Raw genomic sequence first — 57,671 nt, 5'->3', positions numbered from 1 at the left:
AACCTAATTAAACAAGATGCAGTTATGAAAGCCCCTAACACAATAGTAAATACAGAGACTATAGACTACGGATTTTTAAAGGGAACTATTAAACGAGAAGTATTTAAAGTTGTTGAAGACAAGATTATACCTTGGGAAACACAAGAGGCACATTTTGGATTAAGGGGTTTTAAATCTATGTCTTTTTCATCCTATAGCACAATAATTGATGAGGTTAATCATATACATATTCCTAATGGAGAGAAGGAAATATTATTTTATGTACCTCAATACAGATATAAAACCTATGCAAATGATTTAGCCAAACTAAAAGATTATCCAAATGATAAGTATATTGAATTAGGAATTTCGTTTAATAAAGGTTACTCATTAAATGAAGTTAAGAGAATGCTTCCTAAATCAGTCCATCAAATGTGGTATTGGGTCAATGACTATTCAAATAATGCTGATGAACGGAATGAACCTGAATCTGGAAATTGGTTATACGGAATTTATGACCCAACTTCAAAGGTGGCACAAGCAATGAGTTCTCCAAAAATAAAAAGTGAATCAGACTTTTTAGAGCGTTTAAAAAGGTATGATAAGAGTAAGAGCTATTATGAGTTAATTAAAAACCATCAAAAAGATGGTTTTATTATCGGTGTAGTTGTTACAGGAACAAAAGATACTTTACTTGAACTAACAGACCAACCTTATATAAAAGCATCTAGTATAGGGGCTGTTGTTGATAAGTATTAGAAGCATATTCATAGAATAAAGGGTTTAAACCGAATCTCAAACGAGGGCTTTGGTACTTCTCTGAGGGGTTGCTTAGGCAACACTCTTTTTTTATCGATGATTGTGAAATATTACACCTAAACAAACGGGTAGCTTTTGTTCAATATCCCTGATTTTTAAATAAGCAGAAAATATGCAACTTTTTATTCGTATCTTGCATATTCTCTGCTTTTTACATTCAAAAAACATACTGCCATAAAAGCCTTTTTTAAATTGCTAAATACAACTTTGAGGAAAAAAGGAAATAGTTTTTGACATTCAAGTTAGATTATTGTTCCTAAATAAAGGAATTATTGGGATTCTTGTCGAATCATAACAAGTGGAAAAAAGAAATAATGAGGGATAAAGAATGAAACTTAAATGGGCACATTTATCGGATATCCATTATTTATATAGTAGTTATGAAACAAATGTAATGAGAGATCAATTAATAAAGTACCTCAATGAAAAGAAAAATGATATTGATATATTGTTTATAACAGGAGATATAGCCCACCAAGGAAGTAGTTATGGGGAAGAGGTTGAGTCGTTTCTAGATTCCGTTGTAACAACTATGGAAATTAATAAAAAAAACATATTTATCATTCCAGGTAATCACGATATTAGAAGAAGTTCAATGAATGACAGATTGACTAATCAGATTTTGAGTGCCACAAATGCAAAAGATGAAGTTAACGGCCTGGACGTTGATACTTATCAATCTTTACTTTCGGGTCAGGAGCCTTTTTTTAACTTTTATAAAAAATATATGGGTGAAGATTACCCAAAGGATGCTTTACATTTTGTAAAAAAACGTGAGGGGTTTAATGTTGTTCATATAAATACTTGCTTGATTGCGGGAACTTCGGGGGTAGAAGGGAAGATTCTCGTTGGGTTAAATAAATTGTACGAAGCATTAAAACAACTCTCCAATGACAATTCTATAAATTTTGCAATCGGTCATCATACCATTAATTGTATTCATAAAGACGAAAAAGATAGCTTGCTTAATAGATTTTCTGATAGCAAAATTGATTTATATTTAAATGGTCACGTTCATAAAGCAGCATATCACAATGAGAATGATAATTATAATAATACCTATATGTTTACTTCTGGTTCAATGTTTGTTGATGATTATGCGGATCCAATTTTCATTACTGGAACAATCGATACCGACGCAGCAAGCGGAGAAGTTATTTACCATAGCTGGAATAAGCGTGGTGAATACTGGCATCAGAATAACTCCGTAGGAAGATTAGTTGTTGATGGAAGCTATAAATTTGATATTCATCGATTAAAAAAAAAGACTGAAATAATAATTGAAGATTCTCCACTAGCCATTGATGAAGACGAGTTCAGAATGTTTTTGATTGAATTTCATACAATTGTTAATAAAGAAACAGGCATCAACGAAGAGTTTATTCCAAAAGATATTACCGAAAAGTTTGTTAATATGCTTTGCTCTCCTACATTGGAACGTCAATTTGACAGATGTTCAGTATACTTTCCAATAATCAATAAAATTTTAGGTACAACTTCCTTTTTTAGTTTTGATAAACGCTTTATTATTCCTGATGTGATTGTATCTGAGTATCTAAACGTGCTTTATAGTTACGAAAATGGAGATTTAATTCTCCATCATATGATTAATAATCTATTTATTAAATACAGGGGCCAGGTCAATTACTCGGAAGAAAGGCTGAAATCGTATATTCGAATATTAATTTTTTGGAGTATATATGAATGTGATATTTTTAATGAAGATAAAAGGCAAAGGACTGTTATTAATCGATGAATTTTTTTCTTTTATCAAAGCATCAGACAATAGAGGAGAATGTATTAGTCACTTCCAAGATATTATATGAGCTTCTAAACAAGAAAAAGCACGTAGATCAGTTGTTTCTTGAATTTGCACAAAAACAAAACCTAGTCCTGAATTTAAATATTGAGCGAGTACTGTACCTTTCATTAACATTTTTATATTCGCTCGATGTAATTTCTATACAAAACAATTTAGTTATGAGGAAGAAGAAAAATGATTCTTAAAAGGTTGCTTATTTATAGCTATCAATCAAAAGAGATTTTAAAGGAATATATATTTAATCAATGTGGTCTAAATGTTATTTTAGGTGAAAAAAAGGAAGTAGGTAAAGAGGCTAATGGTGTTGGTAAGTCCACAATGGTTGAAGCAATGAACTTTTTGTTAGGGGGGGCTTGCCCTGATGATTTTATTGGTAAACCCAGTCTAACAGAAAAAGATATTTTATTAGTTCTTGAAGTATTTTCTGATAATCAAAATATTTTCCTTGGCAGGCTTATTAATCAACCCGAAAAAGGATACTATTTGAATGCAGCAACCGTCTCGTATGATTTGAGAGATTGGATAGATAAGGAAGATGGTGATTTTAAAAAATACATAAATGATGTATTACTCGGATTAACCTCTGATGAGCCATCTTTTTCAGCTCTTCGCGAGTACATTATTAGAGATGAAAAGGAGGGCTTTACTAATATTGGGCTTCCGAACAGGAATGCAATGAATGAAGCTATGTATTTGGCTTTCTTATTCAATTTACCTTATGATTTCGAAAAAGAAATTGCAAAATATAAAAAGCAACAGAAAGAATATAATCAAAAGTTAAGTATCATAAAGTCCTTAAAAAATGAAATTAGTGATTTAAAGTTACGAGAGAAGAAATTGAACAAGGAAATAAAAGAATTAGATGATATTATTAAACAAATAAAAATTTCAAAGAAATTTGAAAAGGATGCAGAAGAATATCAGATCTATAAGGCTCAATACAATGAGTTACGGAATTCAATATTTGAATTAAAGCACGTAAAAAACCAATACCAAAACAATATTAATGACCTTGAAGCTAAATTAAAGGAAATTAAGCAAATAAATGATATTCAACCTTTTTATGAGCAGTTAATTGGTTTCTTTCCTGATAAGGTTAAAAAGAATCAAGAGGATATCTTTCAATTTTATTACTTTATGGTTGATAGTAGGGGAAAGTATTTTAATCATAAAATTAATGAAATTGATTATGAAATCAAACAAAAGCAGAAGAAACTTGATGAATTAACTATAAAACTTCAAAACTACACCCAATCATTAAAAAACACAGATCTTATTACAGATTTAACAAAGGTAACAAATGATAAAAGTTTAAAATTTGAAGAGTTAGCCCAGATTAGAGTAAAAATCAATATGTACCAGGAAAAAACAAATGTGACGGCTGATATTAACAGAGTTAAGCAGGAAATTTTAAAGCAAATCGACATAAAGCTTGATATATTCAAGACCTATGAGAATTCCGTAACAGAACTTAAAGATTTATTTAACAGTCTAGTGTTAGAGGTTTATGACGAAAATGGTATTCTAGACATTGAATTAAACAACAATACGGGAATAAATGATACAACAGGCCGAATCAAAATAAATTGTAGAATTGATGATGAAAAATCTCACGGAAGATTACATATGAAAATTAATATGTTTGATTTGACTTGGTTTATTGATGGGCTTAACAAGAGAGAAAACATTACCTTTTTAATCCACGATGGCTCATACTCAAAGCCGGATAGATTTGCAAAATATCGTCTTATAAAATACGTTGATAAAGTGCTAAAAGAAATGTCTAAGGGGCAGTACTTCATCACAGTTAACGTTGACGAGTTGGAGGATGCTGCAATTACTGAACTCTACAAAAATGAATGTGTAATAGCGAAATTAATGCGATCAGAGGATAATAAGGAAAGATTCTTTGGTTTTCGATATACATCATAGTGTATCAATTGTAAATACCATAATTAAAACAGAATCACAAAAGTTTTTTAGCTACCATTATGGTGGCTTTTTTATCTTTCTAGAACCTTAACGTTGTAAATGCAAGCTCTTGAAATTATCCTATTGGTAAACACGTTGGCTACAAGTGGTAAATCCCGTGGCATTCGCTGGTAAAAAAGATGGCTGATGTGGTACATTCTTATGGCTATAATCAAGAAGCTGGGCTATTTTATTTATTGAAAACAAAAAGCACCGCAAATACAGTGCAAATTGATATGGATTTTACTTTACATTTTTAGCTGTAAATTCACTGAAAGGAAACGGAACCTGTTAAATGCTATTGGAGAGTTTTCTTTTTTAGGATTTCCGGATTAATTTACTAAACTACCTGTTAGTCAGTAATTTGATATAAAATCTTACAAAGGTAAATTAAATTTATTATAAGGCAAATCCACGTTTGAACAGCTTATTTATTGCCTGTTTTATATTTTCCCTAGATATCCCAATATCATTTAAAACCATTGCATAATAAAGCCATTCCAAAACAATCAAATCAAGAATTACTACTGGATTAAGTTCCTGATCTATATTACCGTGTGCAATATTATTCCTTTGAGTTTGAATTCGTTCTGATATATCCGAGTAGTTTACATCTTGTATATTATTTAAATTATACAAGGATTTAATAAATATCTCTAAAACATCTTTAAACTGATTTAATGTCCAATATATTTTATCAGATAATGTCATATTGCTTCTCAATATTAATTTTTTGATACTTTTAAAGTATTTTTTATTTTTACCCGTATATTGCTCTATTTTTTTATCTAAAAAGGTTAAAATTTCTTTTTCTTGTTCGCTATATTTTTCTTCATTCTCAGTATTCTGTTCATTATACGTAGAACGAAACTGCCATTCAAACCCAGCAGTAATCATTATAAAACGAGAAGGTGTAATTCTATGCCACTCTCTCGAATCTTCCGGTATATGTGATAAATATATAGAATTTTGAATTATTTTTTCAAATAATTTACCCAATTTATCCTCTAATAAAGGTAAGGTAATTAATTGTTCCTGAACGATTTTCTCGGTATCAGTATATAGACAATTAATATCATTAATAAAAAGCAAACCTATTTTTTTATAGTATCCAGATACGATATCCTTTTTCTTTAATGTAATTTTGTTAATTGTTGTATTTTTTCTATATGATATAAAATTAAGTAATTTTTTTGTTATTAATACTAAGTGTTCTGCCTTACTTATCTCATTTGTTTCTTGAAAATTAAGGCTCATATCCGTTTTTATTCTGATTGGCAAAGTTGATATACGTGAAAAAGTTCGTGCAATATTAAAGGTACCATTAACTACCTGGTCTTCAAAATCAAAATAAAACTCTTTTTCGGTTTTCTCAAAAGGTTCAAGTTTTACTTCTGATTCTCCAGTATTTGTATTCATTTTAAATGAATATGAATTACCAACATTATGAAACCAATTAAATTCATCAGCATTGACTTGTATACTATCAAAAGAAGTTTCTCCGCTCTCCAAAATTACATAGGATATTATTTTAGCTGTATGTGTTTTGGGACCAGTTTGATCTAAACTCCTTAAATTAAATAAAATATCTTTTCCACTTTCAAAGTCTTTTCCTTTAAGGGAATGGGGGACAAATTCTCTAGGCTGTTTGTCAAAAATAAAACTTAAATCATCTATATAAACATTATCACGATTTTCAATTTCTTCAATTTCAAGAATAAAATCTTTTAATTTAAATAAACATTTTTTATTTTCAATATCTAATAATCCTGTTATCAATAGGTTTCGCCTCTTCTCACTGATATAAGCAAATAATTCTATATATTTCATTAAATTGAAATTAATTTACCATTATTTTAACATAACCTTGATAACTAGAAAAAATGACGTATGCATAATCCATAGATCATTCTTTTAATAAACACCTTTACCTGAAGGAATAACGATAGTTTTAACAAATGCACAGTTGAACTAACGCGGTACCAGAGTTAATCAATGAGGGGCTGCGGCTTGCTCTTTTTTTCTTACTTAAGCTAACGGGTAGCAATTTAGTTTAATAAGTAGAATTAGTTAAAAAATGGCTCAGTATAATAACTGAGCTATTTTTATATTTTACATAAAAAGGTAAAAAATAGGTTGAATTTACTTACATCTTGCATTGTTGTTAAAGTACAAATGCGGCTAAAGACACAAATTCATTAAGGATAAATTTGTATTTGTTGTTATAATATTACCAGAGGCTCCTTTACAATAAGAAATGAATTTTTAAATTCTTTTAAAAATTATTCGAGTAAAAAAGCTAAAGCAAAGAAAATTCTAGTTTAGATGATCGCTGAGTATTCAATTAATTAAGAGTCGCGAAATTAGCGGCCTTTTTTAATACTTCTACTTATTATATTTATTTTACGAAAGGATTAGGCGTATGAAAGAGGTTGTAAAGGAACTGATATCAAAACAAAAAAACACTAGGGTAGACATTTATAAACTAGAAAAACAAGTGAAGGAACGGCTGCAAAATAATGTCTCTGGCTTGTTTTACCAAGAATTTGCCGATAGTGTAGTAGAGTTAGAAAATGAAAAAATCATAGAAAGAATGAAAACAGGCAAACCTTATTCCAGAGACATCCGAATAAACAATAAATATCGAAAAGCAAAAGAAAACATAAATAACGAAAATGAACTAAAAAATGAACTATTAACGAGCTATCATTTCAAAATGAAAATGAGTGGATATGGTAAAAACCTCGAACAATATAAAAAGGATAAACCGATATTGGAATGGATTAGTCAATTCCTGTTCCATAAATCGGAGAAGGAATGCTATATCAGTGTCAATGAACGGTCATTTGAATTATTTGATGATGAAAAATACCTAAGTTCAGAACCGGGAAGGAAACTCATTTCCAATATAGACGTGACATTTGAGGATTTATGCTGTTTTGAAACCTTTGAACCGTTTTTTCATTTTGGATTAGCCACACATCCAAATCAAAATGTGCTGATCATTGAAAATAAAGACACCTTCTTCAGTTTAAAAAAATTATATTTAGAAGGGATCCAATGTTGGGATGGGATTCCGTTTGAAATGCTGGTGTATGGAGAGGGAAATAAAATCACCAAATCGTTCGAGTATTTAGATGAGCTGAAGGTCCCATTTGAAACGACTATCTATTATTTTGGTGATTTTGACCCAGAAGGGATCGCAATTTTCCATCGACTTCAAAAAGTGAGCAAAAGAAAAATCGAGTTATGGAAACCCGTTTATATCGAAATGTGGAATCGAAGAAAGGGAACTGTTATAAAGGAGGACAAGAAACAAAGATGGAGTGAGGTAGCCATTCAATCCTTTTTATCCCACTTTGACGAACCACTGAAAAATGCAATGGAACACTATTTAATAGAACGTCGATATATTCCGCAGGAAGCGTTAAATATCGAAGTCTTAAGGAGCTTGTCTGATGGAATTAAAGAAACTATATGAAGGAATATCGGAACGATATAAAAATCTGGTCCTGTTTATGCCAATCTATCAATTAAAACAAGCAACCAAATATGACTACGACTTAATGGAAATCGGGTTCAGTATTTTACTGTTTATTATTGATAAGATGCTAACCGATAAAGGCTATGTAACGAATGACCAGTTGAATCAATTTTTATCGCAGCTGATGAAAGAAATTTATCACAAAGAATTGACCTATGACGAGATCGATGAATTGCGAGCGTATATTGTGGATGAAAAACTTCGAAATAGTGGGAAGGAATTTTCATTCGAATATACGGACTATGGCAAGGATGCGAAAAATAGAATCCAGTTTTCTCTGATTGAAACACATAATTTTAAATACAGCGATCATCTCAACAACAAGGTAAAGTTAAAGCTGACAGAACGAGGAATTGAATTGCTATTCAAAACCAAGGAAATGTTCTCAGAGCTTCAAATCAGCATTACGATGCTTTACTTTAAACAGCAATTGGAAAAATCCCTATATGGACCTGCGTTAAATACGGTTAAGGACCTAATGTTCCAAATCGAAACCCAAATCCGGGCGATTGAAGAATACGAAGAAAAAGTCAGAAGAAATACCTTATCCGTTTTTAACCGAAAAGAAATTGAGGAACGGTATGAAAAATCCTATAAACAAACATTGGAAGAAAAAGAACAGTTAAAAAGTTTACGAGAATACGTGAGCAATGTCATCTCCAATTATATGAACGGGAACTTAAGCACGAAAGAAAGAAAAAAATATGAAACTATCCTGACCATTGAACTGTATTTGAATCGTTCGATGACCAAACACGAAACATTATATGTGAAAAAATACGATCTATTAAATACTCTAACTGGATCGATTAAATTGCTGATTGAAAATGCCTTTTCAAGGAACTTTCACTTTGAGCAAGAGATTCTGCAAGTATGGGTGGAGAAGACGGTAACAGAAGAAAAAATACACAAAATTTTCAAGCCTTTAATGCCGATTAAGCAGACGAAGTATTACCATCCTTTTCTCTCTTTCAGCTCGCAATTGATTAAAAAAACAAAAGAAAAAATTGAAGAAGAAATTGATGAAATTGATGAAGAAGCGAAAGAAAAGCAGCTAAAAGAGGAAGAAAAGCAAAAAGAATGGGTGTTCCAAGCCGAGTTAAAAATCCTGAGAGTTATATTGGAGCCGCTTTTGGAAAAGGAAAGCTATTTTATTTCAGAAGTCTTAAAAGACATTCAAAAAAAGGACTTTGGATTATACCAGGATATTACTTCTATCTATTTACAACATTTTTTAAACATTAGCATAGAAATGCATAGTTGGAACTATAAAGATTTCGAAGGAGAAGAAGATGTAAACCGTCTGGCCTACCATAAAAAAGGGACAAAGTTGTTGGCCTATCTCACGAACGAATTAAATGAATTGGAAGACATTAAAGGGTTTGAAATGTACGCTACGGAAAAAGAAATGGAATTTGCGGATGGAATAAAAATAACGGACTATTTCATTAGAAGGAAGGTAATGGAAAGTGTTGTATGAGGAAGAAATGGTCAAAAAAGCTTTTTTGCTTTACCAGGAGGTAATGACAAAGGGGGAATTAAAACGAAAAGACAATCCAGAAATTTATGGGTATTATTTCGATTTGGAAATTCGGGATATCTTGGAAAGAATCTTTTTAACCTCTTCGGAGTCGAAAATCTTTTATGTGGAAGATACGTTATATTTTGTGCCGGATCTTGAAAATGAAGCCTTTTCCTATTCTAATGAAGAACTCAGAATGATTATGGGGTTGAATAACAATCGGGAGTTGTATTTAGCTCAATTTATTTGGATGAATCTGATTAGTGAATTTTATGGGGATCAGTTTCAGCAAACGAATAGAACCCTTAGTTTCGTTAAAGTGGACGAAATGATTAAAAAGGTTAAAGAATATATGGACAAGTTTGAAGAAAAAACGGAAGAAGAACTTTTTGTTTTATCAAACGAATATCAACTGGATCTCGCTGGTTTGATAGATGCTTGGAGCAGCTTAGAAGAGCTAACCCAAAAAGATAAAAATGTGAAACGTTATAAAAACAAGCGATATAGCTTCTTTTTGAGAGTATTGGGATTTTGGGAAAAAGAAGGGTTGTTGCAAATTAAGGAAGACCAAGAAATTACCCTCACGAAGAAAATAGAGAGCATTGTTGGTGCCTACTATCATAATGAGGAACGAATCAATAAAATCAAAGAATTGCTGGATTTAACAATGGTAAAGGAGATGACCGTTTAATGCCAATAGTAAATCGAATCCGAGTGAGCAACCTGAAATTAGATAAAGGGGACAAAGCGTTTGGTGATAAAATTTTTAGGCTTTACGGTAATAACTCACTTTTTATTTTAGAAAACGGCGGAGGAAAAAGCAGTCTCATTCAATTAATTTTGCAAGTCGTTCTTCCGAATTACGGTATAGACGGGAAAAAACTGAAGGATAATGTGAGAAAAGGGAGCACTGTCCACATTGCTGTCGAGTGGATTCCAGATGATGAGAACTATGGAAAATTTATCACCGGTTTTTCCTTCCATAACTATGGAGGAAAGATGGATGGGAATCCCGGCAAAAAAACGTACGAATATATTAATTACTTGATTGATACCGATTTTGAAGGTGCTCCAAAACTAGAAGAATTAAAATTTGTTAAAGATGGTAAAGTGGTAGGAACAGACGAATTCAAAAGAGATTTAAAAAAAAGTAAAGGGGTACACGTTCGAGATACTAATTCGGAATACCAGGGGATTATCAGGCAGTACGGCTTAGTGGAATCGGAGTGGAAGAGCATTGCAAAAGTTAATATGGAAGAAGGCGGGGTAAAGGAATTTTTTGAAAAAGCGGAAACCACAACCAGTCTAATCGAAAAGTTGTTTATCCCCTCCTTATTGGAAAGTTTGTTTGAAAATGATGGAGAGAGAAAGGCAATTCTCGTCGCATTCAAAAGATATAAAGATAGTTTACTAGAGTTGCCTAAATTAGAAAAAGACCTGAATGATTTTAAAGTCGTCACGAATCACAGTGATGTGGTCATTGATGCTTGTAAAGAATACAACCAAGTGCTTCATATGCTTAAGGACAGTAAAAGAGGACTGACCCAGCTTTATAAAACTGTACAACAGAGTTCGGAGTCGAATGTCAAGTGGTTAACCATTGCTCATAAGGAATTAGTGGAAATGGAGCGGACCGAAAAAGACCTTAAGTGGAAGCTGGCATCCTATGAAATTTATCTTACCAAAGAGGATATGAAAAAACTCAATAGTGAATTAGGGGGTTGGGATTGTCAAATTGACACCGAAAAAAAAGCAGAGACATACTCGGACCGAAAAGTAAAAGAACAAACCGCTGCCAAATTATATGAGGAATATCGAAAGCATAAAGCAAACGTAAATAAGGCCGAATCCAGTCTGAGAGTTATGTCATTAAAAAATAATCAAAAATCGGAACAGCTACAAGTAAGCAGGAAAACGGTTTCAGAAAATTACCGGTATTTGTTTAACCAGAATGCCAAGGAACAAGAAGTTTTACATCAAGAGAGAAAAGAACAAATTCGAATTGGAAAAGAAGCAAAACAGACATTCAGCCAGTCGAGCGATGAAAGAAATCAACTCGTTAAAGAAAAAATACAAAACGAATTACTCCTCTCACAACACGAAGAGGATGAAATTAAACTAAAACAAGCTTTGTTAAGTGTATGGCAAACGGATATCCCCAAAACGGAAAATCATTTAATCGATTTGATAAAAGAGAAAAAAATTGAAGAAAAAAATCTGGAAGAAACCTTAACCCGAGTGGACAACGAAATTAAAGAAAATGAAAAAAGAATAACCAATTGTGATAATGACATAAAAAAAGTGGAACATTCTTTAGAAAAAACTAAAAAAGACTTTGAAAACTTCGCCTCTATGGAAGCGGAATTGAAAAATAAAATTTCAGCCCATTTGTCGATATTCATCCAGGAAAATTTATTTGAAGACCGTGACCGGATAGTAAACAACTTGGTAAGTCGAAAAAGAAATTTGGAAAACGAGATCATTAAATGTTCGATTGAAATGGGACATTTGGATCAAATCAAAAATAGCATTGAACAAAGAGGGTATCACGTCAACAGTGAATTGGAAGCCGTAAAAGACTTCTTAATCAAAAAGGGAATTGTTGTGGTGTTAGGGATCGATTTGCTGACTAAATTGGCTATGAGCAATGAACAAAAAAAGGAATTGGTCAAAAAGAATCCTCTTCTAACTTTTGCGATTGCCATTGAACAAAAACAATTATCCTCCATCCAAAAAGCGTTAGAGGGTTATAAGAAAGAATTATCCATCCCCATCTTGTTTATTGAACGGGCTGAATTGGAAAATCAGGATAAAAAAGAAATGATCTTTTCGCTGGAAAACCATCTTCACATTTTTCATCGATTCCATATTCGATTCAATCCAAATGATTGGGAACAATATACCACCGAGTTAGAAGAGGAAATCTCAAGGTTAAATAAAACGAAAGAAGCTTTGTTTACCAAAACCAATGAGCTTCAGCAATTACACAACAAATTAAATGATTTTTGGAACCAATATTCTTCTGTTTCCCGCCAGATGTATGGCAATCAATTAAAGGAATGGGATAAACAATTAACGGAAATGAAAGAAGAACTTTCTCGTTTGAATAGTCAATTACAGGAAAAAGAAGCGGAAAAAGAAAAGGCTAAAAATGACTTAAAGAATGTTAGCGGTTTGATAGTAAAATTGGATAAAAAAAGAACCCTCATCCATCAATTTAATGAGCGATATTGGAACATTGGCAAAGCAAAAGAACGATTGGCAGAAGTTTCGACCAGGATAGAGTTATTGGATAGTAAAATACAGAATGCAACCAACGTATTGGAAAAATGCCAAATAGAAAAGGAAAAAATTGAAGGCTTGCTACATACTTTTGATTTAGCACAAAAAAACTTGGAACGGGATAAAACGGAATACCAATATATCCAAACCAAAGAAGAAAATTTGACTACCTTCGAAGAATATGAAAAGAACAAATCAGAATACAACGCCTTACGGAAACAAATGTCCGGAGAAGAAGAAAGAATGGAAGAATTAAGAGAAAATATCGAGAACTACAATTCTTTGACTCAAAAGGTGAAAGAACAAATCCAAAAGGTTGGATTTACTACCGAATCCATTCCGCGTATGGGGATTGTATATGACCCATCGTTGTTGGAACAATTTGAAGCAGATTTACAAGAAGTACAGGAACGATTGATCAAGCTTACCCAAAGTAGAGCAGACACACAAAAGAAGTATGACACAAAAGAGACGGAAGTAAAAGTGCTGGTGAAAAAGCTAAAAGAGGGTGATGAACAAATTGAGCCCTATGAATATGGCAGCAGTTACGAAAGTGAATTTGCCCTATTCTCGGAAGAGCTCAAACAAACCATAAGAAAGAAAGAAGAGAAAAAACAAAAATTAAATCTCACCACAGACTTAGAAAATGAGAACCAAGTTGCAATAGAAGAATTAAACGCGTCAAAAGAGCTGATGTTGGATATCTCTAATTTCCCAGCGTTTGAGGAGAATGATTGGCGAAAGGATAAACCCATCAAATTGGTGAGGAATTACAAAAAAGAAATCTTAAACAGGCAAGAACAGCTTCAAGATAAACAGATTAGGGCAAAAAAATCCATTGAGTTATTAATGGAAGAAGTGGCGAAAACCAATAACCATACCATCGTTTCAATGACCAGGGATTTAACAAGAGTTTTAGAGAGTACGAAGGATGATTATGAGAAAATCATCTCGACATTTGTTCTCTTGCTGGATGAAATCAAACATTTTGAAGAAACGATTGAAATCAGCAAAAAGCAAACCGAAACGGGACGGGACCTGTTAATCGATCTTATGTATGAACGGGCCGAATTACTGCATCGAAACATCTTAGAAATTCAAAAAAGCACCCAAGTAGAAAGTGGAGGTGAAGTACTCCCCTATTTTAGGTTCAATTGGCCGAAAAAAGAAGATGAAGATATTAAAAGACAATTACGGGATTTTGTAGATGGGATTTTAATGTACTTAACTTCCCTTCAAGACCAGGGTGTTTCGAACGACGAAATGGAAAAAGAGTTTGAAAAGAGAGCGGATATGATTAACATTTTGAATTGTTATGCGGATATTTCCAGATGTAAAATCGAAGCATTAAAACCCCGAAACGAATTGTTAGCCGCGAAGAAGGAATGGGAATTGTGGGACCAGACCAAATCTTGGAGCAACGGGGAATTACACGCAACCAGAATGTCAATGTTTATCGGTTTTAACAGCCACTTACGTAAAAAAAGGTACTCAAGAGAAAACGCCTGGAAATTTTTATTGGTGGATAATCCGTTTGGAGAAGCGAGCTCCGATCACGTAGTCAAGCCGATGATTGATTTGGCCAACAGATCGCATACCCAATTATTCTGTTTCACAGGCATCAATGACAAAAGCATCCAAGAAGAATTCGAGACAGTCATTCATAATAAATATATTTTACAAAGAGATATTCTGTTTCTGGATAGTAAAACAGAATACAAGAATGAGGAAGATCAAGAAGCGGCACTACTAGAAGTTGTCTTTTATGCGAAATAATAATATTTTTAATTAATCGGCCATAGTCACTATGAATATGGTCTTTTTCAATATTTATTGCATTTAATCACCTGCTTAGTATTATTACCTATATATTCCCCATAATGTAATAACACCATTCTTTTTTCCCAACAATTGCCCCTATTAGTTTAACAAGGACTATTAGATATTTAGCACGATGCAGCGAGCAGTACCTCTATTTTAGATTGAACCTTCAATAACAAAAAGATAATTTAAAGTGTTCTATAAAATTGTAATAACGGTTGCAATTTGATTGTGTTTCTTTGTGTCGAAAGCAGTATAATAATATACATATATGGAATATTTTGAATATGTAATAATTGTGGCGAATAGGTATTTAGTTAGAAAAAACTAATTTATATTGGAAAAAAGATGATTGGGTGTTGATGATTATGAGCCGAATCTGTAATGTGCATAAAAAAGTTTGCCAGGAACGAATGACAGAAACTGGTGATAGAATAGAATATTTTTGCCCGGACTGTGAATTAGATGAATTATGGAAAGATGAAAAAAAGAGATATGATATGGCAATGAAATCGAGGAAAAGTAATTTGAAGTACGGAATTTATTGCATTGTTGCAGCAATCATCGGTTTATTTTTCTGGAAAGATTTTTATCAGAATTATTGGTACTGGGTTCCTATCTTAATATGTTTAATGTGGGGTTTCAGTGCCGTTTCTGATTATTTTACTGTAATTTTAACAAAGTCTTATGATGAGGTAAAAAGAGAGTATGATAATAAGCTTAAAAGAATCCAAGAACAAATTGAAAGTTTCAAAAAGAAGAAATTTAAGGAATATCAAAAAGAAGTAGCTGACATATCAGTTATAGATTCTTTTAGTGGATTTGACTTTGAGGAGTATGTTGCAGACTTATTAAGAAAATTAGGATATAAGAATGTGCAAATAACTAAAAAGACTGGGGATAAAGGGGTGGATATATTAGCCGAAAAAAACTCTCGAAAATATGCAATTCAATGCAAACGGATTAATCCAAAAAATAAATTAAGCAACTCAGCAATCCAACAGGTGTTTACAGGAAAACAGCTATATAAATGTTCAAATGCAATTGTTATTACAACAGGATATTTTACAGAACCAGCGAGGGATACAGCTAAAGAACTTGGGGTGACTTTGTGGGCTAGAAATAAATTAATTGAACAAATAAATCAAGTATCTATTCCTTATTTAACTTTTGATCAATACCTGGTACCTTATTATGACAATAAAAATAAGGAAAAGGTAGCAAAGCAATTATAGATTGTTATCGAAAACACACCTGTTTAACCTAAAGGGTGTGTTTTTGTGTAATTAATAATATCAAATAAAATATATAATTTTCGTAATATTTATGTTTACAATTATTGTATAATCAATGTGAGGAAATAACTAGTTGGAAAGTAGGAGATTAGTTTGAAAGAAGGTAAATTGTATTTTTTAAATAAACCCGACCCTAACCGGCCTATAGAATTAAAATATTTGGCTGAATTTGACGATACCCAAGCGTGGTTCGAAAAACAAGAAGATGCTTTAATTTTTCTGTTCGATAATGGTGTAAGGAAATATAAATATCTAACTAAAGAACTATCAAAGTACAAAAGTTTAAAGAACCTGCTAACCTATGAATTGTGGCATTTAGAAAATCGGGTTGGATATGTCACCTACGGTGATGAGCAATATTATGACGAAAATGAACAATTAAAAAAGAGAAAATCTTACATATGGAGATTTATTGGTTATGGGAGAAGTTGTTTTAGTGAAACTCAAGAAGAATTGAAGGATAAGGTATTATCGCTTATTCATTATTATAACGAAGATCCCGAAGATTGCGGCCATAATACTTATCCTTATTACACAAGGTATTACCGTTAAAAGGGGTGCTTTTTCAATGAAAAACTTTATTGCGTTTGATTTTGAAACAGCGAACAGCAGCCGTCATAGTATTTGTTCGGTAGGAATGGTTTTTGTCAAAGACGGAAAAATAATTGATTCCATTTACCAATTAATAAATCCAGAAGAGGAATTTGACGGTTTCAATATCGCCATCCATCATATCAATCCTGATGATGTAAAAGATGCCCCAACATTTGATTTTTTCTATAACTCAATAAAGGATAAAATTGAAAATCAGCTTTTGGTTGCTCATTATTTAGCATTTGATGGATATGCTCTAAGGGATAATCTAACAAAATACGGAATACAGCCTTGTAACAACCAATTACTTTGTACATATCAATTATCCAAGAGATTACTTCAGGGGAAACCCAGCTATTCATTAAATACCCTTTGTCAACACTATGGAATTGAGCTATCCCACCATCATCACGCATTAGCCGATGCTCAGGCTTGTGCGGAATTAATGCTAAAGTTAACTGTAGAACACGAATTAGTAGATTTTGATACTATTTTTAATAAGACCCGAATAAGACCAGGATTTCTCTCTTCAGATCAATATCGTTCCTCTCTGGTGAGCAAGATTAAAGGCAGGTTAGACCTTTCAGAGATAGAAATTTCTGAAGATGCGGATACAGAAAATCCTTTTTACGGTAAAAACATTGTTTTTACTGGTAAATTGAATTTATTTACACGGAAGGAAGCTGCACAATTAGTTGCTGCAAAGGGGGGGAAACCCCAAAATGGTATTAACAAGGACACGGATTTCATAATTCTTGGAAACTTTGCAGATGTAATGATTAAAGGAAACAAGTCTTCGAAAATGGAGAAAGCTGAAAAAATGATTAGTGAAGGAAATGAGTTGGAGATCGTCAGCGAAGAGGATTTTATGAAAATGTTATAAGGCATATAACCATAGTTGTGGAGGTTTTATTTTGGCTGTTTTCAAAAGCACGAAAAAGCAGATAGAAAACCAAAAGGAATTGACTAATAAAATTAAGCAATCTATTGAGGAGTATATCGGGGAAAGAAACAGTTCAAATAATACAGTTGGTATTGGTAATAGCTTCTGTGAATGGGTTTTATATAATATTTTTGAATTACGTGAAGATGAAGTTCTTGATGCTATTGAAATTTCCGGAAAGTTTGATAATGGTATTGATGCAGTATTTGAGTATAATGGGGAACTGAGTGTTTTACAAAGTAAATATAACACTTCTCATAGCATTGATGCTATGATCCGTTTTATATCGGATTGTCAAAGAGTAGTGATAGAGCCTCCCTTAAGTGATCGAGATAGTGTTCAAGAATTGTGTACTCATATACGGCAAAGCTACGAAAATAAGGAAAATATAAATTGTTATTATGTTACGAACAATACCATATCTGAGTGGGAAAAAATTCAAAAGAATACGGCACTTAAGAATATTAAAGAGGAATTTAATAACCTCAAATTTTATCATTATGATTTTGAAAATATTCAGGAAGAAATTAATATTAAGCGTGGAGCTCTTCCAAAAGAAGCTAAAGAATTAAAGCTAAGTCTTTATTTAGGAAATAAATTCGAGGAATTTAGTACGATTGTATCAATGGTAAGAATAAAAGATTTCGCCGAATTTGTAAATGAAGGCGGCAACATTTTGTTTCATTCAAATATACGCAACTATCTAAAAAGCACCAAGATAAACCAAGGAATAAAAAATACTCTAAAAGAAGAACCTCAAAACTTTTGGTACTATAATAATGGTGTAACTATTGTTTGTGATGATTATTGGGAAGAGGTAGGTAAACTTCAAATAAAAGCCCCACAGATAGTAAATGGGTGTCAAACTGCCAAAACCTTAGCTGAACATTTTAAAAACAAAACAATTAAAGAACTTAGTCAAATAAATCAAGACGGTTATTTACTTGTAAAAATTATACGTAGTAAAAAAAGTGCAGAAGAAAACGAAAAGAAGGAACTTAAAGATAAAATTACCCGATACACTAATAGCCAAAATGCTGTGTTAGGGTTGGATTTTTATGCTCTAGATGCGTTTCAACGTGATAAAAAGTTGGAGTTCAGACAATTGGGATATTATTACGAGATTCAAAGAGGTGCATTTATTACAGAAGCATTGTCTGAACAAAGATTCTTTAAAGGACAGGAAGAGTATAATTATTTATTAGATCCAGTTAAAAACTCTAAAAAATTTGTCCTACCTGCAAAAGAGGTTATTCAATCCTTTACAGCAGCAATAAGACAAATGCCTAATGTTGCATATGGTAGGGCTAATGAATTAACCCCATTAGGGAGTCAGTGGAAGAAAATAATCAACGAAGAAGCAAAAAAATTACCTATCGAACATTTCCTTTTTCCTTATCTGGTTTTAAAATATGCGAAAGAAGAATTAAAATATAAAGCCGGTCCTAATGATTTTAGAAAAAATGCAGCTTTTTTATTTGTTTCAACGTACTATCTACTTATAATAAATATTGTAAATAAGGTTAAAGATAAGGATTTTGAATACCCGGAAGAGATAAAAACTGATTTATATAAAACGATTTTTAAGAATAAAGAATTAAATAAAGAATTACTTAAAACAACACACAAAATTTTAAAAGCATTTTTTCGTGAAACCTTGATTATGGAAGAAGTTGGCGATAATTTAAGAGGTTTTTTACAAAATAAAGTCCATAAACCTAAGAATTGGAAGGCTTTAATACAAAAGATTGAACAAGCTCTTGATGACCTTGAAGAAGAAGAGACTTACACCGATATCGAAGAAGTAATAAATAATATTGAACTTTAAGAATCTGTAAAAACGCTTGGATATAATCATTTATCCAAGCGTTTTTACTAAAATTAAAGACCAATTTAATTGTGAAAAGAGATGCAATTTTATGAAGAAATGTTTTTATGATTGGTGTATTGAAAATAGTAAAGAGCATTTGATGGCCGAGTGGGATTATGTAAAGAATGAAGAGTTAGAGATAAAAGAAATTGGATATGGAAGTCACAAAAAGGTTTGGTGGATTGGTAAATGTAATCATCAATGGATAGCAACTATTAAGAATAGAACAAGTGGAACTGGTTGCCCTATTTGTCTTGAAGAAAAAACCGGTAGGAAATTGGGGCAAAGGCGAAGTTTAAAACAGGGTGTTAATGATCTAGCCACGGAGCATCCAGAATTAGTAAAAGAATGGGACTTTGATAAAAATGGAGACTTACATCCATCTGATTGTATGAGTGGAAGTCAAAAAAAGGTATGGTGGATATGTCCAAAGTGTCATCAAAGTTATCAAGGTGGCCCAGCTGACAGAATAAGAGGCAGAGAATGTCCAAATGAAGGATGTAGAAAAAAGAAACAAGCAGAAAATATTAAGAAGGCACTTGTAGAAAGAAGAGGTTCATTATTAGAACATAGTCCTGAACTAGCCAACGAGTGGCATCCCTTCAAGAATGGAGAACTTACACCTGATAAAATAAGTCCAGCTAGTGATGTAAAGGTATGGTGGATGGGGACTTGCAATCACGAATGGCAGGCTACACCAAGTAACCGGGTGCGAATGAAAAGTGGTTGCCCTATTTGCAATAACAAGGTTATCTTAATCGGATTCAACGACTTAGCTACGACTCATAAAGAGTTATGTACAGAATGGGATTATCAAAAGAATGGCGATTTATTACCAACTATGGTTGTTGCCGGAACACATAAAAAAGTTTGGTGGCAATGTGAAAAAGGGCATAGCTTTAAAGCTTCGATTAGCAACAGAGCAAAAAAGAATGGTACAGGCTGTCCGGAATGCGATTTAGAAAGAAAGTCATCCTTTAATGAAAAAGTTATTTTTTATTACTTGAAAAAGTTATTCAACGATGTCCAAGAAAACTACCGTCCTGATTTTCTCAACAGGAAGGAATTAGATATATTTATTCCGAGTTTATCCCTTGCAATTGAGTATGACGGCGAATTTTTTCACAAAAATGCTTTAAGGGATATAAAAAAGAATGAACAGTGTGAAGAGAATGAAATAGATGTAATTCGTATTAGAGAGCCAAATTGTCCGATACTACCTAAAAAAATAAAATGTTATGTGAGAAAAACATTAATTGAAAGTGAATTGAAGGATTGCGTTGAATTTATAATTGATTATGTAAATGAAAAATATAAAATGAACCTGATGGCAGATATAGATATATCTCGTGATCGTCCAAAAATAATGGAAATGTATTTAATATCTGAAAAAGCAAAGTCACTTGCATTAATAAATCCTGATTTAGCAAAAGAGTGGCATCCCACTAAAAACGGAAAATTATCACCCAAAAATATTTCATATAGTTCAAATAAAAATGTCTGGTGGTTAGGTCAATGTGGACACGAATGGGAAGCTAAAGTTAATAACAGATTCAATGGAAATGGCTGCCCTAAATGTTATGAAAATAACACTGGCAGAAAGGTCGGTCATAGACGAAGTTTGAGTAAAGGAATTAATGATTTGGCTACTGAAAGTCCTGAATTAGCAAGAGAGTGGCACCACACTAAAAATGGGGATTTACTTCCTTCAGATTTTTTAAGTGGTAGTCATTCAAAAGTTTGGTGGTTGGGTAAATGTGGACACGAATGGGAAGCTGCTATAGGTAGCAGAAATAGTGGGGGTGGCTGTCCTTATTGTTCAAATAAAAAAGTATTAAACGGATTTAATGATTTCGATTCTCAAAATCCTCAACTAGCCAAAGAATGGAATTCAGTAAAAAACGAGAATTTAAAACCATCAGATGTAATAATAAATAGCGATAAAAAAGTCTGGTGGCTCGGACAATGCGGACACGAATGGGAAGCTAGAATAAATAGCAGAAATAGAGGTACTGGGTGTCCTTATTGTGCAAATCAAAAAGTATTAATTGGATTTAATGATTTGGCATCTCAAAACCCTCAATTGGCCAGAGAATGGCACCCAGTAAAAAATGGAGACTTAAAACCAACAGAAGTTATTTTAAATGGCGATAAAAAAGTTTGGTGGTTGGGCGAGTGTGGACACGAATGGGAAGCGACTATTTATAAAAGAAGTAGCTGCCCAATATGTTCAAAAATTAGAAATTGACAAAGGAAAAAGGGAAATGAAATAAATCCAATATTTAAGAAGACCTTACACTTAATTCTAGATATCTAAATGCATTTAAAATTTCTATTTATAAAACGTCCTTGGAAAATTACTAAAGTAAGTGTTTCTGTCATTTAAATGATATAGGTTTTGGCAGTATGTTTATTAATAATTAATGAAACAGATGGAATCATATTGGTTTCATCTGTTTCTATTTGATACATAAAAGTGTTTGTTCCGACATCTGCCAGATATTCTGTGATAATTATGGTTAAACGATACTAGTTTTACGACTCGCTATAGACTGGTATAAGCTACAAAATTTCGCAGATAAATCATCAATTCATTACTAAATCTATATTGTAGTGGTCCAATAAACTGATTTTAATTATGTAGCCGATATACAGTATAATAGATGGGCTTGAAGTCTTTATGTACTTCAATTTTGTTGATATTTGTTATAAAGCCAAGAAAAAACCACCTCGCATACAAACATTCCAAGCAAAAGGTGATTCTAGCTATTTAATTTAGCCGGACCAGTATCAGGTGCGGGAAAATTCACAGCAAGTGGTTATTCAAGATACTGAAACTTTATAATAAATTCTTGAGACCAGGAGGGTTATTCCAAATACAACTGAGCACTCTTGTAATGAAACTGTAATATTTTAAAATTGAAGGAAATAATGGTTTCGAGGAATAACTATATTAAGATTTTTTAGAACCTTATGATACAAATGATTGGTAATTTATCGTATTTTTTTGCTCTTTATAGATTTTTTCTTCATTTTCCTGTCCTTCTTATTTATGTTTTTCTCCTTAAATATTTTTTTATAAAAATAAATAATAATAAAAATCAGCTATTTTAGCAAAATAAATGTTGATATATAGGTAATGGTTGTCTAATTTGGTTTGGAAATTTATTATTGACATATAATTCTGACTACAATAAATTGGAATTAAGAGGGAAATATCAATATAGAGAAATTAATGGAAAAGGGAATTTATTAGAACATCTAATAGTAAAAGGTAGTTCGTTTTACTATGGTGGAAAGGGTAAAAGGAGGAGTAGGTATTAACCGATATAATTTAGTGATAACTGAAGAACAGATGAGAATTTTAGTAGCTTCTCTGTTTAATTTAGGTCAACAAACACTAGGGCCAAGTAAATTTTTTGAGGATTTTATTTCATTGTATACAGATTCCTTTAAGAAAAACGGAAAGGAACATCTCTTTAAAACACGATCTCTTCTGCCGGAAAAAATTGAAGAACCCAGTTTCTTCGCACTCCTATTTCAATCATCGCAGCTATTAACTCAGCAAATAACATATAGTATCCCAGAGGTAGTTGACAATGTATTAAATGAGTTGCTAGTCAGAAATCCTGATTTGCGAGAAATGGACTTTACTGAAATGATGGAGTTTTTTAAAAGTAACTTTTCAACAATGCTAGAACGGGAAAATAAAAATGATTGACCCGTTTATAGAGCACAATTTCAAATTAAAAGAAACTTAATTATACAAGAGAAGGAGAATATAGAATATGGAAGAAAAGTTTTATTACTCGAAGTCTACAGAAGAAAGAATTAAAAACTTTCAAGGTGTTATTGTAAACAACTATTTTCGTTCTATTAAATTTCAATATTCAATACCTCCAAGCAAAGAAGTTCCCTCCATTCAATAGCTTATTAGATGGAGAAAAGTCAATCGATAAAATAAATTAAGAATGGCTTTAAAATGGATGGAGAATTAAGAAAAAGAGCAAATATACTCAGCTCTTTAATTCTTAAATATTTATTTAAAATTATCCTTCAAGTATAAAAGCCTTTTACCGTCACCGGTATGAGGGCCCATAACTGCTTTTATTTTATTAATAGTGTGCAATGTGATAATTTGCTTAACAGTCTTTTGCTGTTTTAAAGCAAGTTGATAAGATGTTAAATAAGTTTTATAAAAAGTATTGAAACTGGAATAGGATACTGATTCTAATCTAAGTTCAGAGTGCTGCAACAGTCCTGCCTCAATCCAATAATTAATATCGCTTTTTTTAACTCCTAAAATAAACACTAAGTTCCTTATAGATATAGCTTTCTGGATCTTTGCTTCATTTAAGAGTGTACTTTCAATAAAAAAGTAACATTGGGACTTAGATACAAAAGAATGGCCTAGTGCTTCTATGTTTAGGGAATAATCTAATTTTCCATTCAACATTCCTTTAACTATTAAATGTGCGTTATCCGGACCTGCCCATTCAAATGCTTCATTTAGAGAAATTTTGTCCGTAAAGTATTCAACGGATTTTGTTTTTAACCTCTCAGAAAAAGCTTCCAAGGAATGTAAGGGGATACCCCAAGCAATTATAGATCCATAATTAAATTGGTAAACTCCCTCTAAAATTTCGTTCATTAGGATGGAATAAGTTGCTTTAGGACTAGTTTTCCAAATTTCACGAAGATCCTCTTTGGTAATAAGCGTTTTTAAAGTATTTGTCCAATTAAAAACTTCCTCAGAATTAAATAATATAATTTTTGTGTTATTTATACAGCATTGAAAGGTAGGCAGAATTTCAGCAACTGTTTCTTTATATCGTGGAATAAGATTATTTAACTCATCCATACGAAGAAGTCGATTATTATTATCTAAATTTAGTAAATTAAATTGTAAAAACCTCGTGAACTCTTCAGAAATACTCTTCAAAGAAGTGTTTATATGTTTTGTAACAGCTCTTTTATAAAACATTTCAAGTTTTTTTTCGCTTTTAGAATGGAGGAGCTTAAGCAGATTATGAAACGATTCCGGCCAAGATTTTAAAAGGTTATGAGCAAGACAGTATATCACAACAGATTGCGATTGGGACTTCGTCTTTTTTAATCTTGTCCTGGCGTGTGCCGTACCATCAAAATCAAATCCATCCACAGAAGGAATATAGTCTTTATCACTTATTAAGGGAATCCAAGAAGCAAAAAACTCTATTGCCTGAAAAAATGTCGAGGGATCTTTTATCCAACTATTGTAATTGGGGGAGTTGTCCTCATAAAGGAATTGGGCTAAGTAATTTTGGTACTCTAATACGCTAAAGAAGATAACTTCTTTAGCTTCAATTAGATGCAATAATTTACCGCAAATACACTTGCCTTGTATAACCATTTTTGGACTTAGTTCTCTATTACAACCTGAGCATCTATCAATCAAATATTTGTGATGTTTAGTACAGCAAATGGATTGGCTTAGGCACCAATCTTTCCTAATATAGGCATCGGTTTTTAGGCATTGGGGACAGCATTTAACAGTCCTGTATATAAACCAGGGACATTTATAAATATCTTCCCAGTGTAAACTGTATTCCTTTAACGTATTGGAAAAAGTCATTTTATAAAGTTCTTCTTTTTTAATACTCGTAAATTTAGATAATGCTGATAAAGTCGTGTCATTTTCAATCCAATCAATCATATTTTCGCTTAACGGCTCAGTAGACTTCTCAGATTGCTCATTAAATATTTTTAGTATCCAAAGAGGATTGTACATTAGGTTATTCCTAGCAGTTCTAAAAATAAAACTACTGAGTGTTTCTTTTGGATATGGACTAATTCTTTTTATTAAAGTCTTGCTATCTATCATAATAACCCCTCCTTAGTTTTTTATTTATATTATTAACAACCTAATAGGAATAAATACATTTAGAGAAAGGTGATGAATTTGCAAAAGGCGGCAAGGAAAATTAAAGCGAGTAAAAAAGGTAGTTTTAGAGGGAAATTTCCAAGTAAAAAAAGCAAGAGAATGATTTATTGGGAAAGTCTTTTGGAAAGGGATTATATCAAAACGTTAGAATTTGATCCTGAAGTGATAAGGTTTGAATCGCAACCTATAGAGATTGAGTATTTGTATATGGGTATTAATAGAAGTTATTTCCCCGATTTTATGGTTACTCTCAAAACAGAAGAAGTTTTGCTCGTTGAAGTAAAGCCAGAAGAAAAAGTTGACGATGAGGAAAATAAACTAAAGGCAAGGGTTGGAGAGATGTATTGCTATGAGCAAGGGTGGAAATTTAAAGTTGTAACGGAAAAAGATATCCGCCAGGGATATTTGTTGGAAAATATAAACTTTCTAAAAAATTATAAGGAAGAAAGGACAAATATCAAAGGAATAAAATTTTTACAAAAACTTTATTCAGAGAATAAGCCTTGTACAATTGCGAAGCTGAAGGAAATGGCATTAGATGAAATGGAAACTGATGACTTTTATGCCCATCTTTATTATTTAATTTATCATCAAGCAGTAATGGCAGATTTGAAATTTGAAATTCTTAATGAAGAAACTGTTTTAATATAATTTTATTCTGAAAATATCCAAAACCTGTAATAATACTACAATTCATATGTTAGGTAGGGGAATGAAATGTACTCTTTTAAATTCGGTACTAGATTTTTAATAAATAACAATGAATATGAAGTACGGAAAGTTGATGGACCAAAAATAGAGATAGAAAACTTAAGTTATAAAACTAAGGAAGAGTGGACTGTTGATAAATTAGTAGATAAATGGCAGCAAAATGAGTTGATTTTTAAAGTAAAGGAAGGAACTGAAAAAAACAAGAATTTTCTTGAGGCTTTCACTCAGATGTCTGAAGAAAAGAAGGAGGAAGCACGACAACGCTATAAAATATTGAAACCGGTCATAGATGGAGAAATATTACCTAGTGAAGTGAAAGATTATTTGAAAAATATTGGAGTAGGGAGATCACAGTTTTATGTTTGGAAAAAAAGATGGGAGACTTTTCCGGATCCAAGAATACTCGTTTCCAACAAGAGAGGTCCCAAAAAGGGAACTAAAGATAAAAAAGAAATACTAGAGCTAATCGAAGATATTATTGAAGAATATTGTTATACCGGGGAAAAGCATTCAGATATTAGTTTATATAAAGAATTATTAAACAGAATAGATGATAAAAATATACTTAGAGTTAAAGAAGATCATATTCCAAATATATCAATTGCCACTTTCCGAAGAGAGAAAAAAGGGATGCTTGATCAATATAGGGTTGAGCGGGTAATACTAGGTTCAGTAGAAGCTAAACGTAGGAAAGATGGAACCACAGGCGAAGTAGTCGCTACAAGACCTTTGCAGCGTGTAGAAATCGATTGGACACCAGTACATTTGATGCTTATCAATCCGGATACTAAAAAACCGGAGAGGCCAAACTTAATTTATGGGATCGATAAATATACAGGTCATCCACTAGGTTTTTATATTACATTTGGAGGTGTAGACACTAAAGCACTAAAACAATGCTTGTTGCATATTATTATGCCTAAGTTGTATTTAAAAGATATTTATCCATTAGTAGAAAATGATTGGATCACATACGGTATCCCTGAAGTAATTGTCCTAGATAATGCAAAAGTAAACGAATCTGCTGATCTTGAAGACGCTTGTTTTCAATTAGGCATAGAGATTCAGTATGTTAAGGTAGCGGCTGGAAATCAAAAAGGATCTGTCGAAAGGGCATTCAGGACTTTAAATGATAAATATTTTCATAGTTTGCCAGGTACTACATTTTCAAATATAAAAGAGAGGGGGCTATATGACTCCCAAGGTAAGGCGTGTATTAGCCTTAGAACATTCATTTATATGGTACATCTAATACTTGTTGATGATATTGCACATAGTCATAGCGATAAAAAAAGAGGAACACCCGCAGAATTATGGAAGGAAGCTTTAGATTCAAATCCTCATCTTCGCTTTCCACTTACACAAACTGTGGACGAACTAAAACTAGCTTTAATGAGTGGATTTGGAACTAGGGTTATTCACGAATCCGGAGTTATGATTGAGAACAAGTATTATAATAGTAAAAGTTTAATGCAGTTAAGGGGGCAATTGTTTGCCAAATATAAGCACGCCCAGAATGTTAAGGTTAGATATGACCTGGCCGATTTAAGAGAAGTGTATGTTTGGGATGAGTTTGAAGGTGATTATATTAAGGCCACTCTAACTGGACTAGAACGAAGGGGGACCGCTTATCGGGAGCATATATTGGAAAGGAAACAAGAAATTGTGGATGGAAAGAATCCTAACCAAAGAGAGGAATTCATAAAAAGTGGACAAGTAAAACGTAAGGTTCTGAGTTTTGCAAAACAGGATGAAAAAAAGATTAAAAAGGGAAAATCTAAAAATGCAAAAAAAGAAGAAATTCCTAATCAGCATAACGAAATCCAAGACGCATCTTTAGTCGGTATTGCCGATGTGGATTGGTCAGAAAAAGCTGATGCTCCTGCTTTAATTGGGATAAAGAAGACAGAATCCGAAAACAAATCTGGAACAAGTGCAAACTATGTAAAGTCAGAAAGTAAGCGTAAAAATAAATCAAATAACCAAAAGGAACAGAGGATTATCAACGTAAACAGTCAGGATAATTCATTAGATTTTATAGATTATGGAGCCTCTTCGATTAGCGAGGGATTAAAAAATGGAGAATAATGTTGTTTTTGAACCATTAAATGGGCACATTCCAGATGTAAAAGAAATAAAACGAAGAAGAAAATACGTAGAAGAACTAGTGGTTTACTATAAAGAGTTACTGAATACGCTTAATGAGATAGAAGAACATCATTTACTCTCCACAACATCTGAGGAATCAAAAGGTTTTTTTTTATCAGGAAATACAGGTGTTGGGAAATCCACTCTATTAAGAGGTTATGCTAATCGGTTTCCACCGTTTCGAGAAGAAGGAGTAAAAAAGGTTCCGGTACTTTATACCAAGGTTCCTGTTGGGGCAACCCCAAAATCCTTAGCTTCAAAAATCCTATTCAGTTTGGGGGATCCAATATACGGTCAAGGAGGCGAAACTGAATTAACTGGTCGTCTACTACAATTTATTGGAGAAGAGATGTGTGGCGTAGAAATGATTATTATTGATGAGTTTCAGCATCTAATTGATCGGGATACAAAAAAAGTACTAAAAAAAGCATCGGATTGGTTAAAATCATTTTCAGAAGATGCTGGAATACCTATATTAATTTGTGGTATGCCTGAATCGGATAAAATATTTGAAGTTAATGATCAATTAGATGGTCGGTTTTGTTTAAGAGAGGAGATGAAGGGTTTACAGTACAATACAGAGAAGGAAATCCACTCATTTAGGAATTTTATGCATAACCTTGATAATGCATTACCATTTCCTAACCGTTCTAAACTATCTGACCGTCACTTAACTGATAAAATTTTTTACGCCACTAAGGGAAACCATCGGCATATAAAGAAAATACTTGTGGAAGCTACGGTTATTGCTGTAAAAGCTGGAAAGGACTCTATTGATGAAATAGACTTAAATTTAGCCTATAATCGCATAAAAGTATCCTCACGTAAATTTGCAATTAATCCTTTTATGGATAATAAATTTGACCTAGATTTAGAGGTCGAAGCTGAGAAAAGGAGAATAAAAAAGGCAAAAGAAAAAGAAAATGAAAAAGAAAATAGTTAATTGCAACTTTATTGAGTTGTCGGGAATGTTTCGAAGCTCATAGCATAATGAACAAAAAATTTATTTGATAAGAAGTATTTAAAAAACAGTCAAAAATCAATTCTGACTGTCTAGGATTGGAGTGCTGAATGTACTCTTTTTTTTTGTATAGTGATTCCTGCTAGTTAAGAAAATCAAAAAAATATTCCGGGAAATTATGATTAGTTACATCAAATAGACGAGATTATACTTAAAAATGAAATTAGTATTTTAAAATATTCCTGTAAATTATGAGAGGTTTTTAGGATTTTCAAGCTTAGTTCAAAAATTGTATTTATTTGCTAAGTGAATGAATTTCATAATTCCAATCCCTTGTCTCCCAAGCGTTTCAAGGCATGAAAAAAGGAGTACCTCCCCAAATTCTTGTATAATGTAAGTGACCAAACCAACATTATTCAAGAAAAGAGGTTGACTCCTTATGTCTATTATACGACAAGGAAGCTTGTTTGACATGCAAGATTTATATGAATTGGAACCTTCAAAACGTTTTGAAGCAGTATTTTCTACTCTTCACATTGAACCATTATTATTTGCGGTTAATAAAAAGTCTGTTTACGGTGCTCCGACAGAACTAAATTATCCAGCCATGATTTATGCTCTAGTAGCTCGTATTCTAGAAAGAATACCTACAATTAAAGACTTGATTAAACGCCTGACTCAGGATTTTATGTTTCGTTTGGATTGTGGCTTTCTATTTTCGGATAGAATTCCATCAGAAGCATCCTTTTCTCGCCTTACATCTAAATTAAGTGATTCAACTGCCCTTGAATTGGTCCAAGAATCTATACTTCTTCAAGCCATTCAAGAAGGGTTTGTTTGTGATGAAGCTGTGGCAATTGATGCGACTCACTTTGAGTCCCGGGATCGTTCTACTCCTCAAGAGAAAAAGGAGACAAAGGAACAAAAAAAGCGCGGGCGTAAACCAAAGGCTGAACAAGAAGCCTTTCAACTAGAAATACAAGAAAGAGAAAATCAAAAGTCAATCTACGAAAAGAAAATAGAAGACCAATTGCCCATTAGTTTAGAGACCTTACGAACTGAGGCTCCGTTGGAGCCCAATTGGGGCATTAAGAAAAACAGTGAAGGTAAAAACATCTTTTGGTTCGGCTTCAAAGCACATTTAGCAGTCGGAACAAACAGTCAGTATATCTTACAATCCATGATGACTTCCGCAAGTTTGAACGATGGAAAAGCAGCCATTCCTCTCCTTAAAGGGGTTCAGGAGAGGCTTCCTTCGCTACCCATTCGTTATGGTCTTATGGACGCAGGTTATGACTATGTGCCAATCTATCAACAACTTCTGAATATGAAAGCCTATGGGATCATTGCCTATAATAAGCGCAATGAGGGAGAAATGATTGGCTTTGATGAGCATTTTGCCCCGACTTGCGTGAGAGAACATTCATATCGATACGAAAGCCATGATGAGAAATATCGTTCATTAAAGTACGTAAGACCAAAAGAGTGTGAAACCTGCCCATTATCCAAGGATACTCTATGCCAGAAGGTTTATAAGATAAAGATCGAAACCGATATTCGAAGATATACAGCTCCAGGAAGAGGTTCTGAAGCTTGGAAAAAACTTTATAAACAAAGAACTGCAGTTGAACGCGTGAATGCGTACTTAAAGGAATTTTTCCAATTAAAGAATGTTCGGTATCGAACTGGCAAAAAGGCAAAAGTCCATTTTGATTTAGTTACTCTCGTGTACAACTCAACAAAACTGGCTGTAGACCGAATCAACAAGCAAATGCAAGAAATGAAATTGGTAGCATAATTTTCCAAAAAGTAGCATCAAAAATTCGGTTAGCCTATTAATTCAAAATAACAATTATGAAATTGACTCAAGTAAAAATAATCCGGGAATATATGAATTTTTTTTGGTGGAAACATAGCATCTAAGGGGAAATTCCGGAAAATTTGATTTTTTTAAAATGGAAATTCATTGATATAAAAGGACTTCAATCCGGATATCTTTGAAGTTTAATAGTAATGTAGTTAGGAATTAAAAAAATGGGGGTTTTTGCACCCATGAAATATTCATTCATTAATTTTTCATCAGGACCTGTTGTTATCCTATGTAAATGATGCTATGATGATATATGTCTAATGTCTTGCAGTCATTAGTTATATCATACTAACTAAAAGTATCCTTTTTTAATAATCTATAAATCATTGTGATGGTAAATGGTAGAAACTATTATTATTAGTCGTCTTGACCGTGGCCTAACTTCCTTTTTGTGAAGTTAGGCCTTTTTATTTTTATAAGGGGGATTGGAATGGTTGCAACGCAAGAAGATCTGCTATCTGTAAGCAGTTCTTTCAGTAGAATTATCAAGCAGGGGATTGGGAAAGGCCCTGAAACCTGTTATTCTGTGTTAAAAGAGAATCGATTATATATCAATATTCGTAACTTTAAGACACCCGCAGAAGAAGTCTTAACCGAAAAAAAAGAGTACAACTTAGTAATGAGATATCGCTCCTCTGTAATATCTGCATTATCCAACGAGTTATTGCAAGAGGCATCGCAGCTTTTAAGGATTTCCTTCGATTCCTTTCATCAAGATTGGAACTTTCATACTAACTCCGGTATTTTGTTATTAGTGGATAATACTTTCAATCCGGATGTAAAGATAGATGAAGAGTTTGAAAAGAAGTTATTTCACACAATACGAATGGTTGGTTCACAGATGCATAAATTCCCGTACGACCTTAAGGTTGTCAAGTATACTCAGGATATTTGTGCGATTGAATCTCAAGAGAGCAAGCTTCCACTGGAATACTTGTTATTGGAACAGGGTCAAACAGACCTATTATTAACTTATACAATTGAAATAAAAAAGGGATACTTTAAGAATAGGGGATTATTTGAAAAAATATTTAATAGGTCAATCCAGGATATATTCTTGATGTGGGATTGTAAACTTAATAAAAGTTATTTGATTTTTAGCTTCAACAAGGTTTATTAGTAAATAGTAAAAATCATACTGCCTGGACATGATATTGTTAAGCAGTCTTTTTTTGCCTTTGTCGAAAGAGAGGTCAAATCACTTATGTCATCAACACTGCAACAAAAGTTAATGGATATAAGCAGCCTAACTAGCAAATTGTTAAGGAAAAGTTTTGGCCGTGGCCCGGAATCCTGCTTTGCTTACGCGAACGAGCGATTTCTGATTTTTTACATACGAGGATTTTTGTCTCCTTTGGAATCCACCTTGCTTGAGAACGGCAACTCAGATAACATCGAAATTTCGCGAAATATAATCATGAAAACGGTCCTGTACCAATTGAAGGCAATTATCGAATTAGAATTTGAACAAAATGTTGAATCGTTTTACCACGATTGGAATTATCCGCAAAATACAGGAATGATAACTGTCCAATTTGAAGGTGAGATCGCTAAACAAAACCTTCAGAATATTGACCGGCCTATTGATTTAACGCTATTAACGGATGAAGTTGAAAGAATTAGTATTTTGGTTCAAAAAAGACCTGAAAGAACAGAGGCATTCTTTATCTCTTCAAAAATCTATCTGGTACAGCGGGATGGAATTTTAGTTAAAATTGAAAAGAAGTTAATTGAAAAGGGATATGAAAATACACTTATGGTCGCAAAGGATGAACTAGAAAAGTTGTATTTGCATCATGATAACCGCTTTGAGGAAATTTTTAATAATCCTATCACTGATATCTTTGTGGATTGGGACTTTAGTGAAGATAGAAGTATTATATGTTTTGTTCTCAAGTAGAGATGAAAGTATAGATAAGGATAACTCTGATAATATTCATGCTTTATGTAAATGAAGAAAGCCGAGGGAGCAAACATCCCTCGGCTTTCCTTTTTCTACAATGTCCGGTACTTTTTCAACGCAAAGATATTTAGCACGATAAAGATGGCGGCAAAGATGACAAGTGCTGTGAGGTCTCCCGAAATATCACCGAGTCCGCCGCCTTTATACATAACACTTTTCAAGGCATCGCCGGCATAATACATTGGCATGACTTTGGCGATGGCCTGCAGCCAATTGGCCATTCCCTCTAGCGGGAAAATTCCGGCAAAAAACACTTGTGGTACGACGGCAATCGGGATAAATTGCATCATCTGAAACTCAGAAGAGGCAAAGGATGATAATAAAATCCCTAAGGACAGGGCCACCAGAGCTAACAGTAAATTAATCAAAATCACATGAAAGATGGAACCGACCAGGACGATATCGAGAACATTTATAGAGTATAGGACAACAATAATGGTTTGAATGACGGCAAAAATCCCATAGCCAACCAGGTAGGCTGTAACTATTTCTGCGCGGCGGATTGGCGTTGACATCAGCCGTTCCAACGTTCCTGTTGTCCGCTCACGCAACAAGCCGATTCCGGAAATGATAAAGACGAAAAAGAAGACAAAGAAACCGACAAGAATCGGACTTAAGACATCAAAAAAGACCGTGTCCGTATCTCCATAGACATATTTAGTTTCCATCTTTTGTCCCACTATACCCGCCAATGCCGGGTTCTGCTGAATGAGTTTGGCTTGAACAAGCGATGCGGCTGCTTGGTTGACCTTCATTTGCAAGGCCTTTGCCTTGGATGGGTCATCGTTCTGCAGTGTTAATTTCATTTTTCCATTTTCCTGTTCGAGCAGACCGTCAAGGTTATCGTCCGTAATGGTGTTTTTGGCGGGTTTATCATATTTCTTTACGGTAATGTCCGCCTTTTTGAGGACTGTTACAAGACTCTCATCAATGTTGGCCACACCTAATTTCGGATCAACCGTATTGCCGTTAAATAAAAAGAACATCAGGGTCAGTATTAGTAACGGGGCGACAAACATTAACCCCAGCGTCCGTTTATCACGGAGCAGCTGCTGGGCAATTCTTTTAATCAGGGCTGTAATCCTCATGACTGCTTCACCCCCGCTTTTAAGAATACTTCATCAAACCGTTCTACTTGGTATTTCTCCTTTAATTCTGCCGGCGTGCCGCTAGTTAAAATTCGACCATCGCGAACCATCGCAACATAATCGCATCTTTCCGCTTCATCCATCACATGGGTGGTCACGATGATTGTTTTTCCCTCAGCGTTTTTCAACCGCAGCAGCTCATTCCAGATTGATAGTTTTAACTCTGGGTCAATCCCAACAGTCGGCTCGTCGAGGATTAAAATTTTCGGATCCTGAATCAAGGCAATCGCGAGCGACAAACGCCGCTTCATTCCCCCGGAATAAGCGGACACCCGTTTTTTTAGGTCGTCCGTCAAGTTGACCAACCCTGAAGCGTAAGCAATCCGATTTTTCTGTTCATCTTTTTTCAATTTGTATAGCGAAGCGAAAAATTTCAAATTCTCTTCTCCGGTAAGCTCGGCATATAGGGCATCCGATTGGGCCATGTAGCCAATTTCCTGGAGGATGGCGAGATTCGGCATTTTTGTGTTCAAAACCTGGATTTCACCGTTATCGGCTTTTTCCATCCCGACAATCATTTTGACGAGTGTGGTTTTCCCTGCTCCCGATGGCCCGATGAGTCCGTATAATTGTCCTTTTTGAATGGCTAGGTCTACATTCTGGAGAACTGCTTTCTTGCTAAAGCTTTTACTGACGTTTTCAACTTTTATGGCTGGATTCATCTTAATGATCCCCCCTTAATCAACACATTGTTGAGTTTCTATATATCCATATTAAAATGCCGACAGGGCAATTACAATGAACAATATGAGGCAAAGTGTTGATTGTTATAGAAATAGCCTGTAAACCACGCGGGCTTGCCCCGTGGAGTGAGTCAGTTTTTTATTCCGGCCACGTGCCCTGGACCCAATAAAATCATTTTAGCGGCAATTAGGGCCATTTCCTCCGGGGTCTTTTTCATCCCCGTTTCCAGCCAGTGCTGAATCAGCCCTAGTTGGGCGGAACTGACAAAGGCGATCAAGTATTCCGCAGGAACAAGCATATCCTCCGAATTAAGTTTTGAAGCGATATTTTGAAAAAATTGCTGTTTGATTAATTCCTTCAGTTTAACTTGAAAAGAGGCATCCCCTTTTGGACCCAAAACTACCCTCATAAATTGGGCATTCTCCTGAAAATATTCAAATAACTTCAGAATGACAGGAAATGGCTCATCCTGGCTCGTAGAGTGAAGTGCATCTTTTGGATTGATTCCGCTTGCGTTATCTTCTATTTCTTTCAGAATTTCTTCTTCACTTTGCTCCAGTAAGTCGTATTTATCCCGGTAATGCAGGTAAAAAGTGCCACGGTTGATTTGTGCCTTTTCAGTTAAATCCCTGACTGTGACGCCTTCGAACCCTTTTTCCTCCATTAACTCTGTCAGGGCACCACGAATTAGCCTTTTCGTTCGGGCAGCTCGTTTATCATGTGTTTGGTTAGCCATTTTCAGTGCCTCCAAAAAATATTTATTTAATAAATACAATATAATAAATGGTGCAGATATTAATCAACACAATGTTTATTAATTGGAAAATTGATAAAAGTTTTTGGTAGGAAAGTTAACGACAAAGTGAGAAAAACATTACCAAAAAATAGGTAAAATAATGGTATTTACGAATATTTAGTCGAGCCTTTGCGAACTATAAACGATGGATTTTCTAATTTAAAGAGGTGATTGCGATGCTGATTAGCATATTAAATGGTATCAATGCGCAAAATGTCCTTTTTGAAGAAGCTGCCTCCATCGTTTTTTATTTTACGATCTATTCCTTTTTCGGCTGGATGCTTGAAAACAGCTATAACTTCTTTACAAAAGGGATTTTTATCAAACCAAATTTTTTGTACGGGCCGTTTAAACCGATGTATGGCTTTGCACCTGTACTGCTAGTTTTGCTAACTAAACTAGATTCCCATTGGGTGCTCGTGCTTCTGCTATGTTTCACGATTCCCACTTTGGTGGAATATATAAGCGGCGCCCTGCTCCAGAAACTTTTCAGACAGCAGTGGTGGGATTATTCCGGCACACCCATGCAGCTGCACGGCCACATTTGCCTGCCATTTTCTCTTTGCTGGGGTGTGCTCTCGCTCCTATGTCTAAAATGGATTCATCCCTCAGTTATTAAAATGTATGAGGCTTCAGAAACGCTATGGAACTGGATATGGCCTGCCCTTATGTTATACTTCATCGCTGATTTAGCGCTGACAGTACGGAAGTACATCCGTGGGACTGAAACTATTAGCAATCTTGACACTGTGGAATAGCAGGTACCTTTCCCTGACAATCTTAGCAGTATTGGATAACTCCAGTCGTTGCCTGACTTCATAAGTACACTAGCGTCGTGCAAATGCTCCTTTTTTCGCAAGAAGAAGGAGTTTTTTTCATGAATGTGTAATTTTGTTTATATAGATTTTTATGATGGCTGGTGCATATGTTTAGAAATAGAAGCGGGATCGGAGAGGGGAAAAAATTATGAGACTGGAAGGGAAGGAGATTTATCTTCGCTTTTTGGAGGAGAAGGATGCGAAAGCGATGACGCAGCTTACGATTAAAAACCGCGAGTTTTTTCAAGAAACTTCACCAAAGCGAAGTGAGCACTTTTACTCCTTTGAGCACCAATTGAGGTCGATACGGTTTGTCATCCAGTGCCGGGAACTAGAAACGCAGTATTCATTTGGGATCTTCTTAAAAAAAACGAATGAGTTAATTGGCGATATCGAATTATTCGATATCGTTAAAGATTCATTTCAAAGCTGTTATGTCGGTTACAGCCTTGACCGTCAATACAACGGTAAAGGGTATATGACCGAAGCAGTGAAGCTAGTAGTTGATTATGCTTTCAAGGAACTTGGACTCCACCGGATTGCCGCAGGTGTCATGCCATCCAATATTGGATCCATCCGTGTTCTTGAAAAAGCAGGTTTTGAGAAAGAAGGCATTGCGCGGAAAAATATTAATATTAATGGGAACTGGGAAGACCATCTTCAGATGTCGATTTTAAATGAAATAGAGTAGAAGAGAAGAATCAGACGCTTCTCTTCTTCTGTTTTTATATAAAAAACCATTTTGAAGTAAATTAACAATAATTATTAGACAATGGGAGAGTGATTCCTATTTATAAAAAACAAGAACGGATGCTAGTTTGGCTCGCCTTTACGGTAGCAGCCATCATGGCAGTTTCTATCATCGGGCGGATTTTTTCAGGATAATGAAAATCCGATGGAATGGAGAATATAAGGACGCTCCGAAAAAATTCCAAACCACCATAGATGAAACATACATAACATTTCCTAAGAAAGGTGGTCCAGTGAGGAAAAATGGTTAACCAAGAAGCGGTTTTCTTCAGCCGGGTTCTAACCGAGCTGACTCTATCCTTCCATATCATTTACGCAACAATCGGCGTCGGGGTCCCGTTGATGATTATGATTGCCCAATGGGTGGGAATTAAGAAACAGGATGAACACTACATTTTATTAGCAAGAAGGTGGACAAGAGGCTTTGTAATCACGGTGGCAGTGGGTGTTGTGACCGGAACGGCGATTGGTCTGCAGCTATCCCTCCTTTGGCCGAATTTCATGGAGCTGGCCGGTAATGTCATTGCCCTGCCGCTGTTCATGGAAACGTTCGCCTTTTTCTTTGAAGCCATTTTTCTCGGAATCTACATTTATACCTGGGATCGCTTTGAAAATCAGAAGAAGCACCTTCTTTTATTAATTCCTGTAGCATTGGGTGCCTCCTTTTCCGCCATATTTATTACTATCGTCAATGCTTTTATGAACGCCCCGCAAGGCTTTGACATTGTAAAAGGGCAGCTGGTGAATGTCAGCCCGCTGGTTGCGATGTTCAATCCGGCGATGCCGACAAAAGTTGCTCATGTCTTGTCGACGGCCTATATGACCTCTGCGTTTGTCCTCGCATCCATCGGGGCTTACCGCCTTCTCATAAAGGGCTCCAAGCATGTGTATCACAAAAAGGCTCTTTTCTTAACGATGAAGCTAGGCTTGATCTTTTCCGTGGCCACCGCAGTAATCGGCGATTTTTCCGGAAAATACCTGGCTGAATACCAGCCGGAAAAATTAGCGGCGGCGGAGTGGCATTTTGAAACACAAAAAGGCGCACCGCTTTATCTATACGGAGTACTTGATAATGGGGAAGTGAAATATGCTTTAAAAATTCCATTTGGTCTTAGTATTTTGGCACACAGCAATCCAAATGCAGAAGTAATTGGGCTCGACCGTTTCCCTGATAATGAAGAACCTCCTCTCTATATTCATTATTTATTCGACCTAATGGTCACCCTCGGGATGGGATTGACGTTCCTGGCATTCGTCTATTTGCTAGGTGTGCATCGGAAATGGCCGCTTGTTTTAAAAGAATGGTTTGGCTGGCTGCTGGTGCTTTGCGGACCATTGGCGGTAATTGCTATTGAAGCAGGCTGGTGGATGACCGAAGTTGGACGGCAGCCCTGGATTCTTCGCGGAATCATGCGGACAAGTGAGGCAGCCACGGGCAGCGGTCAGGTCGACACAATGTTAATGCTGTTTTCGCTGCTTTATCTGATCCTTGGGATTGGCAGCGTACTTGTCCTGATTCAAATGTTTCGTAAAAATCCAGTTGAACAGGAACTGGCGGACCGCGACGCGGAAAAGGCAGGTGACCTAAAATGACGCTTGAAATACTTGGAATAACGGTTCTAGGCGTATTTTTGTTTGGCTATATCATCGTTGCCTCCATAGATTTTGGCGCCGGGTTTTTCAACGCCTTCAGTGTTGTCTCGGGAAAAGAGCACATTTTAACCAGAGTAATTCAGCGTTACCTTTCTCCTGTTTGGGAAGTGACCAATGTGTTTTTAGTGTTTTTCTTTGTCGGTATGGTCGGCTTTTTTCCAAGAACAGCTTATTACTATGGGTCGACCCTGCTTGTTCCGGCTAGTATTGCGACGATACTTCTTGCGATTCGTGGCGCCTATTATGCCTTCACAATCTATGGGGGGCTGAAGCATAGACGGTACACCATCCTTTACGGCTTAACCGGATTATTTATTCCTGCCTCCTTGTCCATCGTGCTAGTTATTTCCGAGGGCGGCTTTGTCACAATCACGAACGGCGGACCAGAGCTCGATTACTGGGTGTTGTTTACTAGCCCATTATCGTGGAGTATTGTGTTGTTAAGTTTGACTTCCGTTTTGTATATTTCCGCAGTATTTTTGACGTGGTATGCCCAAAAGGCGAAGGATTATAATGCAGCAAATCTGCTTCGGACATATGCCCTTGCTTGGGCTGGACCGGCGATTATTACCGCATACGGTATCATTGTGGAGATGAGGACGCATAATCCCGAACACTATGAGCGTCTCCTTGATTTATGGTGGCTGTTCGGGCTATCAGTTTTGTTTTTTGCTGGGACGGTGTATTTGCTTTGGAGAAGGATTGCTTATGGGTTCGCCTTTGTGCTATTGGCTGGGCAGTTTACGGCCGCCTTCCTCGCATACGGAATATCGCACTATCCTTACCTGTTGTACCCGTACCTGACGATTTATGACGGCTTTACAAATAAAGCAATGGCCACCGCGTTGGTGACGGCCTTTATTGCCGGGCTCTGTTTGCTCATTCCATCCCTGTACCTGCTGCTCAAGCTGTTTTTGTTCAACAAGGATTATGTGCAGGGGAACCGCAATGATCATGTATAATAGGGGGCTTCTTTTTGGAAAAATTCTTAATGTTTTACGCGCCGTTTATCGTGATATTTCTTTCTGTGGCTGCCGCGTTCTGGGCTGCCGGTAAGGATGACGCGGTTAAAAAATAAATTTCATTGCCCGTGAATTATGATAAAATGAACGAAAACATCCATTTACAGGGAATGAGATATGATGAAAATAGATGAAGTGGATCGAAAAATTCTTGCCATCCTAGCTGAGAACGGCCGAGCGTCCTATGCCGATATTGGAAAGGAACTGAATTTGTCGCGGGTTGCGGTCCGCGAACGGGTTAATCGCATGGAAGAGTCGGGCATTATTGAAAAATTCAGCGTGGTTATTAATTCTGAAGCGGTCGGGAAAAAAGTATCTGCTTTTTTTGAGGTTGACTGCGAGCCGGCATATCTCGTTTCGGTGGCGGAAAACCTCGCCAACAACCCGAATGTGGCAAGCTGCTATCAGATGACAGGCCCGAGTACGCTTCATATGCACGTTCTCGTTGAGGATTTTGCTTCGCTTGAAAAATTTATCAACCAGGAGCTTTACGCGGTGGAAGGTATCACCCGGGTCGAAAGCCAGATTATGCTGCGCCGCTTCAAAAGCCGTACCGGATTAAAACTATAATCCTTGGAGGTTATCCTTCATGGATTATTTTTTTGGGGAAAATAATAGACAGTATTATAAATGTGCGTTAAAATGATGAAAAATCTAAATTATTACAATTGTTAATAATATTCATCTTTTTGGTTAACAAACGAAATGATATGGCATATATCTTTTAACAAGTAGTTTCGAGTGAAAAGGAATTGATGAGAATGAAACAATATCTTGATTTGTTTGTGGCTTTTTTTAGGTCAGGAATGCTTGGGTTTGGCGGCGGCCCCTCTGCGATTCCGCTTGTCCATAAAGAAGTCGTGGGAACTTTTAAATGGATGAATGATGAAGAGTTTGGCGACACTTTGGCCCTCGCGAATGCCCTTCCCGGTCCGATTAACACGAAAATGGCAGGATATATCGGTTATCGAGTGGCAGGAATCCTTGGGCTTTTCACAGCGATCCTTTCCTCGATTCTTCCGACCATCGCCTTAATGATTATCTTGCTGACGTCGTTGTCTGCCTTTAAAGACCAGCCGTGGGTACAGGGAATGACGAAAGCGGTCGTTCCGGTTGTGGGTGTTATGCTCGCTGTCCTGACCTGGCAGTTTTTCCAAAACGGCCAGAAGGGGATGGGCTGGAAAGGGAATTTGGCAATGGTCGTAGTGAGTTTTGTTATTATGGAAATTCTCGGGATTCACCCGGGAGTCCTTATTGCCGGCCTGCTGGCTTGGGCGTTATTTGGCCGCGAGAAAAAGGCTGAAACTGAAGCTGTTGAAAAAGAGAGGAAAACGATATGATGCTTCAGTGGAAAATCTTTTTGGCGTTCTTTATCCCGGGCATTCTTGGCTATGGCGGCGGTCCTTCATCCATTCCGCTGATTGAAAACGAAGTGGTGGACCATTACGGCTGGCTGACGGTGCAGGAATTCAGCGAAGTGCTGGCGCTCGGAAATTCGCTGCCCGGCCCAATTGCGACAAAGATGGCGGGGTACATCGGCTACCAGCAAGGCGGTATTCTTGGATCAATCGTTGCCGTGTTCGCCACAGTTGCACCATCACTAATCCTGATGATTTCGCTGCTAGGTTTGTTGTATAAATTTAAAGATTCCCCGAAAGTGAAGAAAATGACTCTGTACGTAAGGCCAGCAATCGCCGTTATGCTTGGGGTCATGGCTTATAACTTCTTTTCAGGCTCCTATTTTAATATCGGCATTTGGCAAACCTTGTTTCTGGTCGTTGCCAGCTATGTACTGATGGAAAAATTAAAAATCCACCCGGCATTCGTGATTATGGGGGCACTTGGTTATGGAGCGGTGTTTTTGAGTTGAATATACCTATTTGAGGAGAGTCTTTTTTGGGCTCTTTTTTTTGTTTTAGTGATTGGTGTTGTGTTTATCCGCCGAAATTTGCAGGTTATCCGCCGAACTCAGGATAGTATCCGCCAAATTCGGGTGAAAATCCGCCGAACCCTTGAAAGTATCCGCGGAAATCTGAAAGTAATCCGCCAAACTATTTTTAAGAGCTATAATTCCCATTAATTTTTAGATGAAGCATGCTAGAATAAAGGTATCTTGGAATGATTTACTGAAATTTAGTTGGATAAAAAATAGGAGAAATAAAGTGATCAAGACATTAATCGAAATTTTACTTGTTTCAACTAAGTTGGGATTAACTTCATTCGGTGGTCCAATTGCGCATTTGGGGTATTTTCATGAAGAATATGTCCGGCGCCGGAAATGGCTTGATGAAAAAAACTATGCGGATTTGGTGGCATTGTGCCAATTTCTGCCCGGTCCCGCCAGCAGCCAGGTGGGGATCGGTGTCGGCGTAATTCGTGGCGGCGTATTAGGAGGAATATTGGCATTCATCGGATTTACCGCTCCGTCGGCCGTTGCGCTAATTCTTTTGGCTCTTTTTCTAAAAGGAATGGAAATAAATGATGCTGGCTGGATCCATGGCTTGAAAATTGTGGCTGTTGCAGTTGTTGCCCAGGCCATACTTGGGATGGCGCAAAAACTGACGCCGAATAAACCGACAAAGGCCATCGCACTTGCTGCGATTGTAACAGTATTACTGTGGCAAACTGCTTATTCACAGATAGCTATTATATTGTTATCTGCGGTAGTGGGACTGTTGATTTTTCAAAATCATGAAAATGAACTGGAAGAGGCAAATGCACAGTTTCCGATTTCACGGAGTTTTGCGTTGATCTGTCTAGCTATTTTTTTCGGGTTGTTGATTGTTCTTCCGCTGCTAAGGGGAGTAGTCTCTTCCAGTGGGCTTGCTTTGTTCGACAGCTTTTATCGTTCCGGAGCGCTGGTATTTGGCGGCGGTCATGTGGTTCTGCCATTGCTGGAACGCGAATTCGTTCCGACCGGCTGGCTGTCAAAAGAGGAATTTCTGGCAGGTTACGGAGCGGCACAAGCGGTACCGGGCCCACTATTCACCTTTGCGGCTTATATTGGTTCGGTTATCAATGGATGGAAGGGAGGAGTCGTTGCAACAATCGCGATTTTCTTGCCGGCTTTTCTACTCGTGTTCGGAACGCTGCCGTTTTGGAACAGCCTAAGGCGGAGCCCGCGTATCAAAGGAGCGTTAACTGGAATAAATGCCGCAGTCGTCGGAATACTAATTGCCGCCTTTTATAATCCAATCTGGACAAGTTCGATTCATGCCCCAGAGGATTTTGCCTTTGCAGCCGTGTTATTTTCCATGTTGGCTTATTGGAAACTGCCGCCATGGATTGTGGTGGTGGCGGGAATAGCCGTCGGTTCACTATTTTCTATTATGTAAAAAGTCGTTCTTTTGGGGCGGCTTTTTTTAATGGATTGGAAAAACTAACATTCAAATCACCATTTGAATAAAAATGATTGACATTCAAACCTGTATTTGAATATGATATATTCAAACGAACATTTGAATGAAGAAGGTGTAAATATGACGGAACGTGATGTTTGCGAGATTAATTGTGTGGATAGTGAAAAAACCGCACGAGTCCAGCAGCAGCTTGAGAATAGCTCGCATATCCTAGAAGTCACCAAGCTTTTTAAAGCATTATCTGATGAAACGCGAATGAAAATTGCCTATGCACTTACGCTCGAAGACGAGCTTTGTGTTTGTGATGTCGCCCATATTGTCGGGGCGACAACGGCAACGGCCTCGCATCACTTACGTCATTTAAAAAGCCTTGGACTCGCAAAATACCGCAAAGAGGGCAAGCTGGTTTATTATTCCCTCGATGATGACCATGTAAAACAATTAATTCATATTGCCTTTGAGCACCAGGTAGAGGTGATAGACCGTGGGTGAAGCACTTGAAAAACAAGTTTATCGCGTTCAGGGTTTTTCCTGAACGAGCTGTGCTGCCAAGTTCGAAAAGAACGTAAAACACCTGGATGGTGTTGTGGATGCACAGGTCAATTTCGGAGCATCAAAGCTCACAGTCTATGGAAATGCCAGTCTGGAAGAACTGCATGAAGCTGGCGCGTTTGAAAAATTAACCATCTATCCAGAAAAAGAAAAGCGGGCACCCGTACCAAAAGAACCGTTTTGGAAGCGGTATTCGCTGTTGGGTTTGTCCTTATTGTTCCTAATCGCCGGGTACCTTTTTACAAGTAACCTTCTATTTGCTGCCGCCATTTTACTGGGAGGGTTTCCTCTTTTTAAAACAGGCTTGAAAAACCTAACTCGCCTCGAGTTTGATATGAAAACGCTGATGACGATTGCGATTATTGGGGCGGCGATTATCGGCGAGTGGAGTGAAGGGGCCGTTGTTGTCATCCTGTTTGCCATCAGTGAGGTGCTAGAGGGCTATTCCATGGACAAAGCAAGAGCCTCGATTCGCTCTCTGATGGAAATAGCGCCGGCAGAAGCTGTGGTTGTCAGAAATAGCCGAGAACTAATTGTAAAAGCAGAGGACATTGAAATTGGCGATATCATGCATGTCAAGCCGGGGCAGAAAATAGCAATGGATGGCATCATTATTGAGGGGGCGTCCTCCGTAAATCAAGCAGCTATTACAGGAGAGTCGGTCCCAGTTGAAAAGTCCGTCAATGACGAAGTGTTCGCAGGAACGCTTAATGAAGAAGGCTTTTTAAAAATAAAGGTCACCAAACTGAGCGAGGACACGACCATAGCAAAAATTATTCATTTAGTGGAGGAAGCGCAGGCGGAAAAGGCGCCGTCTCAGGCATTTGTCGACCGTTTTGCGAAATACTACACGCCGGTCATTATGGCGGTTGCAGCACTAGTTGCGGTGATGCCTCCGCTTATATTCGGAGCCAGCTGGCAGGAGTGGATTTACCAAGGGCTCGCCGTGCTGGTAGTCGGCTGTCCGTGTGCGCTGGTGATTTCTACACCAGTTGCAATCGTAACGGCCATCGGAAATGCCGCCCGAAACGGTGTCCTTATCAAAGGTGGCAGCTTTTTAGAAGAGACAGGTGCCTTAAGGGCAATTGCCTTTGATAAAACAGGTACATTGACAAGAGGGGTTCCGGTAGTAACCGATTTTATTAATTTTAGCGGGGACGATAACCTCCTTGAAAAAGTCGCCGCACTTGAGACCAAGTCCCAGCACCCGCTCGCGGGAGCGATTATAAAAAAAGCGGCACACACCGAATACGTGGTCGAAAACTTCTACTCGATTACTGGAAAGGGTATTAAGGGTTTAGTGGACGGCACGGAATATCGGGTCGGAAACGCAAAGCTTTTTACGGAAATTCCCGTGGAGGTTCAAAGCCACATTACCTTTTTACAAAAACAGGGTAAGACTGTGATGATCGTCGGTACGGAAAAAGGTATTCTTGCTTTGATTGCCGTTGCTGACGAGGTCCGCAATCACAGCCGCAGTGTCATTGAGCGTCTTCATCAGCTGGGGATTAATAAGACTGTTATGCTAACCGGTGATAACCGAGCGACGGCCGAGTCGATTGGCCAGCATGCTGGGGTTAGCAGCATTGAAGCAGAACTTTTACCAGAGGATAAATTAGCTTTTATAAAAAAATTGAAATCCCAATTTGGAAGAGTGGCGATGGTTGGTGATGGTATCAATGACGCCCCAGCCCTGGCTGCTGCGACCGTTGGAATCGCTATGGGCGGCGCCGGAACGGACACGGCGCTGGAAACAGCAGACATCGCTCTAATGAATGATGATTTGAACAAGCTGCCGTTTACGATCAAGCTAAGCCGGAAAACACTGCGGATTATTAAACAAAATATTACCCTGTCTATAGTGGTAAAGCTTTTGGCTCTGCTGCTTGTCGTACCCGGCTGGTTGACCCTTTGGATTGCCATCTTCGCAGACATGGGCATGACCTTGATTGTCACATTAAATGGATTGCGTCTCTTGCGGGTTAAAGATTAAACAAGAGTTGACCTGTGGAATACACAGATATATTCTAGTATGTATCGAAAATTCAAGATCAGAAAAAACTAACCGTAATCGTAATATTTTCGTTTTAGAAAAAGAGAAATCGTAGGCCCGTATCAAAAAGGCTAATGGGGGGATAAACATGGGTCACCATCATCATCACCATCATGGACACGGACATGGCCACTCACACGGTCATTCACATACAAGCAATAAAAAAGCGTTATTAAGCTCATTTATTTTAATAGCGGCCTTCATGGTCGTGGAAGTTATAGGCGGGCTTTTAACCAACAGCCTGGCGCTTCTTTCAGACGCGGGGCATATGCTCAGCGACGCCGCTGCACTAGGGTTGAGCTTTTACGCAATTAAGCTTGGGGAAAAGGCAGTTTCGCAGGAAAAAACGTATGGCTATAAACGATTTGAAATTATTGCGGCTGCGTTAAACGGCTTAACATTGATTCTAATTTCGATTTATATTTTTTATGAAGCCTTCCATCGCTTTTTCAATCCGCCGGAAATTCAAAGCACGGGGATGCTGGTCATTTCCGTCACAGGTCTAATCGTGAACATTATTGCGGCCTGGATTTTAATGAAAGGCGACAAGGATGAAAATTTGAATGTCCGCAGCGCATTCCTCCACGTTCTTGGCGATATGCTAGGATCTGTTGGGGCCATTATAGCGGCATTGCTCATCATGTTCCTCGGCTGGGGCATCGCCGACCCGATTGCCAGTGTGATTGTTGCTGTGCTGATTCTAATCAGCGGATTTCGGGTCACGAAGGAATCTTTCCATATTTTAATGGAAGGGGCGCCGACACAAATTGATATAAATCAGGTGAAGGAGGCGCTCGGAAAAATTCAGTATGTAAAAGAAGTCCATGACCTCCATATTTGGAATATTACCTCCGGGTACCCGGTGTTGAGCTGCCATGTCACCATTTATGATGACGGGGTTCATGATGAAATTCTTGCCCAATCGCAGAAAATTCTCCATGATGATTTTCATATTGAACACAGCACAATCCAAGTCGAAAAAGAAGCAATCGGCTGTCCGAGTCCGCATGGTACGTGTAATTAAATGAAAACTCGCCGATTGGCGAGACTGTAAGGACGAAGACAGAGGTGTAGTTGAATTTATGCGTTAGGAAATTATAAAATTTGCAAAAATTTTATAATTTCTTATTAGCTAAAAAAGGAGCCGCCACGGCTCCTTTTTTAATTCAAACCTTATCTCATCGAATTAAAGCTTACAGCAATTTTTGCCCCAACAACGGCATTGTTTTTAACTAAAGCAATGTTGGCATCCAAGCTTTTTCCTTCTGTCAGTTCTTTCACCTTGCCGAGCATGAATGGTGTCACATCTTTACCTGTGATGTGGCGTTCTGCCGCCTCATTCAATGCTGTTTCGATGACGCCATTAATAAATTCCTCTTCCATGGCATGTTCTTCAGGAATAGGGTTGGCAATCACCGCTCCGCCTTTTAGGTTTAAATCCCATTTTACTTTTAAGGTAGAGGCGATTTCAGCGACATCATCGGCACGCAAGTTTAATGAAAACTCACTTGTACGTGTGTAGAATGCAGGGAGGACATCAGTTTGATAACCGATAACTGGTACGCCTTTTGTTTCTAAGTATTCCATCGTTAATCCTAAATCGAGAATTGATTTGGCACCTGCACAAATGACAGCCACGTTCGTTTGCCCAAGCTCCTCTAAGTCTGCTGAAATATCCATGGTAGTTTCGGCACCGCGGTGAACTCCGCCAATACCGCCGGTCACGAAGATATGAATATCGGCCAATTCAGCACAAATCATCGTTGCTGCTACTGTAGTTGCGCCAAGTTTTTTAGTCGCAAGCAAATAAGCCAGGTCGCGTCTTGATGCTTTTGCTACTCCGGAACTTTTCCCGAACATTTCTAACTCTTCATCCGATAATCCGATTTTAATTTTTCCATCAATGATAGCAATTGTAGCTGGAACGGCTCCATTGTCACGGATGATTTGCTCCACTTCACGGGCGGTTTGCACGTTCTGCGGATAAGGCATGCCATGAGAAATGATCGTAGATTCTAGGGCAACGATTGGTTTTCCTTGTTCCTTTGCGGTACGTACTTCTTCAGATAATGTAATATATTCTTTCATGACTTATTCCCCCATGTCTTTTAATAGTTGTTCTGCAGATAAATCCTGTCGAACCGTATATGGTGATTGTAAAGTTTTCGAAGCATTGATACTTCCGGCCTTAGCAATTTCCAATAATGTCCTACCTTCTAGCCAAGAGTAAATAACAGCCGAAGAAAAAGCATCTCCCGCCCCGGTTACATCGACGATTTCCTTCGCTTCAATAGGGGGTACATGGAAAATGCCTTCCTCTTTATTCCCAATCATGGAGCCTTCTTTTCCATTAGTGATGACCACATTGGAAATCCCCAAAGACAGCCATTTTTCCACGGCGTTTTTCCAATCTGAATCATTTTCGATTTCATGCTGAAAATAGGTTTCCGATTCATCCCGATTCGTAATGAGCCATGTTACACCATCAAGTTCATCTGGCAAACGGTTCATCTTTGGTGATGAAACAGGTATTAAGACGATCGGTAGGTTATGGCTTTTGGCAAAATGACACAAATATTGGACCGTTTCTTTTGGGCAATTTAAATCGACGATGATACATTTTGATTGTGTAAAAAATCCCTCATGCTTCCGCAGTAATTCAGGTGTAATGGCTTCATATACATCCATATCCGCAAGCGCAATGACTAATTCACCGTTGGAGTCCAAAACTGCTGTGTAGGAGCCGGTTGCTTTTTCCGGGAATTTGGAGACAGTCTCTAAATTCATGTATGACGCTGATGAATCCTCAATAATGGTCCAGTCCTTATCAGCACCGGCAGCAGATATAAGTGAAACCTCCAGCCCTAGGCGACCCAAGTTTTCAGCGATATTCCGGGCAACCCCGCCGGCATTCTGGGTGACATAGCTGGGATTGGAAGTACCCAGCTGTGCCTGCCCTTTAATATGAAATTTACGGTCAATATTCGCTCCACCAATGCAAATGACATGCTGTGATTCACTTAGAATATAGGCCCTACCTAAAATATGGCCTTTTTTGATCAGCCCAGAAATCATGTTAGCAATCGAAGGCCGAGACAATTCTAAATTTTGCGCAAGCTCTTGCTGCGAAATATAGGGGTTTTTCCGGATTAAATCGAGAATCAATTGTTCTTTCTCAGTCAGTTTTTCAGGCATAAACTCACCCCATAAATTACACTAATCTAAAATTGCCTTAATCAGTGCTATTATTGTTTTGGATTAAATGTCTTTAATTCATCACGTGTTTCAGGAACCTTTACAGCACCTGATTTGATTTTTTCAATCCAGTCTTTAACGGTTGCATCAATATCGGCTTTGTTTGCTGCCTTTTGATTGATTGGTGCTAGGCCGACACCATCTTCGGCTAAACCGTATAGTGCAACTTTACCACCAGGGAAATTACCGTCTTTTGTTTTAGTGGCAAGGTCTTTAACTGCTACATCCACACGTTTTAGAGCAGAGGTAAGGACCACATCCTGACCCATGTCAGCTTGGTCACGGTCAACACCAATAGCCCAAATTGCTTTGTCCGGATTTTTTGCCTTTCTGTCATTAGCTTCCTTGAATAGTCCAACCCCTGTTGCACCTGCAGCGTGGAAGATGACGTCCGCTCCTGAAGAATACATTTTAGAAGCGATTGCTTGTCCAACCTCAGCTTTATCAAATGCACCCGCATATTGAACATCGACTTGTACCTCCGGTTTAACAGCTTTAACTCCAGCTATGAAACCAGATTCGAAGCGCTCGATAACGGGAATTTCCATTCCTCCTATAAATCCGATATGGTTAGATGTTGTTGTTTTTGCCGCTGCTATTCCCGCAAGAAATCCTGCTTCCTGCTCTTTAAAAAGAATGCTCGCCACGTTTGGAAGCTTTACTTCAGCATCGACGATGGCAAATTTAGAATCTTTTTGTTGCTTTGCAATTTCTTCAACTGCAGACGGCATTAAGAAGCCAATCGCATAAACTAAGTCAAATTTTTCGCGAACTAGTCTGTTTAAATTTGTTGTATAATCGGCATCCGATTTTGAAGCAAGGTAATCATATCCGCCTCTCCCCTTCTTCAAGCCATTTTCCTTACCAAATGCTTGCAGGCCTTCCCAAGAAGATTGGTTAAAGGATTTATCATCGACACCGCCGATGTCAGTCACCATACCAACAGAAAATGTGTCCTTTTTGCCGCCGCCAGTGTTCTCGTTATCGTTACTTTTTCCACATGCACCCAAGAGCGTGCCTGCTGCAAGAACAAGTGATAGTGCCATACCAATTTTACGTTTTTTCATTTTGTGTGCCTCCCTAAGTTGTATTTAAGCGTTTTGAACTTTTGTTTATCGTATAAACTTTCGTTTGTATTATACGACTTAAAAAATTCTAGGTCAACCTTTTTAAATAAATACTAATTCTTAGTATTTCCAAAAAAACATTTCATGTGCTGTTTAAACGAAATTGATATGGATAATCTATTGAAGGTGGTTAATTTTTACAAAAATGACAACTATTAAAGGAGGCTGGGCAGTGTTACTAGTACCGCGTGAGTTAGACAAACTTATGATTGTGGTAGCCGCTGATCTTGCTAGAAGAAGACGGGAAAGAGGCTTGAAATTAAACTATCCCGAAGCTGTTGCCTTAATAACCTATGAAGTGTTAGAAGGGGCAAGAGACGGAAAGACGGTAGCGGAATTAATGAAATATGGGGCTACCATATTAACGCGTGATGATGTTATGGAAGGAATTCCGGAAATGATTGACGACATTCAGGTAGAAGCTACTTTCCCTGACGGAACAAAACTTGTGACTGTTCATGATCCAATTCGATAAAAAGCAACAGGAGGGATAACCAAATGGAATGGGAACCAGGTCAGTTATTTTTAAAAGAGGAACCTATCATCTGCAATGAGGGTCGTGAAATACACAGGGTTAGAGTAACTAATACAGGAGACCGGCCGGTCCAAATCGGTTCGCACTATCATTTCTTTGAAGTAAATGAAGCCCTGAAGTTTAATAGAGATGACGCTTTTGGAAAACGGCTAAATATTCCTGCCGGGGCAGCAGTTCGTTTCGAACCAGGTGATGAAAAAGAAGTAGAATTGGTTTGCTTTGGAGGGGAACAAAAGGTTTATGGATTTAATAATAAAACTGATGGGTCTGTTGAAAGTGGGTGTGGAAAATGAGTTTTGAAATGCCGCGCAAGCAATATGCCCAGATGTTTGGGCCAACTACTGGAGATTCGATTCGTCTAGCGGATACCAATTTAATCATCCAAATTGAAAAGGATTATACTACCTATGGTGAAGAGGTTGTCTTTGGGGGCGGAAAGGTCATCCGCGATGGAATGGGACAGCATCCGCTTGTCACCCGCGGCGATGGGATACCTGATGTCGTGATAACTAATGTAGTTATATTAGATTACACCGGAATTTTTAAAGCAGATCTAGCGATTCGTGACGGGAAAATTTCCGGAATCGGAAAAGCGGGAAATCCACTGGTGATGGATGGGGTAGATATCGTCATCGGGGCTTCTACTGAAATCATTGCCGGTGAAGGAATGATTGTGACAGCAGGCGGCATTGACACACACGTCCATTTTATTAATCCAGAACAGGTCCCTGTTGCCCTTTCAGCGGGGCTAACTACTTTAATTGGCGGTGGCACAGGTCCATCTGCAGGTTCAAGGGCGACAACGGTTACACCGGGCGAATGGAATATCCATCGCATGCTTGAGGCAGTCGAGGGCCTGCCGATCAATGTTGGTTTGACCGGAAAAGGCCAAGCAGCAACCGAAGAACCGCTGGCTGAACAAGTACGGGCCGGTGTAATTGGACTTAAGGTTCACGAAGACTGGGGTGCTACACCTTCAGCCCTTGACCATGCTTTGCAGGTAGCGGATCAATATGATGTGCAAGTGGCACTTCACGCGGACACCTTAAATGAAGCAGGTTTTGTTGAAAATACGATGGCGGCGATTAAAGATCGTGTGATTCACATGTATCATACGGAAGGCGCCGGAGGCGGGCATGCACCTGATTTGATTAAATCAGCAAGCTTTATGAATGTCCTGCCGTCTTCCACAAATCCGACGCTTCCATATACCATCAATACAATTGATGAGCATCTTGACATGCTGATGGTTTGCCACCATTTGAATCCTTCCGTACCGGAAGATATTGCCTTTGCCGATTCCAGGATTAGAAAGGAAACGATTGCTGCTGAAGATATCCTGCAGGATATGGGGGTTTTTAGCATGACCAGTTCCGATGCCCAGGCAATGGGCCGGGTTGGCGAGGTGGTCACCCGGACTTGGCAGGTAGCCGACAAGATGAAACTGCAAAGAGGCTCTTTGCAAGGGGACAACAAACTATCTGATAATAACCGGGCCAAGCGTTATATTGCAAAATATACGATTAACCCAGCGATTACCCATGGGATTGCAGATTATGTCGGGTCGATTGAAGTAGGGAAAATCGCTGACCTTGTCATTTGGTCACCCGCATTCTTCGGGGTGAAACCGGAATTGGTAATAAAAAGCGGCTTCATTGTCATGGGGATGATGGGGGATGCCAATGCTTCTATTCCAACACCGCAGCCGGTAGTTTGCCGGCCGATGTATGCTGCCACTGGTAAGGCATTGGCGAAGAGCTCGATTACATTTGTGTCGCAGGCGGCTTATGAAGGTAAAGTTCATGAAAAGCTTGGCTTAGAAAAAATTATTCTGCCTGTCCACGGAATCCGGAAGCTAACCAAAAAAGACATGAAGCTCAACTCTGAAACACCTGAGCTTTCCGTAGATCCGCAAACATATGAGGTAAGAGTGAACGGGGAGCATATCACATGTGAGCCAGCTGAAAAATTACCGATGGCCCAAAGATATTTCCTATTTTGAGGTGAAAAAGCATGTTAATTGAACGAATTGAAGCCAATATTGAAAATATGGAAAAGGAAGAAATCTTCAGACGCCATATTGAAAAAGTATACCTTGAAAGTGATCATCTCGTGAAACGTGTCCAGCGAGTTAAAACGGACCACGGCCGGGAAATCGGCATTCGCCTGAAGGACCCACGTGACCTTGTGGCCGGAGATGTGTTGTTTATGGATGAAAAAAATATGATTGTCGTTGACGTAATCGCTGATGATTTAATCGTCATTAGTCCCCGTAATTTGAAAGAAATGGGGACCATCGCGCATCAATTGGGTAATAGGCACCTTCCAGCCCAATTTGAGGGTGATGAGATGATGGTGCAATACGATTATCTTGTAGAAGACCTGCTAAAGGAGCTGGAGATTCCCTATAAACGGGAAAATCGAAAAGTGAAGCAGGCGTTTCGCCATATTGGTCATAGTCATGGAGAGTAAATTATTAGCACTGTTTCAGCTTTGTGATTCCAATTTTCCAACAGGAGCTTTTAGTCATTCCTACGGTTTGGAAAGCTATATCCAAGAGAATACGGTTCATAATTCTGAAACCTTTTCACAATGGCTGCAGGTTTATATTGACGAGCAGCTCATCTATTCAGATGGGCTTGCAAGTCTCCTTGTATATCAGGCATTGGAAGAGGATGATCTTGCTCGGGTCTGGAAGCTGGATCGATTATTGACTGTCCAAAATTTGCCGCGGGAAACGCGGGAGGGCAGCCAAAGAATGGGTGAGCGGATGTTAGAGCTTGTTCAGTCTTTATATGATGCACCTGTTCTAGCAATTTATAGAAAAAGGATTAGCGCAAAGCAATCGTTTGGTCATCCTGCGATTGTCTTTACGATGGCAGCCCACTATCTTGGTGTACCAAAACCAACAACTGTTTTATTTTACCTCTATTCAGTTGTATCCAGCATTGTTCAAAATGCCGTACGGGGGATTCCATTAGGGCAGACGGCAGGTCAGAGAATCCTTCATGATATTCAGCCTGTTTTAATAGCAGCTGTTGAAAAAATAGGTCAGATGGATGAAGAGGACTTTGGCATTGTCTCGCCTGGTATCGAATTATCCCAAATGAGGCATGAACGTGTGAATATACGAATTTTCATGTCATAAAAAAAGAAAGGATGTTTTCAATATGGATCCAATTAAAATCGGTGTAGGCGGCCCTGTTGGGGCAGGAAAAACGATGTTAGTGGAAAAATTAACACGTAAATTGAATGATGAAATTAGCATGGCAGTTGTGACAAATGATATCTATACAAAGGAAGATGCTAAATTTTTAATGCAAAACGGCGTACTTCCTTCTGACCGGATTATTGGCGTGGAGACCGGCGGCTGTCCGCATACGGCCATTCGTGAAGATGCTTCAATGAATTTTGCGGCAATTAACGAACTAAAAGAAAAACATCCGGATGTCGAGCTGATTTTTGTGGAAAGCGGCGGCGATAATCTGGCAGCCACCTTCAGCCCGGAATTGGTCGACTTCTCCATCTATATTATTGATGTGGCTCAAGGAGAAAAAATTCCGCGCAAGGGCGGGCAAGGAATGATTAAATCGGATTTATTTATTATCAACAAGACCGATTTAGCCCCGCATGTCGGAGCAAGGCTTGACGTCATGGAGTCAGATACAAAGGTTTTCCGCGGTGACAAACCATTTGTCTTTACCAATCTAAAAGATGATTCAGGGCTGGATCATGTGATTGATTGGTTAAAGGAAAATGCATTATTAAAAGGATTGGCCTAACCATGAAGGACTGGACAGGTGTTCTTCATCTCGAAGCAGAGGAACGGAAAGGAAAGACTGTCGCGAAAAATGTGTATTTTCAGGGCGCATTTAAAGTAATGCGCCCTATTTACCATGATAATTCCGGTCAGGCCTGCTATTATTTATTAAATCCTGGCGGCGGCTATTTGGATGGTGACCGCTATCAAATGAAGGTTTCCCTCGGTGAGAATGCCAGGATGACACTGACCACTCAAGGAGCCACAAAGATTTATAAAACACCGAAAAGGCATGCCTACCAGGAATCAGAGATTACTCTTCAGGCAGGCAGCTACCTTGAGTTTATTCCTGATCCGTTAATTGCTTATCAGAATGCGAAATATAAACAAAAAAATGTGATTCGGATGGACAAAACTGCCACTTTTCTTTATTCGGACATCATTACCCCTGGCTGGTCACCAGAAGGAGAACATTTCAGCTATGAAACAATCCAATTGTTGAATGAGATTTACATTGATGATGAACTCGTAGTTTACGACCATATAAAATTAAAACCATCCCAGCAAAATTTAAGTGGTCTCGGTTTTATGGAGGGGTATTCCCACTTGGGCTCGATGCTTGTGGTTGGGATGCAGTCCGGCAGTTCCTTGCTTGACCAGTTATATTTAGCAATTGAAATGAATACAAATGATTATAAAGTTGGACTGTCCTCACTGCCAGTCCCGGGATTTACGTTACGCGTGTTTGCGAATTCCACTCAGGTGATTGAAAAAATTTTTTCGGACATTCATCGGATGATTAGCCAGGAATGGTTTAGCAGGAAACCAAGCTTTCTTAGAAAATATTGATAGTTAACCCGGTAAACCAAAATGGCTGCCGGGTTTTTAATAGATAGATAAAAGTAAGTTGGGGAGGAAAGAAAATGGATGTTACCTTTTTTTCGGTATTGACGTTAGGGTTTATTTTGGGCATCAGGCATGCGATTGAACCGGATCATGTGATTGCAGTTTCGACGATTGCAAGCCAGAGCAAAAAGCTTTGGCATGCATCGCTTGCCGGCGTTTTTTGGGGAATTGGGCATACAGCCACACTATTTATTATTGGGATTTTGTTAATTTTAATGAAAAATGATATTCCGGAAAAATGGTCTATGACGTTGGAATTTTTGGTCGGAATTATGCTTGTATACTTAGGTATCGCGGCGATGTTATCGATTCGAAAAAAACGTACGACTAACCACCAACATGGCCACGTACATAATCCTGCGATTGTAAATCGGGGCAGATATTATAAATCCTTATTCATCGGGTTTGTTCACGGGCTTGCCGGCAGTGCGGCAATGGTGCTGCTGACGATGAGCACGGTTCATTCGGTGTGGCAGGGAGCATTATATATTATCGTGTTTGGCATAGGTACGGTCATTGGCATGTTAATTTTTACAACAATTATTGGCATTCCGTTCATTATGAGTATGAAACAAATGGTTACAAGTAAGGCCTTGATTTTAACTGCAGGCGCTGTAAGTACTGTGTTTGGGTTTTACTATATGTATAATCTAGGCATAAATGATGGTTTATTTAACCTTTGGATGTAACCTCCGCATACGTCTTTAAGTTTATGGAAAAACTCTAATTGAAAAAAGGAGGTTAAGGGCATGTTTGAAAATTTTGAAGTCAACCATTTATTTGAGGATTCAGTCCGAAAACACCCGCATTTTTCACTAAGTATTGAGGGTCAAGAGTATAAGGGAATGGTTAAAGATGATAAAATCCATTGGTATCAGCCCCACCCCAAACAAAGGTTTGAAGAAGAGCATGTAAGTGCAGTTGAATCCCAGGTCTATGATATGATGCAAGAGCATCTCGAGTAACGGCAAAAGGATGTCCAAAAAGGGCATCCTTTTAACTTTTATTAAAATCTAGGCATGACTTTTCTAGCAGCCAGAAACAGCCATGTGCATAACACGAAAGGCATGGTCAATGCCGGAAGTCCGTATGGTAAGAGCCAGGTTACAACACTGCCGGCAATGGGAACGGTTAAACAAGCAGCGATAATACCAGTTATTAGTGGATATTTGGCGTTTTCTTTAAATACAATGGCTACAGCAATCATTGTTAGTATTGCATTGTATCCGTAAAGCCCCATAAAAATCAAATGATGTTCTGCACCAAGGCCGTATGATGTTAACAAAGCCGCTGCATTCCCGATGATTGCGTAAACTCCCAATCTCCATCCTGCCCAAAACACTGCGATAAAAAGTAACACCCCGGACAAATTGTTATCCAGAAAAAAAATTTGTCCAATTCCATTCACAGCACCATCAAGCCAGTCTGTCTCCCCTTTGATATTTAACGTCCAATTAGATAAAGATTGTGGGGTGAGATTTGGGCTTATCTTAAATGAAACCAGGCGGTAAGTAGTGAGCAGCAAGAACCAGGTTAGGACAATAAATGGAAATGTAAGAACTGGTATCCCCGTTTGCCGCATGAAATGGGCCATCGCAGCTGTAAAAACGGATGCAATGGCAGCTCCAACCAATGCAATGAGAAATCGGTCATCACCGCTTAGAAATAAGGAAAGGGCCATCCCAGTGAGTACTGAATTATATCCATATAACCCCTGATTGACGCTTTCTGCATCAGCCCCGCCAATTTTTCCGATTAAAGTTCCGATAACAGCTGACAAAAGTGTGACCACCCCTAGAGAAACGGAGGCGATGGTGATTGCAGCCAGAATAATAAACCCAGAGATGGCATTTTCAATTAAAATTACTTGAGAGATTCCTTTTAAAGTAGACACCAGCAGCCATTTCAATGAGTCCTTGTTCATACTATTACCTGTATTGTCATGAATGACAACCACTCCTTTGCAGAGAATGAAAGCAGCAAATTGATTTTTTAAAGAAACCCTTAATAAAATTCCCTGAGGATTAAGAAAGTATGAGGATAAAGAAGGTAATCTTGTTAAATTAAACTTTAATTAGTCCAAATTAATCTTGAATGGTCTTTTGGGGGTTCAAAAAAACCAAAACAGTCCAAGAGTCAATAAATAAAAATATTTCAGTAAAGTCAAAATAGATAAAATATTCTATTGTAATATTATCATCAATTAATTTATAAT

The 57,671-nt window shown here is 37.3% G+C and carries 51 protein-coding genes (1 of these 51 only partly in view); 42 read left to right on the top strand and 9 right to left on the bottom strand.

Going from position 1 to position 57,671, the window contains the following annotated elements:
* The 4 genes from ACNQGS_RS06985 to ACNQGS_RS06970 form a co-directional block, all read left to right on the top strand.
* Nucleotides 1-738, top strand: the 3' portion of a protein-coding gene (locus tag ACNQGS_RS06985) for an anti sigma factor C-terminal domain-containing protein (protein ID WP_491486706.1). Its footprint begins 195 nt before the window's first position; the window shows 738 of its 933 coding nt (coding positions 196-933); the start codon falls outside the window, past its left edge; its stop codon occupies nucleotides 736-738.
* A 388-nt stretch (nucleotides 739-1,126) separates the two neighbouring features.
* Nucleotides 1,127-2,554, top strand: coding sequence for a metallophosphoesterase family protein (locus ACNQGS_RS06980; protein WP_491486705.1), 1,428 nt, complete (start codon nucleotides 1,127-1,129; stop codon nucleotides 2,552-2,554).
* A complete protein-coding gene (locus tag ACNQGS_RS06975) occupies nucleotides 2,551-2,805 on the top strand; it encodes an ABC-three component system middle component 6 (RefSeq protein WP_423801814.1) in 255 nt (84 codons plus the stop codon). Before ACNQGS_RS06980 ends, ACNQGS_RS06975 begins: the two co-directional genes overlap by 4 nt.
* A complete protein-coding gene (locus ACNQGS_RS06970) occupies nucleotides 2,795-4,552 on the top strand; it encodes a DUF2326 domain-containing protein (protein WP_491486704.1) in 1,758 nt (585 codons plus the stop codon). The genes ACNQGS_RS06975 and ACNQGS_RS06970 overlap by 11 nt, the downstream gene beginning before the upstream one ends.
* Nucleotides 4,553-4,990: 438 nt before the next feature.
* Here ACNQGS_RS06970 and ACNQGS_RS06965 read toward each other — a convergent pair whose 3' ends face one another.
* The gene (locus ACNQGS_RS06965) at nucleotides 4,991-6,370 is read right to left on the bottom strand and encodes a hypothetical protein (RefSeq protein WP_491486703.1); all 1,380 of its coding nucleotides are present in this window, start codon (nucleotides 6,368-6,370) and stop codon (nucleotides 4,991-4,993) included.
* 643 nt (nucleotides 6,371-7,013) lie between these two features.
* Here ACNQGS_RS06965 and ACNQGS_RS06960 point away from each other — a divergent pair.
* From ACNQGS_RS06960 to ACNQGS_RS06915, 10 genes are all read left to right on the top strand, one after another.
* A complete protein-coding gene (locus ACNQGS_RS06960) occupies nucleotides 7,014-8,072 on the top strand; it encodes a Wadjet anti-phage system protein JetD domain-containing protein (RefSeq protein WP_491486702.1) in 1,059 nt (352 codons plus the stop codon).
* Entirely contained in the window at nucleotides 8,050-9,615 is a 1,566-nt protein-coding gene (locus ACNQGS_RS06955; RefSeq protein WP_491486701.1) for a hypothetical protein, read from the top strand. Before ACNQGS_RS06960 ends, ACNQGS_RS06955 begins: the two co-directional genes overlap by 23 nt.
* Before the next feature lie 7 nt (nucleotides 9,616-9,622).
* Nucleotides 9,623-10,348 carry a DUF6063 family protein gene (locus ACNQGS_RS06950; RefSeq protein ID WP_491486700.1) on the top strand — a complete coding sequence of 242 codons (726 nt, stop codon included), beginning with the start codon at nucleotides 9,623-9,625 and terminating at the stop codon, nucleotides 10,346-10,348.
* On the top strand, nucleotides 10,348-14,715 hold the full coding sequence (locus tag ACNQGS_RS06945) for a hypothetical protein (protein WP_491486699.1): 4,368 nt from the start codon (nucleotides 10,348-10,350) through the stop codon (nucleotides 14,713-14,715). Before ACNQGS_RS06950 ends, ACNQGS_RS06945 begins: the two co-directional genes overlap by 1 nt.
* A 458-nt stretch (nucleotides 14,716-15,173) precedes the next feature.
* Nucleotides 15,174-15,995: a restriction endonuclease gene (locus ACNQGS_RS06940; RefSeq protein ID WP_491486698.1), complete on the top strand. Its 822-nt coding sequence runs from the start codon at nucleotides 15,174-15,176 to the stop codon at nucleotides 15,993-15,995.
* A gap of 153 nt (nucleotides 15,996-16,148) precedes the next feature.
* On the top strand, nucleotides 16,149-16,607 hold the full coding sequence (locus tag ACNQGS_RS06935) for a hypothetical protein (RefSeq protein WP_491486697.1): 459 nt from the start codon (nucleotides 16,149-16,151) through the stop codon (nucleotides 16,605-16,607).
* A 16-nt stretch (nucleotides 16,608-16,623) separates the two neighbouring features.
* Nucleotides 16,624-17,532, top strand: coding sequence for an exonuclease domain-containing protein (locus tag ACNQGS_RS06930; protein WP_491486696.1), 909 nt, complete (start codon nucleotides 16,624-16,626; stop codon nucleotides 17,530-17,532).
* Between the two features lie 31 nt (nucleotides 17,533-17,563).
* On the top strand, nucleotides 17,564-19,420 hold the full coding sequence (locus tag ACNQGS_RS06925) for an AIPR family protein (RefSeq protein ID WP_491486695.1): 1,857 nt from the start codon (nucleotides 17,564-17,566) through the stop codon (nucleotides 19,418-19,420).
* A gap of 16 nt (nucleotides 19,421-19,436) precedes the next feature.
* Complete coding sequence (locus ACNQGS_RS06920) at nucleotides 19,437-21,710, top strand: zinc-ribbon domain-containing protein (RefSeq protein ID WP_491486694.1); 2,274 nt, start codon at nucleotides 19,437-19,439, stop codon at nucleotides 21,708-21,710.
* 1,041 nt (nucleotides 21,711-22,751) lie between these two features.
* Nucleotides 22,752-23,183, top strand: a complete 432-nt coding sequence (locus ACNQGS_RS06915) for a hypothetical protein (RefSeq protein ID WP_491486693.1) — start codon at nucleotides 22,752-22,754, stop codon at nucleotides 23,181-23,183.
* Between the two features lie 318 nt (nucleotides 23,184-23,501).
* On the opposite strand, the gene ACNQGS_RS06910 is transcribed toward ACNQGS_RS06915, so the two are convergent.
* Nucleotides 23,502-25,325, bottom strand: a complete 1,824-nt coding sequence (locus ACNQGS_RS06910) for a TniQ family protein (protein ID WP_491486692.1) — start codon at nucleotides 25,323-25,325, stop codon at nucleotides 23,502-23,504.
* 78 nt (nucleotides 25,326-25,403) lie between these two features.
* Between ACNQGS_RS06910 and ACNQGS_RS06905 the strand changes: the two genes are divergently transcribed.
* From ACNQGS_RS06905 to ACNQGS_RS06880, 6 genes are all read left to right on the top strand, one after another.
* The gene (locus ACNQGS_RS06905) at nucleotides 25,404-26,036 is read left to right on the top strand and encodes a TnsA endonuclease N-terminal domain-containing protein (protein ID WP_491486691.1); all 633 of its coding nucleotides are present in this window, start codon (nucleotides 25,404-25,406) and stop codon (nucleotides 26,034-26,036) included.
* A gap of 66 nt (nucleotides 26,037-26,102) precedes the next feature.
* On the top strand, nucleotides 26,103-28,184 hold the full coding sequence (locus ACNQGS_RS06900; RefSeq protein WP_491486690.1) for a TnsB C-terminal domain-containing protein: 2,082 nt from the start codon (nucleotides 26,103-26,105) through the stop codon (nucleotides 28,182-28,184).
* Nucleotides 28,174-29,187 carry a TniB family NTP-binding protein gene (locus tag ACNQGS_RS06895; protein ID WP_491486689.1) on the top strand — a complete coding sequence of 338 codons (1,014 nt, stop codon included), beginning with the start codon at nucleotides 28,174-28,176 and terminating at the stop codon, nucleotides 29,185-29,187. The genes ACNQGS_RS06900 and ACNQGS_RS06895 overlap by 11 nt, the downstream gene beginning before the upstream one ends.
* A gap of 457 nt (nucleotides 29,188-29,644) precedes the next feature.
* Nucleotides 29,645-31,003 (top strand): transposase, encoded by a 1,359-nt coding sequence (locus tag ACNQGS_RS06890; RefSeq protein ID WP_491486688.1) that lies wholly within the window; start codon nucleotides 29,645-29,647, stop codon nucleotides 31,001-31,003.
* Between the two features lie 502 nt (nucleotides 31,004-31,505).
* Complete coding sequence (locus ACNQGS_RS06885; RefSeq protein WP_491486687.1) at nucleotides 31,506-32,195, top strand: Na-translocating system protein MpsC family protein; 690 nt, start codon at nucleotides 31,506-31,508, stop codon at nucleotides 32,193-32,195.
* 84 nt (nucleotides 32,196-32,279) lie between these two features.
* Nucleotides 32,280-32,975 (top strand): Na-translocating system protein MpsC family protein, encoded by a 696-nt coding sequence (locus tag ACNQGS_RS06880; RefSeq protein ID WP_491486686.1) that lies wholly within the window; start codon nucleotides 32,280-32,282, stop codon nucleotides 32,973-32,975.
* A 95-nt stretch (nucleotides 32,976-33,070) separates the two neighbouring features.
* On the opposite strand, the gene ACNQGS_RS06875 is transcribed toward ACNQGS_RS06880, so the two are convergent.
* From ACNQGS_RS06875 to ACNQGS_RS06865, 3 genes are all read right to left on the bottom strand, one after another.
* Complete coding sequence (locus tag ACNQGS_RS06875; protein WP_491486685.1) at nucleotides 33,071-34,126, bottom strand: ABC transporter permease; 1,056 nt, start codon at nucleotides 34,124-34,126, stop codon at nucleotides 33,071-33,073.
* Nucleotides 34,123-34,848, bottom strand: coding sequence for an ABC transporter ATP-binding protein (locus ACNQGS_RS06870; protein ID WP_491486684.1), 726 nt, complete (start codon nucleotides 34,846-34,848; stop codon nucleotides 34,123-34,125). Before ACNQGS_RS06870 ends, ACNQGS_RS06875 begins: the two co-directional genes overlap by 4 nt.
* Before the next feature lie 152 nt (nucleotides 34,849-35,000).
* Entirely contained in the window at nucleotides 35,001-35,606 is a 606-nt protein-coding gene (locus ACNQGS_RS06865; RefSeq protein WP_491486683.1) for a TetR/AcrR family transcriptional regulator, read from the bottom strand.
* 236 nt (nucleotides 35,607-35,842) lie between these two features.
* On the opposite strand from ACNQGS_RS06865, the gene ACNQGS_RS06860 reads away from it, so the two are divergent.
* The 13 genes from ACNQGS_RS06860 (at nucleotide 35,843) to ACNQGS_RS06800 (ending at nucleotide 46,897) form a co-directional block, all read left to right on the top strand.
* On the top strand, nucleotides 35,843-36,424 hold the full coding sequence (locus ACNQGS_RS06860) for a putative ABC transporter permease (protein ID WP_491486682.1): 582 nt from the start codon (nucleotides 35,843-35,845) through the stop codon (nucleotides 36,422-36,424).
* Nucleotides 36,425-36,632: 208 nt separating this feature from the next.
* Nucleotides 36,633-37,175, top strand: coding sequence for a GNAT family N-acetyltransferase (locus tag ACNQGS_RS06855; RefSeq protein ID WP_491486681.1), 543 nt, complete (start codon nucleotides 36,633-36,635; stop codon nucleotides 37,173-37,175).
* Nucleotides 37,176-37,477: 302 nt separating this feature from the next.
* Complete coding sequence (locus tag ACNQGS_RS06850) at nucleotides 37,478-38,827, top strand: cytochrome ubiquinol oxidase subunit I (RefSeq protein WP_491486680.1); 1,350 nt, start codon at nucleotides 37,478-37,480, stop codon at nucleotides 38,825-38,827.
* Complete coding sequence (locus ACNQGS_RS06845; protein ID WP_491486679.1) at nucleotides 38,824-39,849, top strand: cytochrome d ubiquinol oxidase subunit II; 1,026 nt, start codon at nucleotides 38,824-38,826, stop codon at nucleotides 39,847-39,849. Before ACNQGS_RS06850 ends, ACNQGS_RS06845 begins: the two co-directional genes overlap by 4 nt.
* 14 nt (nucleotides 39,850-39,863) lie before the next feature.
* A complete protein-coding gene (cydS, locus tag ACNQGS_RS06840) occupies nucleotides 39,864-39,965 on the top strand; it encodes a cytochrome bd oxidase small subunit CydS family protein (protein WP_464491556.1) in 102 nt (33 codons plus the stop codon).
* A 64-nt stretch (nucleotides 39,966-40,029) separates the two neighbouring features.
* On the top strand, nucleotides 40,030-40,479 hold the full coding sequence (locus ACNQGS_RS06835; RefSeq protein WP_213117673.1) for an Lrp/AsnC family transcriptional regulator: 450 nt from the start codon (nucleotides 40,030-40,032) through the stop codon (nucleotides 40,477-40,479).
* 191 nt (nucleotides 40,480-40,670) lie between these two features.
* Nucleotides 40,671-41,249: a chromate transporter gene (locus tag ACNQGS_RS06830; protein ID WP_491486678.1), complete on the top strand. Its 579-nt coding sequence runs from the start codon at nucleotides 40,671-40,673 to the stop codon at nucleotides 41,247-41,249.
* The gene (locus ACNQGS_RS06825) at nucleotides 41,249-41,779 is read left to right on the top strand and encodes a chromate transporter (protein ID WP_491486742.1); all 531 of its coding nucleotides are present in this window, start codon (nucleotides 41,249-41,251) and stop codon (nucleotides 41,777-41,779) included. Before ACNQGS_RS06830 ends, ACNQGS_RS06825 begins: the two co-directional genes overlap by 1 nt.
* Nucleotides 41,780-41,827: 48 nt before the next feature.
* A complete protein-coding gene (locus ACNQGS_RS06820) occupies nucleotides 41,828-41,989 on the top strand; it encodes a hypothetical protein (RefSeq protein WP_491486677.1) in 162 nt (53 codons plus the stop codon).
* An 85-nt stretch (nucleotides 41,990-42,074) separates the two neighbouring features.
* Nucleotides 42,075-43,244 carry a chromate efflux transporter gene (gene chrA / locus ACNQGS_RS06815; protein WP_491486741.1) on the top strand — a complete coding sequence of 390 codons (1,170 nt, stop codon included), beginning with the start codon at nucleotides 42,075-42,077 and terminating at the stop codon, nucleotides 43,242-43,244.
* A 144-nt stretch (nucleotides 43,245-43,388) separates the two neighbouring features.
* Nucleotides 43,389-43,760 (top strand): ArsR/SmtB family transcription factor, encoded by a 372-nt coding sequence (locus ACNQGS_RS06810; protein ID WP_491486676.1) that lies wholly within the window; start codon nucleotides 43,389-43,391, stop codon nucleotides 43,758-43,760.
* Complete coding sequence (locus ACNQGS_RS06805) at nucleotides 43,753-45,813, top strand: heavy metal translocating P-type ATPase (RefSeq protein ID WP_491486675.1); 2,061 nt, start codon at nucleotides 43,753-43,755, stop codon at nucleotides 45,811-45,813. The genes ACNQGS_RS06810 and ACNQGS_RS06805 overlap by 8 nt, the downstream gene beginning before the upstream one ends.
* A 148-nt stretch (nucleotides 45,814-45,961) precedes the next feature.
* Nucleotides 45,962-46,897 (top strand): cation diffusion facilitator family transporter, encoded by a 936-nt coding sequence (locus ACNQGS_RS06800; protein WP_491486674.1) that lies wholly within the window; start codon nucleotides 45,962-45,964, stop codon nucleotides 46,895-46,897.
* A gap of 149 nt (nucleotides 46,898-47,046) precedes the next feature.
* Here ACNQGS_RS06800 and ACNQGS_RS06795 read toward each other — a convergent pair whose 3' ends face one another.
* Genes ACNQGS_RS06795 through ACNQGS_RS06785 form a run of 3 tightly spaced genes read right to left on the bottom strand, consistent with a single transcriptional unit; the run spans nucleotide 47,047 to nucleotide 50,195 of the window.
* Nucleotides 47,047-47,961 (bottom strand): pseudouridine-5'-phosphate glycosidase, encoded by a 915-nt coding sequence (locus tag ACNQGS_RS06795; RefSeq protein WP_491486673.1) that lies wholly within the window; start codon nucleotides 47,959-47,961, stop codon nucleotides 47,047-47,049.
* A gap of 3 nt (nucleotides 47,962-47,964) precedes the next feature.
* Complete coding sequence (locus tag ACNQGS_RS06790) at nucleotides 47,965-49,068, bottom strand: PfkB family carbohydrate kinase (RefSeq protein ID WP_491486672.1); 1,104 nt, start codon at nucleotides 49,066-49,068, stop codon at nucleotides 47,965-47,967.
* Nucleotides 49,069-49,118: 50 nt separating this feature from the next.
* Nucleotides 49,119-50,195, bottom strand: a complete 1,077-nt coding sequence (locus ACNQGS_RS06785) for a BMP family lipoprotein (protein WP_491486671.1) — start codon at nucleotides 50,193-50,195, stop codon at nucleotides 49,119-49,121.
* 232 nt (nucleotides 50,196-50,427) lie between these two features.
* Here ACNQGS_RS06785 and ACNQGS_RS06780 point away from each other — a divergent pair, with 232 nt between their 5' ends.
* The 9 genes from ACNQGS_RS06780 (at nucleotide 50,428) to ACNQGS_RS06740 (ending at nucleotide 56,421) form a co-directional block, all read left to right on the top strand.
* Nucleotides 50,428-50,730 carry an urease subunit gamma gene (locus ACNQGS_RS06780; RefSeq protein WP_213144166.1) on the top strand — a complete coding sequence of 101 codons (303 nt, stop codon included), beginning with the start codon at nucleotides 50,428-50,430 and terminating at the stop codon, nucleotides 50,728-50,730.
* A gap of 23 nt (nucleotides 50,731-50,753) precedes the next feature.
* The gene (ureB, locus tag ACNQGS_RS06775) at nucleotides 50,754-51,083 is read left to right on the top strand and encodes an urease subunit beta (protein ID WP_491486670.1); all 330 of its coding nucleotides are present in this window, start codon (nucleotides 50,754-50,756) and stop codon (nucleotides 51,081-51,083) included.
* On the top strand, nucleotides 51,080-52,792 hold the full coding sequence (gene ureC / locus ACNQGS_RS06770; protein WP_491486669.1) for an urease subunit alpha: 1,713 nt from the start codon (nucleotides 51,080-51,082) through the stop codon (nucleotides 52,790-52,792). The genes ureB and ureC overlap by 4 nt, the downstream gene beginning before the upstream one ends.
* Before the next feature lie 11 nt (nucleotides 52,793-52,803).
* Complete coding sequence (gene ureE, locus ACNQGS_RS06765; RefSeq protein WP_491486668.1) at nucleotides 52,804-53,262, top strand: urease accessory protein UreE; 459 nt, start codon at nucleotides 52,804-52,806, stop codon at nucleotides 53,260-53,262.
* On the top strand, nucleotides 53,252-53,938 hold the full coding sequence (locus ACNQGS_RS06760; RefSeq protein WP_491486667.1) for an urease accessory protein UreF: 687 nt from the start codon (nucleotides 53,252-53,254) through the stop codon (nucleotides 53,936-53,938). Before ureE ends, ACNQGS_RS06760 begins: the two co-directional genes overlap by 11 nt.
* Before the next feature lie 22 nt (nucleotides 53,939-53,960).
* Entirely contained in the window at nucleotides 53,961-54,572 is a 612-nt protein-coding gene (gene ureG / locus ACNQGS_RS06755; RefSeq protein WP_423799635.1) for an urease accessory protein UreG, read from the top strand.
* Between the two features lie 2 nt (nucleotides 54,573-54,574).
* Complete coding sequence (locus ACNQGS_RS06750) at nucleotides 54,575-55,399, top strand: urease accessory protein UreD (RefSeq protein WP_491486666.1); 825 nt, start codon at nucleotides 54,575-54,577, stop codon at nucleotides 55,397-55,399.
* 74 nt (nucleotides 55,400-55,473) lie between these two features.
* Nucleotides 55,474-56,145 (top strand): urease accessory protein UreH domain-containing protein, encoded by a 672-nt coding sequence (locus ACNQGS_RS06745; protein WP_491486665.1) that lies wholly within the window; start codon nucleotides 55,474-55,476, stop codon nucleotides 56,143-56,145.
* A gap of 60 nt (nucleotides 56,146-56,205) precedes the next feature.
* Nucleotides 56,206-56,421, top strand: coding sequence for a hypothetical protein (locus ACNQGS_RS06740; protein WP_491486664.1), 216 nt, complete (start codon nucleotides 56,206-56,208; stop codon nucleotides 56,419-56,421).
* Nucleotides 56,422-56,462: 41 nt separating this feature from the next.
* Here ACNQGS_RS06740 and ACNQGS_RS06735 read toward each other — a convergent pair whose 3' ends face one another.
* A complete protein-coding gene (locus ACNQGS_RS06735; RefSeq protein WP_491486663.1) occupies nucleotides 56,463-57,380 on the bottom strand; it encodes an urea transporter in 918 nt (305 codons plus the stop codon).
* Nucleotides 57,381-57,671 lie beyond the last annotated feature (291 nt).

Source organism: Neobacillus sp. PVCKKU3 (genome assembly GCF_058323225.1).
Note: the sequence above shows the minus strand (reverse complement) of the source record. Positions and strands in the feature narration are given on the sequence as shown.

Excerpts from the sequence above, each read along its gene's own strand:
- ACNQGS_RS06850 (WP_491486680.1), top strand. The coding sequence starts at position 37,478 with ATGGTTAACCAAGAAGCGGTTTTCTTCAGCCGGGTTCTAACCGAGCTG.
- ACNQGS_RS06955 (WP_491486701.1), top strand. The coding sequence starts at position 8,050 with ATGGAATTAAAGAAACTATATGAAGGAATATCGGAACGATATAAAAAT.
- ACNQGS_RS06845 (WP_491486679.1), top strand. The coding sequence starts at position 38,824 with ATGACGCTTGAAATACTTGGAATAACGGTTCTAGGCGTATTTTTGTTT.
- ACNQGS_RS06760 (WP_491486667.1), top strand. The coding sequence starts at position 53,252 with ATGGAGAGTAAATTATTAGCACTGTTTCAGCTTTGTGATTCCAATTTT.
- ACNQGS_RS06870 (WP_491486684.1), bottom strand. The coding sequence starts at position 34,848 with ATGAATCCAGCCATAAAAGTTGAAAACGTCAGTAAAAGCTTTAGCAAG.
- ACNQGS_RS06875 (WP_491486685.1), bottom strand. The coding sequence starts at position 34,126 with ATGAGGATTACAGCCCTGATTAAAAGAATTGCCCAGCAGCTGCTCCGT.
- ACNQGS_RS06855 (WP_491486681.1), top strand. The coding sequence starts at position 36,633 with ATGAGACTGGAAGGGAAGGAGATTTATCTTCGCTTTTTGGAGGAGAAG.
- ACNQGS_RS06735 (WP_491486663.1), bottom strand. The coding sequence starts at position 57,380 with ATGAACAAGGACTCATTGAAATGGCTGCTGGTGTCTACTTTAAAAGGA.
- ACNQGS_RS06915 (WP_491486693.1), top strand. The coding sequence starts at position 22,752 with ATGGTGGAAAGGGTAAAAGGAGGAGTAGGTATTAACCGATATAATTTA.
- ACNQGS_RS06750 (WP_491486666.1), top strand. The coding sequence starts at position 54,575 with ATGAAGGACTGGACAGGTGTTCTTCATCTCGAAGCAGAGGAACGGAAA.
- ACNQGS_RS06960 (WP_491486702.1), top strand. The coding sequence starts at position 7,014 with ATGAAAGAGGTTGTAAAGGAACTGATATCAAAACAAAAAAACACTAGG.
- ACNQGS_RS06945 (WP_491486699.1), top strand. The coding sequence starts at position 10,348 with ATGCCAATAGTAAATCGAATCCGAGTGAGCAACCTGAAATTAGATAAA.
- ACNQGS_RS06930 (WP_491486696.1), top strand. The coding sequence starts at position 16,624 with ATGAAAAACTTTATTGCGTTTGATTTTGAAACAGCGAACAGCAGCCGT.
- ACNQGS_RS06795 (WP_491486673.1), bottom strand. The coding sequence starts at position 47,961 with ATGAAAGAATATATTACATTATCTGAAGAAGTACGTACCGCAAAGGAA.
- ACNQGS_RS06880 (WP_491486686.1), top strand. The coding sequence starts at position 32,280 with ATGTCATCAACACTGCAACAAAAGTTAATGGATATAAGCAGCCTAACT.
- ACNQGS_RS06800 (WP_491486674.1), top strand. The coding sequence starts at position 45,962 with ATGGGTCACCATCATCATCACCATCATGGACACGGACATGGCCACTCA.
- ureB (WP_491486670.1), top strand. The coding sequence starts at position 50,754 with ATGGAATGGGAACCAGGTCAGTTATTTTTAAAAGAGGAACCTATCATC.
- ACNQGS_RS06835 (WP_213117673.1), top strand. The coding sequence starts at position 40,030 with ATGAAAATAGATGAAGTGGATCGAAAAATTCTTGCCATCCTAGCTGAG.
- ACNQGS_RS06745 (WP_491486665.1), top strand. The coding sequence starts at position 55,474 with ATGGATGTTACCTTTTTTTCGGTATTGACGTTAGGGTTTATTTTGGGC.
- ACNQGS_RS06860 (WP_491486682.1), top strand. The coding sequence starts at position 35,843 with ATGCTGATTAGCATATTAAATGGTATCAATGCGCAAAATGTCCTTTTT.
- ACNQGS_RS06785 (WP_491486671.1), bottom strand. The coding sequence starts at position 50,195 with ATGAAAAAACGTAAAATTGGTATGGCACTATCACTTGTTCTTGCAGCA.
- ACNQGS_RS06825 (WP_491486742.1), top strand. The coding sequence starts at position 41,249 with ATGCTTCAGTGGAAAATCTTTTTGGCGTTCTTTATCCCGGGCATTCTT.
- ACNQGS_RS06980 (WP_491486705.1), top strand. The coding sequence starts at position 1,127 with ATGAAACTTAAATGGGCACATTTATCGGATATCCATTATTTATATAGT.
- ACNQGS_RS06970 (WP_491486704.1), top strand. The coding sequence starts at position 2,795 with ATGATTCTTAAAAGGTTGCTTATTTATAGCTATCAATCAAAAGAGATT.
- ACNQGS_RS06950 (WP_491486700.1), top strand. The coding sequence starts at position 9,623 with ATGGTCAAAAAAGCTTTTTTGCTTTACCAGGAGGTAATGACAAAGGGG.
- ACNQGS_RS06810 (WP_491486676.1), top strand. The coding sequence starts at position 43,389 with ATGACGGAACGTGATGTTTGCGAGATTAATTGTGTGGATAGTGAAAAA.
- ACNQGS_RS06740 (WP_491486664.1), top strand. The coding sequence starts at position 56,206 with ATGTTTGAAAATTTTGAAGTCAACCATTTATTTGAGGATTCAGTCCGA.
- ACNQGS_RS06975 (WP_423801814.1), top strand. The coding sequence starts at position 2,551 with ATGAATTTTTTTCTTTTATCAAAGCATCAGACAATAGAGGAGAATGTA.
- ACNQGS_RS06890 (WP_491486688.1), top strand. The coding sequence starts at position 29,645 with ATGTCTATTATACGACAAGGAAGCTTGTTTGACATGCAAGATTTATAT.
- ureC (WP_491486669.1), top strand. The coding sequence starts at position 51,080 with ATGAGTTTTGAAATGCCGCGCAAGCAATATGCCCAGATGTTTGGGCCA.
- ACNQGS_RS06830 (WP_491486678.1), top strand. The coding sequence starts at position 40,671 with ATGAAACAATATCTTGATTTGTTTGTGGCTTTTTTTAGGTCAGGAATG.
- ACNQGS_RS06910 (WP_491486692.1), bottom strand. The coding sequence starts at position 25,325 with ATGATAGATAGCAAGACTTTAATAAAAAGAATTAGTCCATATCCAAAA.
- ACNQGS_RS06885 (WP_491486687.1), top strand. The coding sequence starts at position 31,506 with ATGGTTGCAACGCAAGAAGATCTGCTATCTGTAAGCAGTTCTTTCAGT.
- ureE (WP_491486668.1), top strand. The coding sequence starts at position 52,804 with ATGTTAATTGAACGAATTGAAGCCAATATTGAAAATATGGAAAAGGAA.
- ACNQGS_RS06900 (WP_491486690.1), top strand. The coding sequence starts at position 26,103 with ATGTACTCTTTTAAATTCGGTACTAGATTTTTAATAAATAACAATGAA.
- ACNQGS_RS06865 (WP_491486683.1), bottom strand. The coding sequence starts at position 35,606 with ATGGCTAACCAAACACATGATAAACGAGCTGCCCGAACGAAAAGGCTA.
- ACNQGS_RS06895 (WP_491486689.1), top strand. The coding sequence starts at position 28,174 with ATGGAGAATAATGTTGTTTTTGAACCATTAAATGGGCACATTCCAGAT.
- ACNQGS_RS06790 (WP_491486672.1), bottom strand. The coding sequence starts at position 49,068 with ATGCCTGAAAAACTGACTGAGAAAGAACAATTGATTCTCGATTTAATC.
- ACNQGS_RS06940 (WP_491486698.1), top strand. The coding sequence starts at position 15,174 with ATGACAGAAACTGGTGATAGAATAGAATATTTTTGCCCGGACTGTGAA.
- ureG (WP_423799635.1), top strand. The coding sequence starts at position 53,961 with ATGGATCCAATTAAAATCGGTGTAGGCGGCCCTGTTGGGGCAGGAAAA.